The organism is Variovorax sp. Soil_C_12, assembly GCF_057657375.1.
In genome coordinates this window covers 54,279-107,815 of the sequence record NZ_JBDGIO010000020.1, presented here as the reverse complement: position 1 = coordinate 107,815, position 53,537 = coordinate 54,279, and the positions used below count along the sequence as shown (strand labels likewise).

Annotated in this window: 55 protein-coding genes and 4 pseudogenes (1 of these 59 only partly in view); 33 read left to right on the top strand and 26 right to left on the bottom strand. The window is 65.4% G+C overall.

The window, feature by feature from the left end:
* Positions 1-9: 9 nt before the first annotated feature.
* From AC3A6X_RS33010 to AC3A6X_RS33000, 3 genes and pseudogenes are all read left to right on the top strand, one after another.
* On the top strand, positions 10-750 hold the full coding sequence (locus tag AC3A6X_RS33010) for a hypothetical protein (RefSeq protein ID WP_487846132.1): 741 nt from the start codon (positions 10-12) through the stop codon (positions 748-750).
* A 194-nt stretch (positions 751-944) separates the two neighbouring features.
* Positions 945-1,478 carry a hypothetical protein gene (locus tag AC3A6X_RS33005; protein WP_487846131.1) on the top strand — a complete coding sequence of 178 codons (534 nt, stop codon included), beginning with the start codon at positions 945-947 and terminating at the stop codon, positions 1,476-1,478.
* 318 nt (positions 1,479-1,796) lie between these two features.
* Positions 1,797-1,901, top strand: a pseudogene (locus AC3A6X_RS33000) (IS5/IS1182 family transposase); the annotation flags it as partial.
* A 93-nt stretch (positions 1,902-1,994) separates the two neighbouring features.
* Here AC3A6X_RS33000 and AC3A6X_RS32995 read toward each other — a convergent pair.
* The 3 genes from AC3A6X_RS32995 to AC3A6X_RS32985 all read right to left on the bottom strand — a co-directional run bounded on the left by AC3A6X_RS32995 (position 1,995) and on the right by AC3A6X_RS32985 (position 5,185).
* The gene (locus AC3A6X_RS32995; RefSeq protein ID WP_487846130.1) at positions 1,995-3,068 is read right to left on the bottom strand and encodes an OmpA family protein; all 1,074 of its coding nucleotides are present in this window, start codon (positions 3,066-3,068) and stop codon (positions 1,995-1,997) included.
* A gap of 214 nt (positions 3,069-3,282) precedes the next feature.
* On the bottom strand, positions 3,283-3,606 hold the full coding sequence (locus tag AC3A6X_RS32990; protein WP_487846129.1) for a hypothetical protein: 324 nt from the start codon (positions 3,604-3,606) through the stop codon (positions 3,283-3,285).
* Positions 3,607-4,006: 400 nt separating this feature from the next.
* Positions 4,007-5,185, bottom strand: a complete 1,179-nt coding sequence (locus tag AC3A6X_RS32985) for a PAS domain-containing sensor histidine kinase (RefSeq protein WP_487846128.1) — start codon at positions 5,183-5,185, stop codon at positions 4,007-4,009.
* Between the two features lie 1,706 nt (positions 5,186-6,891).
* On the opposite strand from AC3A6X_RS32985, the pseudogene AC3A6X_RS32980 reads away from it, so the two are divergent.
* Positions 6,892-7,161: pseudogene (locus AC3A6X_RS32980) on the top strand (LysR substrate-binding domain-containing protein); the annotation flags it as partial.
* 174 nt (positions 7,162-7,335) lie between these two features.
* On the opposite strand, the gene AC3A6X_RS32975 reads toward AC3A6X_RS32980, so the two are convergent.
* Positions 7,336-8,448, bottom strand: a complete 1,113-nt coding sequence (locus AC3A6X_RS32975; protein WP_487846127.1) for a DUF2855 family protein — start codon at positions 8,446-8,448, stop codon at positions 7,336-7,338.
* Positions 8,449-8,604: 156 nt separating this feature from the next.
* Between AC3A6X_RS32975 and AC3A6X_RS32970 the strand changes: the two genes are divergently transcribed.
* From AC3A6X_RS32970 to AC3A6X_RS32940, 7 genes are all read left to right on the top strand, one after another.
* Positions 8,605-9,192 carry a TetR/AcrR family transcriptional regulator gene (locus AC3A6X_RS32970; RefSeq protein WP_487846126.1) on the top strand — a complete coding sequence of 196 codons (588 nt, stop codon included), beginning with the start codon at positions 8,605-8,607 and terminating at the stop codon, positions 9,190-9,192.
* 214 nt (positions 9,193-9,406) lie between these two features.
* A complete protein-coding gene (locus tag AC3A6X_RS32965) occupies positions 9,407-10,750 on the top strand; it encodes an MFS transporter (RefSeq protein ID WP_487846125.1) in 1,344 nt (447 codons plus the stop codon).
* A 176-nt stretch (positions 10,751-10,926) separates the two neighbouring features.
* Positions 10,927-11,592, top strand: coding sequence for a dienelactone hydrolase family protein (locus AC3A6X_RS32960; protein WP_487846151.1), 666 nt, complete (start codon positions 10,927-10,929; stop codon positions 11,590-11,592).
* On the top strand, positions 11,589-11,978 hold the full coding sequence (locus tag AC3A6X_RS32955; RefSeq protein WP_487846124.1) for a DUF427 domain-containing protein: 390 nt from the start codon (positions 11,589-11,591) through the stop codon (positions 11,976-11,978). Before AC3A6X_RS32960 ends, AC3A6X_RS32955 begins: the two co-directional genes overlap by 4 nt.
* Before the next feature lie 104 nt (positions 11,979-12,082).
* The gene (locus tag AC3A6X_RS32950; RefSeq protein ID WP_487846150.1) at positions 12,083-12,505 is read left to right on the top strand and encodes a hypothetical protein; all 423 of its coding nucleotides are present in this window, start codon (positions 12,083-12,085) and stop codon (positions 12,503-12,505) included.
* On the top strand, positions 12,502-12,693 hold the full coding sequence (locus tag AC3A6X_RS32945) for a hypothetical protein (protein WP_487846123.1): 192 nt from the start codon (positions 12,502-12,504) through the stop codon (positions 12,691-12,693). Before AC3A6X_RS32950 ends, AC3A6X_RS32945 begins: the two co-directional genes overlap by 4 nt.
* 54 nt (positions 12,694-12,747) lie before the next feature.
* Positions 12,748-13,077 (top strand): L-rhamnose mutarotase, encoded by a 330-nt coding sequence (locus tag AC3A6X_RS32940; RefSeq protein WP_487846122.1) that lies wholly within the window; start codon positions 12,748-12,750, stop codon positions 13,075-13,077.
* A 26-nt stretch (positions 13,078-13,103) separates the two neighbouring features.
* Here AC3A6X_RS32940 and AC3A6X_RS32935 read toward each other — a convergent pair whose 3' ends face one another.
* Entirely contained in the window at positions 13,104-13,271 is a 168-nt protein-coding gene (locus AC3A6X_RS32935) for a hypothetical protein (RefSeq protein ID WP_487846121.1), read from the bottom strand.
* 81 nt (positions 13,272-13,352) lie between these two features.
* Positions 13,353-13,496, bottom strand: a pseudogene (locus AC3A6X_RS32930) (IS110 family transposase); the annotation flags it as partial.
* A 123-nt stretch (positions 13,497-13,619) separates the two neighbouring features.
* Between AC3A6X_RS32930 and AC3A6X_RS32925 the strand changes: the two are divergent.
* Positions 13,620-14,057 carry a hypothetical protein gene (locus AC3A6X_RS32925; RefSeq protein ID WP_487846120.1) on the top strand — a complete coding sequence of 146 codons (438 nt, stop codon included), beginning with the start codon at positions 13,620-13,622 and terminating at the stop codon, positions 14,055-14,057.
* Between the two features lie 717 nt (positions 14,058-14,774).
* On the opposite strand, the pseudogene AC3A6X_RS32920 reads toward AC3A6X_RS32925, so the two are convergent.
* Positions 14,775-14,927, bottom strand: a pseudogene (locus AC3A6X_RS32920) (AraC family transcriptional regulator); the annotation flags it as partial.
* 142 nt (positions 14,928-15,069) lie between these two features.
* On the opposite strand from AC3A6X_RS32920, the gene AC3A6X_RS32915 reads away from it, so the two are divergent.
* Positions 15,070-15,261, top strand: a complete 192-nt coding sequence (locus AC3A6X_RS32915; RefSeq protein WP_487846119.1) for an aminoglycoside phosphotransferase — start codon at positions 15,070-15,072, stop codon at positions 15,259-15,261.
* A 201-nt stretch (positions 15,262-15,462) separates the two neighbouring features.
* On the opposite strand, the gene AC3A6X_RS32910 is transcribed toward AC3A6X_RS32915, so the two are convergent.
* The 3 genes from AC3A6X_RS32910 to AC3A6X_RS32900 all read right to left on the bottom strand — a co-directional run bounded on the left by AC3A6X_RS32910 (position 15,463) and on the right by AC3A6X_RS32900 (position 16,909).
* Positions 15,463-15,684 (bottom strand): DUF3606 domain-containing protein, encoded by a 222-nt coding sequence (locus AC3A6X_RS32910; protein ID WP_487846118.1) that lies wholly within the window; start codon positions 15,682-15,684, stop codon positions 15,463-15,465.
* 618 nt (positions 15,685-16,302) lie between these two features.
* Entirely contained in the window at positions 16,303-16,572 is a 270-nt protein-coding gene (locus tag AC3A6X_RS32905) for a GlsB/YeaQ/YmgE family stress response membrane protein (RefSeq protein WP_487846117.1), read from the bottom strand.
* A 22-nt stretch (positions 16,573-16,594) separates the two neighbouring features.
* The gene (locus tag AC3A6X_RS32900; protein WP_487846116.1) at positions 16,595-16,909 is read right to left on the bottom strand and encodes a hypothetical protein; all 315 of its coding nucleotides are present in this window, start codon (positions 16,907-16,909) and stop codon (positions 16,595-16,597) included.
* 429 nt (positions 16,910-17,338) lie between these two features.
* Here AC3A6X_RS32900 and AC3A6X_RS32895 point away from each other — a divergent pair, with 429 nt between their 5' ends.
* The gene (locus tag AC3A6X_RS32895) at positions 17,339-17,650 is read left to right on the top strand and encodes a hypothetical protein (RefSeq protein WP_487846115.1); all 312 of its coding nucleotides are present in this window, start codon (positions 17,339-17,341) and stop codon (positions 17,648-17,650) included.
* A 42-nt stretch (positions 17,651-17,692) separates the two neighbouring features.
* Positions 17,693-17,974, top strand: a complete 282-nt coding sequence (locus tag AC3A6X_RS32890) for a hypothetical protein (protein WP_487846114.1) — start codon at positions 17,693-17,695, stop codon at positions 17,972-17,974.
* Between the two features lie 86 nt (positions 17,975-18,060).
* Here the strand turns inward: AC3A6X_RS32890 and AC3A6X_RS32885 are convergent, their stop codons facing one another.
* Genes AC3A6X_RS32885 through AC3A6X_RS32860 form a run of 6 tightly spaced genes read right to left on the bottom strand, consistent with a single transcriptional unit; the run spans position 18,061 to position 23,120 of the window.
* A complete protein-coding gene (locus tag AC3A6X_RS32885; RefSeq protein WP_487846113.1) occupies positions 18,061-18,690 on the bottom strand; it encodes an N-carbamoylsarcosine amidohydrolase in 630 nt (209 codons plus the stop codon).
* Complete coding sequence (locus AC3A6X_RS32880; RefSeq protein ID WP_487846112.1) at positions 18,680-19,735, bottom strand: 2,5-dihydroxypyridine 5,6-dioxygenase NicX family protein; 1,056 nt, start codon at positions 19,733-19,735, stop codon at positions 18,680-18,682. Before AC3A6X_RS32880 ends, AC3A6X_RS32885 begins: the two co-directional genes overlap by 11 nt.
* Complete coding sequence (locus AC3A6X_RS32875; protein WP_487846111.1) at positions 19,722-20,558, bottom strand: alpha/beta fold hydrolase; 837 nt, start codon at positions 20,556-20,558, stop codon at positions 19,722-19,724. Before AC3A6X_RS32875 ends, AC3A6X_RS32880 begins: the two co-directional genes overlap by 14 nt.
* 11 nt (positions 20,559-20,569) lie before the next feature.
* Positions 20,570-21,325: a maleate cis-trans isomerase family protein gene (locus AC3A6X_RS32870; RefSeq protein WP_487846110.1), complete on the bottom strand. Its 756-nt coding sequence runs from the start codon at positions 21,323-21,325 to the stop codon at positions 20,570-20,572.
* 42 nt (positions 21,326-21,367) lie between these two features.
* Entirely contained in the window at positions 21,368-22,339 is a 972-nt protein-coding gene (locus tag AC3A6X_RS32865; RefSeq protein ID WP_487846109.1) for an amidohydrolase family protein, read from the bottom strand.
* Positions 22,340-22,379: 40 nt separating this feature from the next.
* On the bottom strand, positions 22,380-23,120 hold the full coding sequence (locus tag AC3A6X_RS32860) for a pirin family protein (protein WP_487846108.1): 741 nt from the start codon (positions 23,118-23,120) through the stop codon (positions 22,380-22,382).
* A 102-nt stretch (positions 23,121-23,222) separates the two neighbouring features.
* Here AC3A6X_RS32860 and AC3A6X_RS32855 point away from each other — a divergent pair, with 102 nt between their 5' ends.
* Positions 23,223-23,696, top strand: a complete 474-nt coding sequence (locus AC3A6X_RS32855) for a MarR family winged helix-turn-helix transcriptional regulator (RefSeq protein ID WP_309963637.1) — start codon at positions 23,223-23,225, stop codon at positions 23,694-23,696.
* 5 nt (positions 23,697-23,701) lie between these two features.
* Here the strand turns inward: AC3A6X_RS32855 and AC3A6X_RS32850 are convergent, their stop codons facing one another.
* Genes AC3A6X_RS32850 through AC3A6X_RS32835 form a run of 4 tightly spaced genes read right to left on the bottom strand, consistent with a single transcriptional unit; the run spans position 23,702 to position 27,131 of the window.
* Entirely contained in the window at positions 23,702-24,226 is a 525-nt protein-coding gene (locus tag AC3A6X_RS32850; protein WP_487846107.1) for an aromatic-ring-hydroxylating dioxygenase subunit beta, read from the bottom strand.
* A 4-nt stretch (positions 24,227-24,230) separates the two neighbouring features.
* Positions 24,231-25,520: a Rieske 2Fe-2S domain-containing protein gene (locus AC3A6X_RS32845; RefSeq protein WP_487846106.1), complete on the bottom strand. Its 1,290-nt coding sequence runs from the start codon at positions 25,518-25,520 to the stop codon at positions 24,231-24,233.
* An 11-nt stretch (positions 25,521-25,531) separates the two neighbouring features.
* Positions 25,532-26,815 carry an NAD(P)/FAD-dependent oxidoreductase gene (locus AC3A6X_RS32840; RefSeq protein WP_487846149.1) on the bottom strand — a complete coding sequence of 428 codons (1,284 nt, stop codon included), beginning with the start codon at positions 26,813-26,815 and terminating at the stop codon, positions 25,532-25,534.
* A 10-nt stretch (positions 26,816-26,825) separates the two neighbouring features.
* Positions 26,826-27,131, bottom strand: coding sequence for a non-heme iron oxygenase ferredoxin subunit (locus tag AC3A6X_RS32835; protein WP_487846105.1), 306 nt, complete (start codon positions 27,129-27,131; stop codon positions 26,826-26,828).
* Positions 27,132-27,418: 287 nt separating this feature from the next.
* Between AC3A6X_RS32835 and AC3A6X_RS32830 the strand changes: the two genes are divergently transcribed.
* From AC3A6X_RS32830 to AC3A6X_RS32790, 9 genes are all read left to right on the top strand, one after another.
* A complete protein-coding gene (locus AC3A6X_RS32830; protein WP_487846104.1) occupies positions 27,419-28,513 on the top strand; it encodes a TRAP transporter substrate-binding protein in 1,095 nt (364 codons plus the stop codon).
* 1 nt (position 28,514) lies between these two features.
* Entirely contained in the window at positions 28,515-29,075 is a 561-nt protein-coding gene (locus AC3A6X_RS32825; protein ID WP_487846103.1) for a TRAP transporter small permease subunit, read from the top strand.
* Positions 29,072-30,556 carry a TRAP transporter large permease gene (locus AC3A6X_RS32820; protein ID WP_487846102.1) on the top strand — a complete coding sequence of 495 codons (1,485 nt, stop codon included), beginning with the start codon at positions 29,072-29,074 and terminating at the stop codon, positions 30,554-30,556. Before AC3A6X_RS32825 ends, AC3A6X_RS32820 begins: the two co-directional genes overlap by 4 nt.
* A gap of 10 nt (positions 30,557-30,566) precedes the next feature.
* Positions 30,567-32,951: a xanthine dehydrogenase family protein molybdopterin-binding subunit gene (locus tag AC3A6X_RS32815; protein ID WP_487846101.1), complete on the top strand. Its 2,385-nt coding sequence runs from the start codon at positions 30,567-30,569 to the stop codon at positions 32,949-32,951.
* A 10-nt stretch (positions 32,952-32,961) separates the two neighbouring features.
* Positions 32,962-33,801, top strand: a complete 840-nt coding sequence (locus AC3A6X_RS32810; RefSeq protein ID WP_487846100.1) for an FAD binding domain-containing protein — start codon at positions 32,962-32,964, stop codon at positions 33,799-33,801.
* Positions 33,798-34,991: a xanthine dehydrogenase family Fe-S subunit gene (locus AC3A6X_RS32805; protein WP_487846099.1), complete on the top strand. Its 1,194-nt coding sequence runs from the start codon at positions 33,798-33,800 to the stop codon at positions 34,989-34,991. Before AC3A6X_RS32810 ends, AC3A6X_RS32805 begins: the two co-directional genes overlap by 4 nt.
* Before the next feature lie 85 nt (positions 34,992-35,076).
* Positions 35,077-36,111: an ABC transporter substrate-binding protein gene (locus tag AC3A6X_RS32800; RefSeq protein ID WP_487846148.1), complete on the top strand. Its 1,035-nt coding sequence runs from the start codon at positions 35,077-35,079 to the stop codon at positions 36,109-36,111.
* The gene (locus AC3A6X_RS32795; protein ID WP_487846098.1) at positions 36,108-36,914 is read left to right on the top strand and encodes an ABC transporter ATP-binding protein; all 807 of its coding nucleotides are present in this window, start codon (positions 36,108-36,110) and stop codon (positions 36,912-36,914) included. The genes AC3A6X_RS32800 and AC3A6X_RS32795 overlap by 4 nt, the downstream gene beginning before the upstream one ends.
* Positions 36,911-37,672, top strand: coding sequence for an ABC transporter permease (locus AC3A6X_RS32790; protein ID WP_487846097.1), 762 nt, complete (start codon positions 36,911-36,913; stop codon positions 37,670-37,672). The genes AC3A6X_RS32795 and AC3A6X_RS32790 overlap by 4 nt, the downstream gene beginning before the upstream one ends.
* Positions 37,673-37,770: 98 nt before the next feature.
* Here the strand turns inward: AC3A6X_RS32790 and AC3A6X_RS32785 are convergent, their stop codons facing one another.
* Both AC3A6X_RS32785 and AC3A6X_RS32780 read right to left on the bottom strand, forming a co-directional pair.
* Positions 37,771-38,892: a site-specific integrase gene (locus AC3A6X_RS32785; protein WP_487846096.1), complete on the bottom strand. Its 1,122-nt coding sequence runs from the start codon at positions 38,890-38,892 to the stop codon at positions 37,771-37,773.
* Between the two features lie 232 nt (positions 38,893-39,124).
* On the bottom strand, positions 39,125-40,117 hold the full coding sequence (locus AC3A6X_RS32780; RefSeq protein ID WP_487846095.1) for an IS5 family transposase: 993 nt from the start codon (positions 40,115-40,117) through the stop codon (positions 39,125-39,127).
* A 426-nt stretch (positions 40,118-40,543) separates the two neighbouring features.
* On the opposite strand from AC3A6X_RS32780, the gene AC3A6X_RS32775 reads away from it, so the two are divergent.
* Positions 40,544-41,263: a hypothetical protein gene (locus AC3A6X_RS32775; RefSeq protein ID WP_487846094.1), complete on the top strand. Its 720-nt coding sequence runs from the start codon at positions 40,544-40,546 to the stop codon at positions 41,261-41,263.
* 284 nt (positions 41,264-41,547) lie between these two features.
* Here the strand turns inward: AC3A6X_RS32775 and AC3A6X_RS32770 are convergent, their stop codons facing one another.
* The 3 genes from AC3A6X_RS32770 to AC3A6X_RS32760 all read right to left on the bottom strand — a co-directional run bounded on the left by AC3A6X_RS32770 (position 41,548) and on the right by AC3A6X_RS32760 (position 44,854).
* Entirely contained in the window at positions 41,548-42,066 is a 519-nt protein-coding gene (locus AC3A6X_RS32770; protein WP_487846093.1) for a YgjV family protein, read from the bottom strand.
* Positions 42,067-42,861: 795 nt separating this feature from the next.
* A complete protein-coding gene (locus tag AC3A6X_RS32765; RefSeq protein ID WP_487846092.1) occupies positions 42,862-44,184 on the bottom strand; it encodes a DUF2254 domain-containing protein in 1,323 nt (440 codons plus the stop codon).
* Positions 44,185-44,416: 232 nt separating this feature from the next.
* A complete protein-coding gene (locus tag AC3A6X_RS32760; RefSeq protein WP_487846091.1) occupies positions 44,417-44,854 on the bottom strand; it encodes a PPC domain-containing DNA-binding protein in 438 nt (145 codons plus the stop codon).
* Between the two features lie 1,264 nt (positions 44,855-46,118).
* Between AC3A6X_RS32760 and AC3A6X_RS32755 the strand changes: the two genes are divergently transcribed.
* On the top strand, positions 46,119-46,439 hold the full coding sequence (locus AC3A6X_RS32755) for a DUF4142 domain-containing protein (RefSeq protein WP_487846090.1): 321 nt from the start codon (positions 46,119-46,121) through the stop codon (positions 46,437-46,439).
* A 134-nt stretch (positions 46,440-46,573) separates the two neighbouring features.
* On the opposite strand, the gene AC3A6X_RS32750 is transcribed toward AC3A6X_RS32755, so the two are convergent.
* On the bottom strand, positions 46,574-47,581 hold the full coding sequence (locus tag AC3A6X_RS32750; RefSeq protein ID WP_487846089.1) for a PRC-barrel domain-containing protein: 1,008 nt from the start codon (positions 47,579-47,581) through the stop codon (positions 46,574-46,576).
* Between the two features lie 321 nt (positions 47,582-47,902).
* Here AC3A6X_RS32750 and AC3A6X_RS32745 point away from each other — a divergent pair, with 321 nt between their 5' ends.
* The 6 genes from AC3A6X_RS32745 to AC3A6X_RS32720 form a co-directional block, all read left to right on the top strand.
* A complete protein-coding gene (locus AC3A6X_RS32745; protein ID WP_487846088.1) occupies positions 47,903-48,376 on the top strand; it encodes a hypothetical protein in 474 nt (157 codons plus the stop codon).
* A 5-nt stretch (positions 48,377-48,381) separates the two neighbouring features.
* On the top strand, positions 48,382-49,149 hold the full coding sequence (locus AC3A6X_RS32740; RefSeq protein ID WP_487846087.1) for an SDR family NAD(P)-dependent oxidoreductase: 768 nt from the start codon (positions 48,382-48,384) through the stop codon (positions 49,147-49,149).
* Positions 49,146-50,828 carry an alpha,alpha-trehalase TreF gene (gene treF, locus AC3A6X_RS32735; RefSeq protein WP_487846086.1) on the top strand — a complete coding sequence of 561 codons (1,683 nt, stop codon included), beginning with the start codon at positions 49,146-49,148 and terminating at the stop codon, positions 50,826-50,828. Before AC3A6X_RS32740 ends, treF begins: the two co-directional genes overlap by 4 nt.
* 415 nt (positions 50,829-51,243) lie before the next feature.
* Complete coding sequence (locus AC3A6X_RS32730; protein ID WP_487846085.1) at positions 51,244-52,758, top strand: trypsin-like peptidase domain-containing protein; 1,515 nt, start codon at positions 51,244-51,246, stop codon at positions 52,756-52,758.
* Complete coding sequence (locus AC3A6X_RS32725) at positions 52,755-53,372, top strand: ATP-dependent DNA ligase (RefSeq protein WP_487846084.1); 618 nt, start codon at positions 52,755-52,757, stop codon at positions 53,370-53,372. Before AC3A6X_RS32730 ends, AC3A6X_RS32725 begins: the two co-directional genes overlap by 4 nt.
* A gap of 63 nt (positions 53,373-53,435) precedes the next feature.
* On the top strand, positions 53,436-53,537 hold the beginning of the coding sequence (locus AC3A6X_RS32720) for a MarR family winged helix-turn-helix transcriptional regulator (RefSeq protein WP_487846083.1). It continues 420 nt past the right edge of the window; the window shows 102 of its 522 coding nt (coding positions 1-102); its start codon is at positions 53,436-53,438; its stop codon lies off the right edge, out of view.

Below are 53,537 nucleotides of genomic sequence, written 5' to 3'. Positions count from 1 at the left end.
CGTCGGCGCATGTATCAGCCTCATCCCAGCGCGAAACTGCAGGCCTTGTTCAGGAAGAGGCCCTTTCAGGGTGGGCAGCCTGAAAACGCGGAATTCCTCTTCGTCGGGTTGGATGCGAACTATGCGGCCGACCTCGAGCGCGCCCCAGCGTTTGGAAGCATTGTGGAGTACCACGATGACGGCGTGGCCTTCTGGCAGCGCCATCGGGTGCACCATCCGTTCCTGCTTCCCAGCTATCGCGGCGATGGCCGCCGCTACCACCAGAAGTTTGCACGGGTGGGATTCAAGCCTGAGGACGCGGCGCGCGTGTCCTTCATCGAGCTTCTGCACCTGCCCACGGTGGGCCGCAGCAACTTAGAAGTCAAGGATCTCGATCCAGACCACCTGGACGCGCTGAATGCGCTCGTAATGAGTGGCCGGCGTCGGCATATCTTCCTTTCAAGGAGCGTGGTTGAACTGATGCGGCAGAGCGCCCGCTTCCGCTGGGTCGGTCGCCAGCGAACGTCTGCGCAGGCGCTTCCGGTGCTGCACCAGGTCGGAGCCACCACCGTGTACCAGCACTTGCACTTCTCGAGTTGGACAGACCCGGAGCGCATGCGCATGGAGGCCGCAGCGTTCGCAGTCCTTGCGACAGGGGACACCATCGGGCTCGCCGAGAACAGCAGCAGCCTATCTGCGCGGAGAGACAGAACTGTGGCGCTCGATGGCCAAGCCGCTCTCGAGTCGGTACGGCGCCTACACCGCCTTTGACGGGTTGGTCATGTTCGCTCCGGGACCTGACGCCTCGTGGGCGGCGAGGCAGAATCCGGCCAAGATCGGAAGTTCGTCACGATCCTCCAGTCTTGCACCCACGGTGACTCGAGCAAAGGCAGGTTGGCGCGCTGCCTGCTGGGTGCGGCGGCTCACTCTCGTGCCTGCAAGATCGATTGTTCAAGGAGCTGCAGATGACAACCAAGCTGCATAGCATTCTCGTCGAGGTCGATGAGGCCGCCAATGACATGCGCCTCTGGCGTCAGCTCATCGGCGACGTGCCGTCGCCGTTCAGGTTGCTTGAGCTGCCTCTAGATCGTCTTCCGGTCGACAAGCACAGCGTGGTTGTCGCAGTGATTGGGGAGGCGGTACTCGGTGGATTGGCAGATACGCACGCCTCTTTGGCCGTCTATCGCAGCAACCAAGCCGGAATGGATTCACCGGAATTGCAAGGTGCGATTGCAAAGATCCTGTTGCAGGCGGTGGCAGGAGATCCGGAGGCCCAGAATGCCTATGGAACGATGCTGTGCGATCGCAGCCTGAACCGCTTGGACCCAACGTACTTGGAGGAAGCAGAGGAGTGGTTTCGCAAAGCAGCTGCAAGTGGCCAAGAGGAAGCAGTTCGGTCCTTTGAATCCTGGCCCAAGCAGAAGGAGTACATCACTACCCAGATAGCCAAGCGGCGAAGTGGTGGCAATTCGAAGCCGCCAGCGCCGAAGCCTGTGTGAGGCCAATCGCTACTAGTTCAATAGCGCGCTGAAGCTGTCAGATGCGACGTTGTCTAGGCCATCTTCAAAGTCCGCTTTGAAGAAGCGCGAACTTCCGTTTAGGGCCCGAACCGGGCCTACAGCGGACGGCAACGGGGCCCGGAAGCGGCCGTTGGATGCTGCACATGTGCGCCCGCGGCGAGGGCGACGATCCCGCGTGACGGTCTGGTCTGGGCGTGCCATGCGTCGCACAGGCGCAGGCACGGGGAACGCAGGGCAGGGCAGAACGCGGCCGACAGCTCAGATCGGCCAATCAGACATTCAGATGCAAGCACCGAGATGAACCAACGCAGCTTTGCCGGCGCCGAGTACGCGATGAAGAGGAAGCGCGCGCGGCGCGAGGAGTTTCTGGCCGACATGGCGCGCGTCGTACCTTGGGTGCGCTCGTGATGCGTGGCGTTTTATAGGAGCTGACCCTGCGCCGGTGACCACTGCGCCTTCAGGCCTCAGCGCAACCACCAGCTGCAATTGCGCGCGTCAGTTCTCGACCAATTCCACGCGACGATTCCTGGCGCGGCCTTCATCGGTCTTGTTGGAGGCGACAGGGCTGGCAAACGACACGCCGTGTGGCGCAAGTCGCTCCCTGGCGACACCGCGCTGGACCAGTGTGGCGACGACGGCCGCGGCGCGCCGTTGCGACAAATCCATGTTGGATGCGAAGCCGCCCACGTTGTCGGTATGCCCGACGACGAGCAGCCTAAGCGCTGCGTTGTCCTTCAGTAGCTTGGCGATTTGCTCCAGCGTCGCATCCGATTCCGGCTTCACGTCGGCCTTGTTGAAGTCGAAGAAGATGCCGTAAAGGGCCACGCGCCCCGTGCCAGCAATCGCCGTCGCCATCTCCGAGGCTTGGACTGTCACCATTCTTTGCTCGCGGGCCTTGGCCTCGACGATGTCGACCACGGCCACCGTGCGCTCGTTGACGCCGTTGCACACATCATTGCGGTCCGGCGCGACCAACGTATAGGTGAGCACAGAGATGTGCGCGCCAGCGTTCTGCACCTCCGCCGAGAGGTAGCGCTGGTCGGCGATGTGCTCGGTCATGGCGCAATGCCCGTTGGAACCGTACTCGTTGGTCACCCGCGACGCGGGGTACAGGTACATGGCGAGGCTCATCCGGCCACCGCCGCCGGCGATGCTTCGCTTCGGATCGCCGCCGCAGTCGGCGTCCTTGCACTCGAACAGAATCTGACCGCCCCTGGACTGGATCTCCTCGCGGTAGTTCCGCGATACCTCCAGCGGCGATCGGCCCACAGGAACGATGTACACAAGGCGCGTGTACGCGCCCTCCAGTGCCTTTCGGTTTTTCGGCTCGTGAAGGCGATTGTTCTTCTGATCGCGTTTGTCCGGAACCTCTTCCAGCGCAGACAGCGGCAACGTGAATTCGGCAAAGCGCTTCTGCTCGAAGCTGACGATGTACGCGCCCTCATAGCGCTTCAGCAGAGGGCTGTCCTGTGAGCCTTTCTGGTCGGCCGTGGGCGGCGCTGCCTTGGCCAAGGCGAGAGCGTCGGCACCGCCGAGCAGCATAAGCAGCACAAGTACCAGCTTGAGCATCGATCACCTCCGCCATTGAACCGCGTCTTCGTGTAGAGGTTAGACCCGTGCCTGCCAGTGCGCTTCCACTCAATGGCCTATTGCTAACGCGAGACCACCCCTGCCGTCGTGCGACAACATTCGGGGAGCAAAGCCCGCGAACACCCCGCAACGATTCACGACTGAATCGCCTTGTCCGCACGCTGCGGCAGCATATTGCCCTGACTTCGTTCGCCTAGGCGCGCGGACGATCGCCGGGGTACCTGCCCTGGGCGCTCAACAGCGCTGCGATCCTGGCGCTCAGCCAGGGTTTTGATTCGTCCTTCGGGGCGCTCGGGTAGCGAAAGGCGGCGAGTTCTTCAAGGCCCTTCTGCGTCATGGCCAGAACCTGGGCGACCGTCGACTTCCCGGACAGGGTGAGCGGATCGCAAAGTGCCGGAACCGTGGCGATCACGAGGCCGGCCGTGCGCAGCAAGCGCACCTGGTCAACGTCCTCGGGGCGATGGAAGGTGAGGGGCAGACGCGATGCTGCAATCTGCCTGAGCAGATCCAGGGACATGTCATGACTCCTTGTGATGGACGACGCCGTATTGCAGGGGACCGCCCGTCGGCGAAGCGAAGGTGGAATCCTCCACTTCAAGACGGACATCGACCCTTCACCCAGGCGTGAGGTGGCTGCAGGGGTCGCGATGCCGCCGCCCGCTACGTGTGAAGGACTTCTCCCACTTGAACTAGGGCGCATGGCCAATGGAGCGACTGGGCTTTCGATCAGAAAATCACCACACAGTTTCGGCAACACCCTCAGCGGCAATCCGAAACTGCGGGGGGCCCTCCGGACGAACGAAAGTTGGCGGAGGGCCTTTCGTCATTCCCGAAGCTTGCCGAGCGAGACATCGGGCCAGCGCATGGCGCCGCTGTCACGCCGGCGCGTGCAGCGCAACAAGCTCCAGTCACGGACTTCATTCTTCGGCGCGATCGAGAACCGGGCGAAGCGGCAGCCTGACCGTGAACTCGCTGCCTCGATGCTTGCCGTCGCATCTGACTTCGACAAAGCCCCGATGTGCGTCGACCAGATCCTTGACGAGCGACAGGCCGACGCCGAAGCCTCCCCCTGATTGGTGGGGATCCTCTTGGGTGAACAACTCGAAGATCCTTGGCAGCAACGAGGGCGCGATTCCAACCCCTGTGTCTTCGACCTTGATCACGGCATGGTCAGCTTCGGCCGTGCATTGCAGCCAGATGCGTCCCCCGGGCGGGGTGTACTTGATGGCGTTGTGTAGCAGATTGAAGACGATCTGATGGACACGCGCCTTGTCGGCGACGATCGGCAATGGCGCCGGCGGCACCAGGACAGCGATCGTCTGGTTCCTGCTTTCAGCGTCCTGCGCCACCGTCGCTGCGATCTCGACCAGTTCAGCGCCGAGATCAAAGCTCTGCATCACAAGCTGGAGCTTGCCCGCGCCGAAGCGAACTACTTCCGCCAGGTCCTCCAGCATTCTTGCCATCTGGACGACTTGGCGCCTCACGATGCCGAATGGCACTTCCAGCTCGCCGGTGAGCAGTCCCTTGCGTTCGACGAGGTCGGTGGCGTTGCGGATGGGGCCGAGCGCGTTTCTGATCTCGTGCGTCACTCGCCCGAAGAATGCATCCCTTCCTCGTAGTGCGTCGTGCGCGCTATCAAGCCTGTTTCCCAGGGTTTCCAGTTGCGCCCGCAGGTTGGTTCGATCGCTCATCACCTTCGCAAAGCCGACGTGCCGGTCTGCCTCTCGCAGGGCGATCAGACTGCCGAACACCCAGATACGCGTACCGTCCTTGCGTACGTGCCAGCGATCGTCCTCGGACCGCTGCGCCGACAAGGCGACCTCCCGCTCCAGCTGCGGGAGACCAAGCGCACGGTCTTCCTCCGTAAAAAGGATATCGACGGCGCCCCCCAGCATCTCAGTTTCCGAGTACCCAAAAATCTTTTCGGAAGCGGCTCGCCAGCCTATCACCGAGCCCGTTCGATCCATGAGAACGAAGGCGAAGTCGGGTGCCTGCTGCCAAAGCAACTCGAGCGCACGCTCTGCCGTGAGGGCGGCGGCTGCCACCTGTGCAGGCGGCGTTCGCTGCTCGGGCGGTTCATCCTTTCTCTTTTTCATCATTGCATCCTCTGGCATCAATCACGCGGCAGCCCAGAGCCGCACCGCCGGCGGGCCATCCCGGCGAGCACGCGAAGCGGATGTGCGCGCCATAGGACGACAAGGGCGGGCGTGCGCTCAACCCAACGCAGGCATCGCTGCGTCACCACCATCGCCTTCAATATACGTCGGACGTCGCATGCCGCGCCAGATCGGCCACCGTCACGCGCTGGATGGCGTCGCAACTCGGATCCGAATAGCAAACAATCTCCATCGGGTCCTACGGGCTGACCCGGCACGGGGCTACACCATCACCGAGCGAGCGGCCTAGATTGGTCTTGGAGCGATGTCGCTCTGCACATTGAAGGAGACAACCATGGCAAATCAGCCAGGCCAGAACAACCCAAATCAACCGGGGAACCAACCAACTCAGCCGGGTCAGCAAGAGCAGAACAATCCCGGACGGCAGCAGCCCGGCCAGGGTAGCCCGACAACACCTCAGCAGCCAGGGCAAGGTCAGAAGGGCTAGGCCTTTCGGAGCTCGCTCCATCCAGGGGCGCCAAAGCCGCCGATCGGCGGCTTTTTCTCGCCCTGTGCGCTGTGCCTGGCCTCGTAACACGGCGGGCATTGGCCGGACCTTCCTCGCTCGCTTCGCTGCGTAGGGCGTGGGTACGGGCGCGGGCGTCGTTCTCGTGCTACTGGATTCGTGGCGTCCTCCCGGCAACTATTGCCGGACTGCCCTTCAAGACTTCGGCATCTCTTGGAAACGGGAACGCGGGCACAAACTGTGAAATCAAGCTGCTCAGGCGGGGCGCAGACGCCGGCGCGCCAAATCGGCACTCGTGACCTTCTTCCGCCGCCGCAGCCACAGACCTCCGAACGCGGTGGCTAGCAGCATGAGAACCACGCCTACCCATCCCAGGTGCCTCATAGCGAACGGCAACCGGGCGCCCGAGGGCTCCGCTGGAAGCGGTGCAGACCCAGTCCCGCCACCGCTCGCGCCTTCTGCGGCAAATGGCCCGCTGGGCGCCCCGCTCTCCGCCGCAACGGGCGCCGGCGCGGGCGTCACAGCATCCAATGGCCCGCTTGCCTCCGATCCAAGATTGGGCGCGACGCTGAGGCTCGGCAGCTGCTGGGAGGCTTGCCGCCGTGGCCTGCTTGGCGTGGACGACTGCCTCTGCTCTTCCGTGCTTGTGGGGAGCCGCGGCAGCTCGGCTATGGCGGGCAAGGCGACCGTCTCCAGGGCTGCAGCACCCTCGCTTTCCGAAGTAGCCTTCGGGCGGCCCGACGCGGTGAAGTGTTGCCATAGTGCCGAGATCACGTGCGCGCGGCACTCCGGGCCGGGCGGCAGACTCTGCAGGCGCGGATCGGTCCCGTTGATCGTTGCCTGCCCATAGCCGAGGCTTTTGAACACCAGCTCTGCGTCGTTCAAGCGGTGCCGAGAGGTGGGCGACATCTGACTCAGGTCAGCATCCGCAGGACGGGCGCTCCTGACGCACAGCTCGGCAGCGACGTCACGCAGCAGGATCGACGCGGATGCTTCAAGCTGGGCTCGATTCACCGCTTGCGACCACGAGGGAGCAGATAAGGAAGCGAGGAGGAACAAACAACAAACGGGGAGAGGCGCAGACATCCAGCCTATCTTCGCCGCAGGTACCTCCTTACACCACGAGAGTTACTCGCCGACACGCCGAGCACGTTGAGCTGGCCCATGGCTCCACCCGCGTACCGTGCACCAGGCGCGCATCTGGATGACCGTGGTGGCAATGGTCGCCGACGGATGTGGAATTGCGCTGGTCCCGCAATCGCTATCGCGCACGAACATCGGTGGTGTCCGATTCATTCCCCTGGCTGGGACCCCCGCGACCGCGCCGGCGCTTCTGGCATGGAATCCGAGCATGATGCCGCTGGCCCTGGAGAAATTTCTCGCCAGTGCTACGGCCACGATCCGGCAGCAGGCGAAGTCGCCGGCGAGGAAGGGCCACCGCTCACACTGAATCAACGGACAGCTCGCCCTCTGGCGAGGATGCCTGCCTTGGCGAGCCCCACGGTCAGGGCTGACTGGCTAGCGCCGGCCGGTCGGGGCAGATTGGACCGACGCCCTTGTGAGTCTGGGGGCTCGCAGCGGCAACGACTACCCATGTTGCGTCGCTCCCGGTCCATCCGCGAGTCTAGTCCCCCAGCACCACCACGTGTCCCTCCCGCGGATCGGCGCCGCCCGCATGCAGCTTTGCGATCAGTCCTTGCGCCGCTGCGTAGCCCCTGTTCTCGACCACCTTCATCCACGGCCGTGCGCGGTCGGCGATGCGCTCGACGAAGCCGAGTTGCGCAGCGTTGAAGTTCTGGTTGAAAAGCGCGTGTCCCCAGTCGGCGTTCCGCTTCTTGATCTGCACCGGCGCGAAAAAGAACTTCGGCGCCGGACCGGGCAGGTCGGTGTCGCGCAGGAAGTTGGTGTTCTGTGCCGACCCGGCAAAGCAGTCGTAGACCAGCGCGTCGCCGAAGTGGTGGTGCACGCGCTCGCGCAGCGGCTCGTCACCTGAAAAGTCCACATACAGCGTGGGCACGTCGCGCCGAATCGAACCCAATGCGTCGTAGGTCGTCGTCTGCCGATAGCAACCGAGGCCTTCGACGAAAGCGGCGTTGCGCTCGGAGGTGAGCGCGCACAGCTCGATGTCGCGCTCGCCTTGGAGGCAGAATGCAGTGCCATAAGCCGTCTTGCTCGACGCGCTGGAAACGATCAGTTGCCTGGCGCCGAAGTACGCGTTGTCCTGCAGAAAGTCGGCCAACATGAACGAGGTGATGAACAGCGGCCGCACAACCATCTGATGGTCTTCGCGTTGTGGCAGGTACGCCGCGTCCTGACTGCAGCGCGTGTATTGGTTGTAGGCCGAGGTGAGCAGCTTGCGGTGTTCGGCGCCGTCGTAGAAGCCGCGCGCCGTCACTCGCTGCGGCACCACGTTCAGGTGGCTTGCGATCGGAAAGTAGCCGTAGAAGCGCTCGCCGACCTCCACGCCGGACACGGTGGAGGCGACGACATCGGCAAAACCCCACACAGGCATGTGGCCCCACGCATCGTCGTTCGTCGGAAAGAAGTCCCAGTACTGCATCGCGTCGCCGAAAGCGGCGTAGGTGATGTTGTTGGTGGTGATCGCCACGCGCGAGATCTTGAGCAAGGCCTCGCCCTGCGCCAGCGGTAGGGGCATGGCCCGCGCGTCGATGCGGCTGTGGTTCAATGCCACCTTGTCGGTGAGCAGCCTCGTGATGGAGATCGTTGTGTCATTCATGGTTGTGTTTCGCTTCGTCGTCAAGGGTCAGTGGCTTCACTGTAGTGGGGGCCGGCTTATCGTGGGTTCGGAATGCGCCAGGTCGCTCACGCACCGGTAAGCGCGCCCCGTGCCAAGCCACTGAAGCGCCCTTCACAGGAGCGCGCACGCTTCACGGTGCAGGCCATCTACGACGCCTTTGTTCGGATTTGGCAGGCGCAAGGCTGGGAGCGGCTTACCACCCGCGCCGTAGCGCTGGAGACCGGCATCTCGGTCGGCACGCTGTACGAATACTTTCCCAACAAGCAGGCGCTGTTGTCCGGCTATGTGCGCCATAGCATGGACGTGCTGCTCGCAGCCATCGAAAAGCAGGTCGTGCAGGCCGTCGATGCGCCCTGGCAGGAACGCTTGCACCATCTGTTGCGGCTGACGCTCGGCATCGACGCGCCGGAGGTGTCTTACTACGACGCCAAGATGCTCGGCCTCGAGCACCAGATCGCCGAGCCCAAGCACCACCGACGTGTGCATGACGAGATCTTCGCGGTCTGGTCGAAGGCGCTGAACGCCTGCGCCGATTTGCCGCAGCCGCTGTCCGCGCGCACGGTGCACACGCTGTTCCTTTCGGCCTTTGGCGGCAGGCGCTATCTGCTGCTGGTGAATGCCGATGAGGCGACAGCCAGGGCGTGGGCTGTGGAGCTCGAGCGCCAGTGTCAGTTGGCGCTGTCGGCGCCGTCGCTGCCCCAGCGCCTCGGGGCTTGCCTCTAGGTCGCCCGCCAAATCCGAACAAGCGCCTCGCCAATAACCTTGAGTTTCGACCGGCGCAACGCCTTGAGATGAAGCCTTTACAGGGCGGAAGTAGGCGCGCAAGCCCCGGCGGGCGACAGCCCGGCATTCCGAACCCGCGCATACGGCGTCGCCGATAAAGTCTCAGGCACTCGATGGCAGTTTCACGCCATCGACAACACCACCGGAGACATCGATGAACACCCACCTGGCGCATGCACCAGAAACGCAGGCTTTGCTCCCGAAGGACAACGTCGTCGACGCGCTGTACTCGAAGGTCAGCTGGCGGATCGTTCCGCTGCTGATCGTCTGCTACATGGTCGCCTACCTCGACCGCATCAACATCGGCTACGCGCAACTGCAGATGAAGCAGGTGCTGACGTTCAGCGATGCGGTGTACGGCCTGGGCGCCGGCATCTTCTTCATCGGCTACTTCCTGTTCGAAGTGCCAAGCAACTTGCTGCTCGAAAGGATCGGCGCGCGCAAAACGCTGCTGCGCATCATGTTCTGCTGGGGCATCGTCGCCGCGGCGATGATGTTCGTGCAGACGCCGACGCAGTTCTACGTGCTGCGCTTCCTGCTCGGCGTGTTCGAGGCCGGCTTCTTCCCCGGCATCATCCTGTACCTCACGTACTGGTATCCGTCGAAGCGGCGCGGCCAGGTGATCGCCATCTTCATGGCTGCCACCACCGTTGCGGGCGTCATTGCCGGCCCTTTGTGCGGCGGCATCATGAAGTACCTGGACGGCGCGAACGGCTGGGCTGGCTGGCAGTGGCTCTTCCTCGTTCAAGGCTTGCCCGCATCGCTGCTGGGCATCGTGGCGTACTTCTACCTGCAGGACAAACCCGAAGACGCGCGCTGGCTGACCGCCTCTGAAAAGACCGCGCTGCGCACCAACCTCGAGAACGACCACGGCCTGGTCGCCGGCGCCTCGCACGCGAGCCTCGGCCAGATGTTTCGCGATCGCAAGGTCTACGTGCTGGCGCTGGTTTACTTCTTGCTGCTCGGCGCGACCTACACGATGATCTTTTGGGTGCCGACCCTCATCAAGAGCTGGGGTGTCGCCGACCTGATGCAGATCGGCCTGTACTCGGCGTTGCCGAGCCTGATCGGCGTGTTCGGCATGGTCCTGATCGGCCGCAACTCCGACAAGCACGGCGAGCGCCGCTGGCACTTTGCCGGCAGCGTGGCCATCGCAGCGATCGGCCTCGGCATCACGACATTGACGCATGGCAACCTCGGTGCGTCGCTTGCCGCCCTGTCGCTTGCGGTGATCGGCATCGCCTCTGCAACGCCGCTGTTCTTCACGATCACGACCGAGTATTTGTCGAAGGTCGGTGCGGCCGCCGGCATTGCCCTCATCAGCAGCCTCGGCAACCTGGGTGCGGCAGCGAGTCCCGCCGTCACCGGCGCAATCACTGCGCGCACCGGCAGCCCGGTCTACAGCATGTATCTGGTGATTGCGCTGTACCTGCTCTCGGGAATCATCTTGCTGTTCGCGGTGCGCTCGGCGAAGACGCCCAAGAACGTCCAGGGCTAGAGCCAAACGACCCAGGAACTGTGACCATGGACCACCAACTGAGCGGCATGCTGGCCTCGGGTGGCGGCGGCGCAGCGCTGGCCGCGCCTCGCGGAATAAGGTGATTGATGCAAGGGGATTCGACAGCGTGCCAGCATTGGTTGTCGCTTGGTCTCTCGGGGACGGCCATGAATTCGATCGAACATCATGCGCTTCGAATCGCAACGCACGAGGCCACGCTCGAAGCTGATCTGCGCCTGACTGGTGCGGGACGGGGGATCGTGCTGTTTGCGCATGGCAGCGGGAGCAGTCGCTTCAGCCCACGTAACCGCGAGGTGGCCCAGCAACTCAACGCGGCCCGCTTGGCAACCCTGCTCGTGGACCTGTTGACCGCCGACGAAGCAGCGATCGATGAACGCACGCGCCAGCTGCGCTTCGACATCGGCCTGCTCGCCGATCGGCTCGTCGACCTGACCGACTGGCTGGGCGCCGACGAACGAACGGCGGGCTTGAACGTCGGCTACTTCGGCGCAAGCACCGGCGCTGGGGCCGCCCTCGCGGCTGCAGCGCGTCGCCCCGACACGGTTCGCGCCGTGGTCTCCCGCGGCGGCCGGCCCGACTTGGCCGGGCCGGCCCTGGCGCAGGTTCGGGCACCGACGCTGCTGATCGTCGGCGGCAACGACGGGGCGGTCATCGATCTGAATCGGCAAGCGCTCGCCATGCTTCGCAGCGAGAAGCAGCTGGCGATCGTGCCGGGCGCGACGCACCTGTTCGCGGAGGTAGGCGCCCTCGACACCGTTTCATCGCTCGCGCGCGAGTGGCTTCTTCGCCATCTCGGCGAGGCATTGGGGAGAACGATATGAGCAAGTCACCAGGACACCAGAAATGGCCTGAGCACCAGGTCCGGGAAGAACAGCTTCAGCAACCGGTCGGAGTGGAAGTCGAGGGCGTCGTCATTGCCCATTCGACCGACGTCATCAAGGTCGACGAAGACAAGTACCCGGCCCGTTACTACTTCCCGCGTTCGGATGTCAGGATGGACAAGCTGGAGCGCTCGGAAAGCACCACGGAGTGTCCGTTCAAGGGCACGGCGAACTACTTCGATTTGAACCTTGGCGAAAGGAGTTTGAAAGACGCCGTCTGGACCTACGAGGACCCGTACGACGAACACCGGCGTTTGAAGAACAGGCTGGCCTTCCAAGACGACAAGTTCGCGGAGATCCGTGTTCAACCTGCGGTAGAGAAATAGGGCCGACATTTCACATTGACGATGACGCCGCAACTCAGGAAGGAGCATACGGCCCCCTACACCCTGTCGGCGTCGAGGAGACCATCATGAAAAGGCCGTTGTTGATGTTCGCCATCGCGTCTTCATTCCTGATTGCCGTCCCGAGCGGCGCGCAGCTCAGCACGCCACCCCCGCAGCCGGCGACACTGAGCCCGGCCGACGCCGAATACAAGGCTGCCCGTGACAGGATTGCAGCCGACTACAAGGCGGACAAAGCTCGGTGCGACACGATGAAGGGCAACGCCAAGGACGTCTGCGTCGAGGAAGTGAAGGGTAAGGAGAAGATTGCAAAGGCCGAGCTCGACCAGCAGCGCAAGCCGAGCGACAGCAGCGCGCGCAAGGTGGCCGAGGCCAGGGTGGAGGCTGCCTACAACGTCGCCAAGAAGAAGTGCAGCGCGCACAAGGGCGATGCCAAAACAGCTTGTGTGAAGCAAGCCAAGGCCGAACAGGCCAAGGAGAAGGCCGAGATCAACGCCCCGAAGAAATGAGCGGCCGGATTGGCGTCGATGGGCGCCTCGTCCAGCAACTCCACCCAGTGCAGCACCGGCAGCGCACTGCCGCCACGCCGCAGGAGATTCCCAGCGCGGTGGTGTTCCTGCTCTCCGAACTGGCCTCCTACAAGACGGGCCAGGGGTGTTTGTGGATGGCGGGTACACGCACCTGGATCGGGCGTTGACCTGATCACTTCCCACTCTTCCTCTTTTCCATCCACGACCGGATCGACCGACCCATGCGCCACTGCCTTGCCCTTGATCTGAAAGATGACCCGGCGCTGATCGCTGAGTACGAGGCGTACCACCGCAACGTCTGGCCCGAGGTGCGCACGCATCTGCGTGCGCATGGTGTGACCGGAATGGAAATCTATAGGCTCGGGACGCGGATGGTGATGCTGATGGAGACGGACGACGCGCGGTATGACGCCGAGGCGATGGCAGCTGCGACACGGGAAGATCCGAAGATTCGGGCATGGGAAGAGCTGATGTGGAAGTTTCAGTCACCTACACCTTGGACGCCTGCGGGGGAGAAGTGGGTGGGGATGCAGCGGATATTTGAGCTGTAGGTCTTTGCGGGGCTGGATTCCCATGATCAGCCGCGGTACGTGCGGCTGGTGAGGGAACAGATCGAGCCGATGCGGATTCGATCGGCCGAGTAGACGGCGACTTTTCGCGTCGTGTGGATGCCCTTGGACATTGTGCGACGCTTCACATCGGCGAAGTAGAGGGTGCCATCCGCCGTTTGCGGCAGGTAACGCATCGCATGCTCGTGATCATCGTCAGCGGGCCTTCCCCAACGCCTTCACGCGCGCCAGGCGTCGGCGCCGCCGTCCTGCACGGCTAGGTGCGCGAGCATCAACGCATCGCGGCGGTCGGCCTTCACCCGGTCGCCCGGGCGCTTGGGGATGGACCAGGGCGCCATCACTTCGCAGTGGCAGCCCAGCGCGGCAAGGTGGCGGTGCAGCACGAAGCCACAAGGCCCCGCCCGCAGACCACATACGCCTGGTGGTCGCGATCGGCGCTCGCCGCCGCCCATGTGAACTGCGTCACACGCCACGCGTGCACTGCTTACTCGTGCAAATGGGGGCGAGTCCATAAATTAGCGGCCATGGTGAACCCGATTGCGACACGGGTCCCCAATCAACGAAAGGCCAGCATCGTGCCCAGCACCTCTTTCACCCGCCTCGTCTTCGCCGCACTCGCGACCTTCGCCATCCTGCTGCCGAGCGCGGCCTCCGCAGAAGAGCGCACCTACCTGGGCAAGGCGGAGATCGAGGCCGGCCTGCTCGGCAAGACGGTGGTGTCGAAGAATATCGCGAGCGGAAAGCTTTCCCAGTGGGAATTCCGTGCAGACGGAACGGTGGAAGCTGCGGGCGGGCTCGGCCGGGCAACAGGCACCTGGAGTGTCCGTGACGACGGGCAGACCTGCGTGAAGATGCTTGGCCGCACCGGATGCCGCTACTGGTTCCGGCAGGGCGGCGCCTACGCCAACGCGGACACCAACCAGGCCGATGCGCCGGTCGTGGCCGAGGTGCGCTACCTTTGATGCTTCGCCGGGGCATGCCTTCCCGATGCCTGCCTCAGAGGCCCCGGGCCCGGGCCGGCCGGGATGTGGCGAGGGGGCGCGAAGGCTCGCCGCGCGCGGACGAGGCTCGTGTGTGCGTATTCCGAGGCGCCCCGAACGGGCGATAGGGTTTACCCTATAATCGCATCTGTCTCCGCGGATCCCGCAAAGATCCGCTTCAAGCCCCGCGCAGCGATGCACGGGGTTTTTTTTGGCGCGTCGCGTACGGGCGAACCGCAGAAATTGTTGAGGACGACGGTCGGCAAGCCGGAGCCCGTGGCCGCCTGAGCCCGGGCCACCGTTCCGGGCCCGCCTCGCCGGCTGCTCGGCCCAAGTGCGCGAGCGATCTCTGGCCCGGATCTTCGAACCCTTGCAGGCGGCTGAGCCTAAGCGCAAGACGAGCAGGATCGAATCGGGGCGTCGCATCGTTCCGGCAGAGCCTCCCAGCGACCTGCTTGGCCGGTGCAGCGATCACCTGTTCCCGGGCGACCACCAGGGGACTGCGATGTCCCTCCGTACATCGGTGCGACTTGTGCGATCTTCATGGCCTCCGGCTCCCTGAATGAACTGGAACGCGGGGGGCAAGCCGCAAGGAGAGCATCGGGTGCGGACGCGCCGGGCCGGACGAAGGCGATTTTTCGATAGGACGAATCGCACAAGACGCAAGCGCGGCAGCCGCCGCCGCTCAGGCGCGGGAGCCGAGGCGGTGGCGCGAGGCGATCCGTCGACACCGAACTGGCGCCAGGCGCGGCGCAGCTGGGTGTCGGAAGCGAAGCCCGCGAGCTCGGCCGCGCGGGTCACGTTGGCCCCCGAGTCGAGCGCCAGCCGCGCGATGGCCAGGCGCTGGCGCCGGCCGGCACCGACAGAGCGGCGTGCTTGCGGCGACACCGAGCCTCCATTGGCCGGCGTCCTGCATCCAGATCCACACTGCTCCGGCATTGGAGTGTTGAAGCCACGCCAGAGTAGTCCACGCAGCAACTCGGAAGGACCGTCAATGCCACACGACCCGAACATTCCCCTGCCGGCGATGCCAGAGTCGCCCAAGGCCGCCTATCAGGCGCTGGCTGAACGCCTAGGCGTCCTAGCGCCCGGCGCGCCGCTGACGGATGAACTGCTGGCGTTTGCCGAAGCGGTGGCGAAGATGGCCATCGAAGAGCGCGCAAACCGCGAAGGGTCGGCGCCATGAAACTGCCGCACCTTGAGTTGACGGTGATCGAGAGCCCGGATGAGGTTGGACGCTACCACTGGCTGCTCCTGCGTGCCATCGAAGGCGCAGACCGTGTCGAAGAGCATTCCACCCGACCAGGGTTGCACGGCACACACGGGAGACGGACGGCTTCATGGTGGCCCTCTGTTGCAGCCCGGCCCAAATGCCGATCTCGACGGATCAGGCATCGGCATCATCGACACGTTCCGTGTTCGTCGTGCTGCGACTGCCCTTGAGATGCAACTCCACGTCGCTGGCCAGGTCGCCGACGGCTGCCACGGCCTCTTTGAGCTGCTCGTTCGTGACGCCGAATTTCCCGCTCCACTCCTTGAGTGAGCTCTCGTTCTGGACGTCAATCCTGTCCGGGGAATCGGTGGGTCCGGACTGCGTGTCGTTTGTCATTTCATGGTCCTTGCATGCTGGCGGAAAGTTGGTCCTTCAGGCAGTGCATCACATTGGCTCCGCGTGAGTAGGCCGGGCGATTCGGAGATTGCGGCGCGCGCACTTCTGCTCTCGTAGGATGACATCGCATGGTGCTGGCGTGAATCTGCCAGCGGGTGTGCGGCAGGGCGTCGAGGCACGGCGTCCTGGTTGCTCGGTATCGGTACTTCGCCTCGCGTGAAACGGCCCGCGCCCTCGCTTGGCCGGAATGACGAGCGCAGCTGCAGCGGCGCCGTCGCCGGCGGAAAGAGCGCTATAGAACTGCGCAACCGCTTTCACGGACGCGTCGCTACGCGTAGGGGGCGTGGTTCAGTCGGAGAAGCAGGCGACGAGGGTACGGCAGATGCGGCCATCTCCACATCATGGCCTTCAGCCGCCGCCCAGGCCGGCCGTCACCTTGCCGGTGTCGCCTGCGGAGGGATGCTGAGCGTGCTGCGAATCCGGCAATTGCTCCCTCTCCGACCCTCGCAGATCCGACGTCGTCCGCTCACCGAAGTCTCAGGGCCCGAGATAGGGCCTGCATGTGAAGCCGAACTGACCGCAGGCACTTAGGTACGAGGAGGTGATTCCGCCGGCGACCTATCGCACGCTCCCTCGCCGTACAAGGTTGACCACTGCGAGGAGGATGACAGCGCCGATCAGGGAGGCCAGCAGCCCTCCGATGCTGAAATCATTCTGGTTGACGGTGCCCGCGCCGAGCAGAGGCGCGATGAGCCAGCCGCCGATCATCGAGCCGACGATGCCGACCACGATATTGAGGATCAGCCCTTGCTGCGCGTTGGTCTTCATGATCATGCTGGCGACCCAGCCGATGAGTCCGCCAACGACCAGCCAAACAATGATGTTCATCTTGTTCTCCGAAGGGTTGGAATCAGCGACGGCTGCGCATGGCAGTCATCAAGAGCGCCCCGAGGATCGCCCCGCCCGCAGCTGCGATCGCCACGGCACGGGCCGGTTGCTCGGAGACGTACCGATTACCCTGTTCGGCAGCTCTGCCCATCTGTTCCTTGGCTGCCGTCAGCTTCTTTCCCGCCGCATTGATCGCGTTCTGGGCGTACTCTTTTCCAGAGTCGACTGCTTGGCTCGCCGCGCGCTTCGCGAGATCCGCGGCGTTGGACCGCTCCTCGGCGGTGTCGGCCGATGGCACCGTACCTGTGGTTGACGATTGAGGATAAGAATTCTCCATGGCAGCTCCCTTCGGTGAAAGACAGTCGAACTGACTGCGGAACCAGTGATACAGCGGAACGGCACGTTGCCATAGTCGGCATTTGCCCGGGGCGGCTGTAGGCTGGGCTCTCAGTGCCTTGGTACGCGCCCCCGTCCGACCTCCTCCACGCGGGGACTGGGTTCGGCGAGCGCAAGTGGGATCGACGTTGCTAGACGATCGCGGCACCTGTCGTGCTAGAAGCCTGCTCAAGACCCGTTGTACCGAACTTCGATTGGGGTCGACAGGCCCTGGAAGTGGTCAGGCTGCGCGCCAGCAGTCATACGAATGCATGTGTGGGGCGGCCGGTGGTGCATGTTCGAAAGGCTGACGCTGTCGTGAGCAACCATCCGTCAGTCAAAAGCGCTACTTTTGACCCTTCCAGCGCCGGATCTTCGTCGACAGTCAATCATGCTCGACCTCAGCAGTAGACAGGGTCTCGTTCAGCCGTTCCAAGCGCTTGCGGAGCGGTCACGCGCGGTCTGCCACCCCAACTCCGTAGAAGAACTGGAGACGTTCATGGGTGAGGACCCCAAGAAGACCGGCCTGGACCGCAAGCGGATCGCACTGAATGAAGAGCACGAGGTGCCAGGTGGACCGGGAGCTGAAGAGCACGGAAGAAGAGTTGCGCGCGGCGGTGAAGGCCGTTGGCAACTCGGCGGAGAAGGTGCGCGAGTACCCTCGGAAGAATTGATCCGCGCGGCCGCTTCAAGAAGCCACTAGAGCCAGCTTCAACCCGACCGATCTCATCCCAAGGACTACAACATGCTCGGAAGCTACAAAAAGACGATTGAGAAGTACTGCGAGCAAACCGGAATTGAGGTCCCCATCGGGTTTGATCGTCACTCGGCCGGCCGCTATGCAGCAATTGATCTGGAATCGCGTCCGCCGAAGCTTGTCGCGACGACTTGGTCCAATGTGCAAGACGCGATGCACTACTTGGTCAACTTGGCAGCAGGTCGTAAGACAAGGATGCTGGACTTTCTGAAACGCCGCGAACTCACCTTTAACGGCAAGAACAGACTTGTGCCAGGCGAACCCTTCTAGTCCACTGAATCAGGAGATCGGCGGCAATCCGGCGCCGGTGTGCGGTGCTGCCTGCATTCTCGAATGATGCGAAGACCGTCGGCGAATTAGGTGGCGGTCCCGTCGATTGCGCGCAGCGCTTCGTCCCGCGGCATGACCGCCGCGTATTTCTGCTGCATGTCGAACAGGTTGGCCTCGTGCGGCTCCAGCGCGCGGTCGCCGACGCAATCCAAAACGACGAGCGGCCGGAACCCCCACGACATCGCATCGACCACGCTGGCCCTGACGCAGCCGCTGGTCACCGCCCCGGCGACCAGCAAGGTCTGCACGCCGCGCTGCGCGAGCCAGGCCGCCAGCGAGGTGCCGAAGAAGGCCGAGGGCACGGTCTTGCGCACGACCAGCTCGCCGGCACGCGGCGCCAGCTGAGGCACGATTGCGCTGGCCGGCGATTGCTCCTTGAGTCCCAGCATCCCCGGCACCTTGATCGAGAAGATGTTGTGGTCGGCATCGTCGTCGGCATAGACGATGCGGCTGTGCGCGACGGCCCAGCCGCGCGCGCGTGCCGCGGCGAGCAGCGGCACCGTGTTCGCGATCGCCTCGGGAATGTTGCCGCCGCCGAAGACCGCCGGATCGGCGAAGCCATTGACAAAGTCGACGATGAGCAGGCCGACCGGTGCCTTCAGCGGCAGCGAGGCGCCGAAGCCCTGGCGTTCGTAGGTCCGGATCTCAGCGTGCATCGTCGGCCCCCTTGCCCTCCAGCACCTTGCCCTCGCGCACCATGTCCTCGCCGTCCAGCCGCACCGTACAGCGGCGCAGCGGGATGTCGATGTGGCAGGCCGTGGTGCGGCTGCCGCCGGCCTCGTTGTTCGGGCCGAGCGAGAACAGGAAGTTGCCTTCGTAGGCGCGGGCATCCATCCCAATCGAGGCCTCGCGGTCGTAGAGGCCGAGGGTCGACCAGCGCGCGCGCGGCTGCAGTCCCCAGCCGATATGGGAGATCGCGTAGGCCTCCGGGTCGCGAAACGATGCCATGTAGTCATTCAGGAGCTCGGCGTCGAGGCCGCCTTCGATCTTCGTCGCATAGCCCTTCTCGACCGTGAGCTCGATGCGATCCGCCGCATAGGATTTCTGCGGCAGAAGGATGTCGCCGCGGTCGATCACGATGCGCCCGTTCGCGCCGCCTTCGTCGGGGAAGGTCAGCACGAAGCCGCTGGGCCAGTGATCCCAGCGCCCGGGTTCGTCCACGAAGCCGTACTCGCTGATGGCGGGAAACTGGCCGAGCGGACAACGCAAGTCCGTGCCCGCGCCGGAGACGACATGCATCTCCTTCGCGCGCTCGACGCGCTCCGCCGCAGCCTTGACGCGGCTGCGGTCGGCCTCGGTCGGCACCATGCGCACCAGCACCTCGGGCGGCTCGACCGCCAGGAGAATCCTGGTGCCGGAACCCAGGATGTCGTGCTGCTCCGGAGAGAACAGCAGAGTCATCAGGTCGAGCACCAGGTCGCTGGCCTTCAGCGCGGCGATCGCGGCGCGGTTGCCGCTGAGCGGCGTGGTGCCGAGATAGGCGAGGCTGTCGCGGCTCAGCGACTTCTCCGCGTTGACGGGCGGCAGGTCGAGCCGGTTGACGATCGCCCCCTTGGCCTGCGCGGCCGCGAGCGCGCACGACAGCGTCTGCGGATGCGTGGCGGCGCTGGTCAGCACGGTCACGGTCTGGCCGGTCTGCAGTTTCGAAAGCGTCAGCACCTGGCTCCAGGCGCCGATCAACTGATGATCACTGACGGGCATGGTCTTCTCCCTGAATCGGAACACCGAGGAAATCGCCGAAGGCGCGGTAGAAGCCTGGCTCGTCGTCCCACGGAATCATGTGACCTGCGTTCGGCACGCGCGCCACCTGCATGGCCGGCATCAGTTGCTGCACTTCTTCGAGGTCGTCGGCGCGAATCACGTCGCCGCGCCCGGCCACCACCAGCAGCGTCGGCAGGTCGAGGTGCTTCAGGTCGGCGTGGATGTCGTCCCGGTGGAAGCCGTCGTAGGTGGCGACAATCGCGCGCTCGTCGCAGGTATGGAGCCACTCGGAGCGCAGGCGCAGCTGCGCATCGGTCCAGGTCGGCGAGAAGGGACGAAGCGCTTCGAAGCCGGCGCCTTCGCGCATCAGGCGGATCGAATCGATGTACCAGTTCAGCTGCGCCGGGTACGCGCGCCGCCCGGGGCCAGACACCGGTGGATCGATCAGCACGAGGCGTTCGAGCCCGCGCGGGTGGCGCCGCGCGGTTCGGATGCCGATGCGCGCGCCCATCGAATGGCCGACGAGTGCGTAGCCGTCGAGATCCAGCGCCTCGGCGAACGCGCCGACGTCGGCCGCGCAGGCGTCGAGCCCGTAGTCGAGCGCGTCCGAGCTCTCGGACAGTCCGCGGCCGCGCACGTCGAGCACATAGATGTCGAAATGGCCTCCGAACTTCTCGGCGACGAAGCCCCAGGTGACCGCGGGACTCGTGATGCCCGGCACCAGGACAACTGGCCGGCCCTTGCCGCCGTAGCGCAGGTAGTGCTGGCGAATGCCGTTGGCGCGCACGTGGCCGCCATGGAGAAAAGTGCTGTTACTGGTCATGACGCGCCTCTTCAATAGGCGCCCGACAGCAGGGCCCCCGCGCCGGGGACCACGGGCTCGAGGTCGAGGGCCTTCAGCATCGCGTAGGTCGTCGCGATGGCCGCGGTCACGACCGGCTTGCCGGTCATCGCCTCGACCTTGGCGACCGAGGGCAGCGAAGGCATCTGGACGCAGGCCGAAAGCACGATCGCATCGACGTCGCGCGTGTCCATGCCGGCGACGATGCCCGGCAGGCGTGCCGGGTCATGGCGCCCGACCTCGAGGTTGTCGGGAATCTCCAGCGCACGCCAGTCCGTCACCTCGAACCCCTCGTTGCGGATGTAGTCGACGACGAGTTCGGTCAAGGGTTTCATGTAGGGAGCGACCAGCGCAATGCGCTTCGCGCCGATCACCTTCAGCGCGTCGACCAGGGCGCCGGCGCTGGTGACGACGGGCGCGTTCCCTCCGTTGTCCGCGGTGCGCGCCTGGAGGCGCTGCTCGGACGCGCGGTGGTAGCCGTGGCCCATCGACATGATCGCGACCAGGCAGGCATAGCCCAGCACGTCGACGCGCGCGTCGCTGAGCTCGAGCGCGCAGCGGTCGGACTCGGCGTCCATCGCGGCCAGCTCTTCTTTCTTCACCGTCTTCATGCGCATGCGGCTGGAATGGAAAGTGAAGCGTTCGGGGCGCACGAGCTGCCGGGCCGTCAGCATGGCCGGAATCTCGGTTTCCATGGTGGTGTTCGAGCTCGGCACGATCTGGCCGATGCGGTAGTTCGTCTTGGGCATGGGTTGCTCCGTCGTCGTTGAGGAAAGTAGGAAAGACAAGGCTCAGGCCGCGTTCAGCTTGAGGAGCCGCTCGGCGTTGCCGTGGCAGATGAGGTTTCGCGTGCGTTCGTCGAGCGGCGCGGTCTCGACGAACTCGGCCGCGATCGCCGTCGACTCGTAGGGATAGTCCACGGAGAACATCACGGCCTCCGCGCCCATCTCGGCCACCGCCCCGGCGAGCGTCGCGTGCGAACAGACGCCGGACGTCGTGATGACGATGTTGCTGCCGATGTATTCCGAGGGCGCGCGCTGCAGCTTGATGCCATGCGGATAGGCGGCGAAGCGGCTGTCGAAGCGCCAGCGCTGGAAGGGCAGTCCTTCGCCCATGTGGCCGAGGATCAGCGTAAGGCGCGGGAAGCGGTCGAACACGCCGCCGAACAGCAGCCGCAGCGCATGCGTGCCGGTCTCGACGTTCCAGCCCCAGGCCGCGCCGTGCAGTTCCGGGTGGCCGGCGAAGGACGCCGGAATCGACGGCAGGTCGATCGGATGCAGGTAGAGCGGCACGTCGAGCGCCTGCATCCGCTCCCAGAAGAGGTCGTAGGCCGGGTCGTCGTAGTAGACGCCGTGCGTGTGCCCGTTCACCAGCGCGCCCTTGAAGCCGAGCTGTAGCACCGCGCGTTCCAGCTCGTCGGCCGCGCCCTTCGGGTCCTGCATCGCCAGCGCGGCGAAGCCGGCATAACGTGTCGGGCGGCGCGTCACTTTCTCGGCAAGGAAGTCGTTGTTCTCCCTGGCGCGAGCGATCGCCGCGGCGGCGTCGAGCTCGCCCTGCACGCCGGGGCCGGTCTGCGACAGGATCGTCATGTCGATGCCGGCGCGGTCCATCTCGGCGAGCCGGAGCTCGTCGAAATCGTTCAGCCGGCCGGACAGCTCCGCGTAGACGGCCGGGTCGATGTGTTGAAGAAAGGCCTTCGAATAGCGCTCGAAGCCGGGCGCCATGAAGTGCTCTTCCAGCGCGATCTTGCGAATCCTCGTCATCAATAGCTCCAGAGTGAAATGGGAAAGGGCGCCGCGCGATCTACAGATCGAAGAGCAGCACCTCGGTGTCGGGCGAGGTCGCCGCGATGGAGAGCGCCTCGTGGTGCGTGAAGCGCAGCCCGTCGCCGGCGTGCAGCTGCACCTCGCGGCCGACGCGCAGACCGCCCGCCACCACATGCAGGTAACCCAGCCGGTGCTCGCCGAGCGCGTAGCGCAAGGCACTGGCGTCGGTCAGGAGGCTGGCGAAGATCCGTGCGTCCTGCCGCACCGTGACCGACCCCTCGCGGCCGTCGGGCGAGGCAATGAGACGCCAGCGGTCCCGCTTGCTGTCCGCGTCGATGCGGACCAGCTCGCAGCCGGGGCTTTCTCCGCGGCTTCGCGGGTAGAGCCAGATCTGCAGATGGCGCTCGGGCTCGCTGTCCGACGCATTCATCTCGGCATGGGCCACACCGGAGCCGGCACTCATCCGGTGCAGCTCTCCTGGACCGAACACGTAGTCGTTGCCCAGGCTGTCGCTGTGGTGGATGTGTCCGTGGATGGGATAGGTCAGGGTCTCGATGTCGCGATGGCCGTGCCACGCGAAACCGCGTCCCGGCGCCACCCAGTCGTCGTTGAGTGCGCGCAGCGAGCCCCAGTGCGTGTGGTTCGGATCGTGGTAGTCGCCGAAGGAAAAGCTGAAGCGCGCATGCAGCCAGTCGGTCTCCAGCGTGCCGCGCTGATGCGCGCGCCGGATACGGCTTTCGGGGATCGTGCTCGGTGTGGAAAGGGCCTGCGGGTGCATCGCGTCGCTACAATGATCAGTGTGCTTACAAAAGGGGTTCAGGTGGCATCCAGGCAGCGTCGATCAGCGGACAAGAGCGTGATTCAGGAGCCGGAGGTGGAGATGACCACCGTCGATCCGGCGAAGGAATTGCTGTTCGCACGGCCCGGCTTCCTGGTCCGGCGCCTGCACCAGATCCACTACGCGCTGTTCTTTGAGGAGTGCAAGTCGCAGAACGTGACGCCGGTGCAATACGGCATCCTCACCGCGGTGTCGGTGCTGCCCGACCTCGACCAGACCTCGATCGCGCAGGAGGTCGGCCTCGACCGCACGACCACGGCCGATGTGCTCAAGCGGCTCGAAGACCGCGGCCTGATCGAACGCCGCGCGAACCCGGCCGACAAGCGCACGCGCCACGTGCGGCTCACCGAAGAAGGGCGCAAGGTCGTGGAGTCGCTGCGCGGCGGCATGGCGCGTGCGCAGGAGCGTCTTCTGGAGCCGCTGCGCCCGGCCGAGCGGACGATGCTCATGGACCTGATGCGCATCCTGGTCGAGGCCAACAACCAGTACAGTCGCACCGTGCTGCGCACGATCTAGCCGGGTCACAGCGGATACACCAGGTCGTTGGCGATGATCGTGGTGTCGTAGATCGCCTGGCGTTCCTTCAGCAGCAAGGCGCCGTCGATCCGCACGAAGCGGTCGTGGTACGTGCCCGCCATGTGGATCGTGCTCGGACCTTCGACCAGCGTCTGCAGCAACAGGAAATTGGCCTGCGCGGCGACCTCCCCCGACGCCGACTCCGAGGTGACGCGCGTGTTGGTGACCAGGTGCAGGTTGTAGCGCGGCGCGAACATCTGCGTGCGCGCGATCGCGACGGCGCGGTCATGCATCATGTCCCGGCCCTGCGCATACACCAGCCCGACCGGCAGGCCCAGCTCGGCGTTCTCGCGTGCGGTCACGCGGTAGATGCCGTCCTCGGCAAAGAAATGAGGCCACGCCTCGACGCGGCCGGCGTCGAGCACGGCGCAGTAGTCGCTGTTGAAGGTTTCGATCTCGTGCCGCAGCGCGAGCGCGCGGGCTGCGTCGATGCTGCGTTCGCGGTACAGGGCTTGGGCGAGGCTCTTCATGGCGTCAGAACCCCATCACGCCGCGGTAGTAGCGGTACATCGCGCGGATCGATGCCTCCGAGATCAGCGAGTCGGTCGTGCCCACGTGATTCGCATCGAGCTTCAGGACGTTGCGATCGGTGCTGGAACGCCGCACGCCTTCCTGCACGAACTTCATCGCCTCGTTGTCCTCCAGGCCGAGGAAGCCGGCCGGCCCCATCAGGTTGCCTTGCCGCAGGCGATGCTGTTCCATCTCCTCGGTGTCATCCTCGTAGCCGAACATGGTCCACTGCATGATCATGCTGTTGGGGCCGTTGGGCACGATCTGGCGCACGCCCAGCGTGTTCATCTCGCGCTGCACCACCAGGTTCGGCCAGATGGTCTGCATGGTGACCGACCAGGGCGAATCGAACTCCTTCACGAAGTCGAGGAAGCGATCGTCGCGCAGGCGCATGCCCTCGTGGAAGGAACGCATCTCTTTCTTGTTCTCGTCGCTGACCGCAGCGTACTTGTCTTCCTTTTTGGCCGAGGCCATCGTGCCGTGGCGGCCGTGCACCGGGTCGGTGATCATGGCCGCGTTGTTGCCGGCGACCAGGAGGCCGAACACCACCAGGAAGGAGTGCAGCAGCGTCGCGTGGTAGGGGTCCTTCAGGTTCTCGTGGTACATCTTCCAGTTGCAGGGCAGCTCGTTCTTGTAGTAACCGAGCAACTTCAGGCGCTTGCCGTTGAAGACCACGTCGAAGTCCTTGAGGATCTCGGGTGTGAGGTACTCCTCCAACGGCTCCATGTCGCTCGCGTAGGACGCGAAGATCACGCCGCGGCGCGTGGTCACGTGCAGCTTCAGCAGGCCGTGATCCTCGTTGCGGAAATCCTTCGGCATGCCGCCCTGCCTGTTCACGCCGCGCTTGAAGGGCACGCCCTGCAGGTTGCCCTTCAGGTCGTAGGACCACTGGTGATACGGGCACACGAACTCGGTGGCGTTACCCTGGCCATGGCGGCAGAACTCCGCGCCGCGGTGCGCGCAGCGGTTTTCGAAGACGTTGATCGAGCCGTCCTCGGCGCGCGCGACCACCACCGGCGTGGCGCCGACGTAGGAGCGCTTGAAGTCGCCCGTGTTGGGAACCTCCGCTTCGAGCGCGACGTAGTTCCACGAACGGCCGCGGAAGATCTTCTCCATCTCCTGGTCGTAGACGGCCTGGCTGGTGTAGACCCAGTCGGGGATGAAGTGCAGGGCGTCCTCGGGCCACTTGCACGCGGCCAGGGCCGCGTCCTTGGCGCTCGGTGTCCAGTTGATGACGGCGTGTGTGCTGTACATGAAGGCTCCGGTCAAGTCAGGGATGGGGTGGACGCGGCGGCGAGGGTGTCTCGCACCCCTTGCCGCAGCGGGGTCGATGCGTCACACAGGCGGGCCGCATCGCAGGGCACGCCCTGGTCGATCAGTGCGCGAAGCTGGCGCAGGTCGCCGCCGGCGTTGACGGCGATGGCATGGCGCAGTCGACCTTCGGCGTCGAGTCCGATCTGCAGGAATTTCGGGGCGGGATCGCCGCTGGTCTGCTGTCCCCGCAGGTGATAGACGATCCCGGCCGCCGGCATGCCCAGCATCTGTACGTTGCAGCCGAACTGGTCCGTCCAGAACCAGGGCGTGGCCGCGCCTTCGGCCGCAACGCCCAGCATCGCCGCGGCGGCGATGCGCGCCTGCTCGTTGGCGCTCTGCCAGGACTCGAGCCGGATCTCCTCGCCGAGCAGCGGCTGGAACTGGCTGGTGCAATCGCCCGCCGCCAAGATGTGCGGCGCGCTGGTGCGGCCCTGCGCGTCGATGCGGATGCCGCCGTTGGCCGGATGGAGTTCGAGTCCGATCGCCTTGGCCAGCGCCACCTCGGGCACGAGCCCGATCGCGACCACGAGCAAGGGGGCGTCGAGCCGGCCGCCGTCGGCCAGCGCGATCGCGATGCCGTCCGCGTGCGCATCGACCGAGTCGCAGCGCACGCCCAGCCGCAGGTCGATGCCGCTGTCGCGCACGCGCTGTCCCAGCCAGGCCGAGAAGGAGGGCGGCACCGCGCGCGGCAGCACCCGGTCGGCGCTCTCCAGCACCGTGACGGCCAGGCCCAGGGCGCGTGCCGTGGAGGCGATCTCCAGGCCCAGGAAGCCGGCACCAAGCACCGTGACGGCGGCGTGTTGCGCCATCGCCTCGCGAAGCGCCTGCGCATCGGCCAGCGTGCGGACGACGTGAATGCGCGGTGTGCCTTCGGGCAGCCCGGGCAGGCGGCGCGCCTTGCCGCCGGTGGCGAGCAGGCAGCGGCCGAAGGCCAGCGAGCGGCCGTCGCCGCACTGCGCGACCGAACGCGAAGCATCGATCGCCGTGACCTCGGTGTCGAGCCACAGCTCGATCGAACGCTCCGCGTGGAAGCCGGCGGGATGGATGCCGAGGCGTGCGTCCATCGCGGCGTCGGATAGCACCGCCTTCGACAGCGGCGGGCGCTCGTAGGGCAGCGGCCGCTCGTTGCCGACCATGACGATGCGGCCCGCATGGCCGTAGCTGCGCAAGGCCGCGGCCGCGGTGGCGCCGGCCTGTCCGGCACCGACGATGAGGATGGGCGCGTCGTGCGTCATGGCGCTGCCCTCAGACATCGACCAGCACGTCGTCGCCCTCGACGCGCACCGGGTAGACCCGGATCGGTTGCGTCGCCGGCGCGCACAGGGCTGCGCCCGTGCGCAGGTCGAAGCGCGCCTGGTGCAGCGGACATTCGATACAGCCGTCTTCCACATAGCCGTCGGACAGGAGGGCGTGTTGATGCGTGCAGACGTTGTCGGTGACGTGGAACTCGCCGGCGCTTCGATAGAGCGCGAGCTGTGCGTCGCCGAGCGCAACGGGGATCACTTCGTCGTCCTGCAGTTGGGTTGCCGCGGCAATTCGGGTCCAGGGCATGGGCACTTCCTTTGAAACGTATGCTGAGCTGTTATCGTCAGTGTACTGAACATAAATAGTGCTTGTCTACGGAAATACCCTTCGTTGACTCTGACGCCTTTCATTGCGCCTCGAAGGCACCAACTTAGTGATATTCGTTGGGAAAAGTGCAGATCTTGCCCTTGAACAGGGCGTTGGCATTCTTCCTGCACCATCCGGGATAGTCCTAGCAAAACTGCGTTGACACTGATGAATCTGATCAGCATACTGACTATATTCATCTCACGAACCCGCACAGGAGCGACTTCATGCAGCGACGCCGATTTCTAGAGAAGACCGGGACCCTCGCGGGTCTGGCGACCCTTGCCGCCCCCGCCTTCGCGCAAGGTGCCCCCAGCGTGAAGTGGCGCATGTCGACCAGCTGGCCGAAGAGCCTCGACACGATGTACGGCTCGGCCGAACAGATGTGCAAGCGCATCGCCGAGCTGACCGACGGCAAGTTCGAGATCCACCCCTTCGCGGGCGGCGAGCTGGTGCCGCCCGCGCAGAACATGGACGCGGTCAGCAACGGCACCGTCGAGTGCAACCACGTGCTCGCCTCCGCCTTCATCGGCAAGAACACGGCCTTCGCCTTTGACACCGGCCTGCCTTTCGGGCTCAACGCCCGCCAGCACAACGCGTGGATGCACAACGGCGGCGGCCTGCAGGCGATGCGCGAGCTCTACAAGAAGTACAACGTCGTCAACTTCGTCTGCGGCAACGTCGGCGTTCAGATGGGCGGCTGGTACCGCAAGCAGATCAAGACGGTGGCCGACCTCGACGGCCTGAAGATCCGCATCGGCGGCATCGGCGGCATGGTGATGTCCAAGCTCGGCGCGGTGCCGCAGCAGATCGCCGCGGCCGACATCTATCCCGCGCTCGAGAAGGGCACCATCGACGCCGCCGAATGGATTGGCCCCTACGACGACGCGAAGCTCGGCCTGCACAAGGTCGCCCAGTACTACTACGCGCCGGGGTGGTGGGAAGGCAGCGCCTCGATCACCGCGATGGTCAACGACAAGGCCTGGGCCGCCCTGCCGCCCATGTACAAGGCGGCCTTCGAGTGCGCGGCCAACGAGCAGACGACCAGGATGCTGGCCGACTACGACGCGCGCAATCCCGAAGCGCTGAAAAAGCTGATCGGGCAGGGCGCGAAGCTGGCCTACTTCCCGAAGCCCGTGATGGAGGCCGCCTTCAAGGCCTCGTCCGAACTGCTGACCGAACTCGCCGCCAAGAACCCCGACTTCAAGGCCGTGCTGCCGCAATGGCTGAAGTCGCGCCGCGACCAGGCCAGCTGGTTCCGCGTGGCCGAGTCCGAGCTCGACAACTACACCTTCGCCGCCGTCGTCAAATCGCCCCAGTGACATGAAAGACGCGCTGCCGAACGCCGGCACACCGTATGCGTGGGTGCGGATCGTGGATCGCATCACCGACCTGTTCGGCACGCTCGCCAAGTGGGCGCTGCTGGCCGCCTGCGTGATCAGCGGCGGCAACGCCATCATCCGCTACGCATTCGGCTACAGCTCCAACGCGTGGCTGGAGATCCAGTGGTATCTGTTTGCGGTCGGGGTGATGTTCGGCGCGGCACAAGTGCTGCGCCTCAACGAGCACGTGCGCGTCGACCTGTTCTACGGCCGCTGGCCGGCGCGCCGGCAGGTCTGGCTCGATCTCTTCGGCCTGGTGTTCTTCCTGCTGCCGATCATGGGCCTGCTGGTCTATCTTTCGTGGCCGCTGCTGGTCGAGATGGTCAGCACGGGCGAGGCCTCGTCCAATGCCGGCGGGCTCGTGCGCTGGCCGGCGATGCTGACCTTGCCGCTGGGTTTCCTGTTGCTCGTGCTGCAGGGCCTGGCCGAGATCTGCAAGCGCGTGCTGTGGCTCCAGGGCCGCCATGACATGGACACGCACTACGAGAGGCCCGTGCAATGAGCCTCGACACCTTCCCGCCGCTGATGTTCGCGGGCCTGGCGCTGATCCTGCTGCTCGGGTTCCCGGTCGCCTTTTCCCTCGCCGCGCTCGGCGTGGCCTGCGGCAGCATCGCGATCGCGATGGGCTGGTTCCCGGCCGGTTTCATGTCGGCCCTGCCGCTCAACGTCTTCGGCATCCTGTCCAACGACCTGTTGCTCGCCATCCCCTTCTTCACGCTGATGGGCTGCATCCTGGAGCGCTGCGGCCTCGCGGAAGACATGCTCGACTCGATGGGTCAGCTCTTCGGCCCGGTGCGCGGCGGCCTGGGCTACTCGGTGATCATCGTGGGCTTCATCCTCGGCGCCATCACCGGCACGGTCGCCGGCCAGGTGATCGCGATGGCCATGATCTCGCTGCCGGTGATGATGCGCTACGGCTACAGCATGCGCTACTCGACCGGCGTGCTCGCTGCGTCAGGCACCATCACGCAGCTGGTGCCGCCCTCGCTGGTCCTGGTGGTGCTGGCCGACCAGCTCGGCCGCTCGGTGGGCGACATGTACAAGGGCGCCTGGGGTCCCGCGATCCTGCAGGTGCTGCTGTTCGCGCTCTACACCTTCATCCTCTCGCGCCTCCGCCCGCAGGACGTTCCCGGCATTCCGAAGGAAGCGCGCACGCTGGTCGGCTGGAAGCTGTGGGCCAAGTGCCTGCGCGGCATCCTGCCGTCGGCGGTCCTCATCTTCGCGGTGCTGGGCAGCATGGGCGGCCTGCCGGGCATCGACCACGCCATCGCGACGCCGACCGAGGCCGGCGCCATGGGCGCGCTCGGGGCCTTCGTGCTGGCGGCGCTGCACCGTCGGCTCACCTGGCCGCTGCTGAACAACGCGATGGGCTCGACCATGCGCATGACGGCGATGGTGGTGTTCATCCTGATCGGCTCGCGCGCCTTCTCGCTTGTCTTCCAGGGCGTGAACGGCGGGCTGTGGATCGAGCACATGCTGTCAGCGCTGCCCGGCGGCCAGCTGGGCTTCCTGATCGTCGTCAACATCTTCATCTTCTTCCTGGCCTTCTTCCTCGACTTCTTCGAGATCGCCTTCATCATCCTGCCGCTGCTCGCGCCGGTGGCCCACAAGCTGGGCATCGACCTGGTGTGGTTCGGTGTGCTGATCTGCGTCAACATGCAGACCAGCTTCATGCATCCGCCCTTCGGCTTCTCGCTGTTCTACTTGCGGGGCATCTCCGATACCCTTGCAAAGAACGGCACGCTGCCGCGCAAGGTCGAGTCGCGCGACATCTACCTCGGGGCCATTCCATGGGTCGCGATGCAGCTGCTGCTGGTCGCCATCGTGATCTTCGTGCCCGAGACGGTGACCGCGCTGCTCGAAAAGGAGAAGGTCGTGGACGTCGACAAGATCCAGATCAGCGCGCCGCAACGCACGGCCGACGACGACGCGGCGCCGGAGCGCGATGATCCGTCGAAGATGTTCGCAGACGAACCGAAATGAGCAACACCCGATGACAGCTGCAACCCACGAACACGCCGCGCGCCCGGGCCAGGGCGTCGGCGCCCGCGTCGAGCGCAAGGAAGACGCGCGCCACCTGCATGGCCGCGGCCGCTTCGTCGCCGACATGGCGATGCCCGAACTGAGCGAGGTCGCCTTCGTGCGCAGCCCGCTCGCGCACGCGCGCATCGTCTCGACCCGGCTGCCGGCGGCCGGTGCCGAACGCGTCGTTCTGCGCGAGACGATGATCGACGCGCTGGACATCGTGGCCGATTCGACGCTGCCCACCTACCAGTCCTCGGCTCAGCCGCCGTTGGCCTCGGGCAAGGTGCGTTTCGTCGGCGAGCCGGTCGCGATGGTGTATGCGCCAACGCGCGCCGAGGCCGAGGACCTGGCCGAGCAGGTCGAGCTCGAGTTCGACGACCTGCCGGTGTACGCCGATGCGGCAAGCTCGCGCGCGGCCACCGGCGAGCTGATGCACGAAGGCTGGCGCGACAACACCTTCGTCACCCTCAACGTCGACAAGGATTTCGACCTGCATGCGAAGCAGGCCTCGCTCGTGGTCCGCCGCTCGATCGATCTTGCACGCCACTGCATGGTGCCCATGGAAGGCAAGGCGGTGCTCGCGTACTGGGACCACCAGGCCGACCAGCTGGTGGTCGTCAGCGCGACGCAGGTGCCGCACATGATCCGCACCATCCTCGCGCAGTGCCTGGGGCTGGACCAAGGCCGTGTGCGCGTCATCTCGCCGGACGTCGGGGGCGCCTTCGGCTACAAGTGCGTGCTGCAGCAGGAGGAGCTGTGCGTCGCCTGGCTGGCCAAGACGCATCGCAAGCCCTTCCGCTACATCGAGGACCGGCGCGAGCACCTGATCGCCGGCGCCAACACGCGCGAGCACCACTACGAGATGACGGCGTATGCCGATGCGCGTGGCCGCCTGCTGGCGCTCGACGCCCGCATCACCATCGATGGCGGCGCCTACTCGGTGTGGCCTTTCACGATCGGCCTCGAGCCGGGGCAGGCGATCGGCAACCTGCCAGGACCCTACGCCTTCCGCGGCTATCGCTGCGTCACCGAGTGCATCGCCACCAACAAGCCGGGCTTCGTGCCGTACCGCGGCGTGGCGCGCACCGGCGTGTGCTTCGCGATGGAGCTCACGATGGACGCCATCGCCCGCGCCGTCGGGCGCGAGCCGTGGGAGGTGCGGCTCGAGAACCTCGTGCCCGCATCGGCGATGCCGCACGTCAACGTGGCCAACAAGCATTTCGACAGCGGCGACTACCCGGCCAGCCTCGTGAAGGCGCGCGAGATGATCGGCCTCGACGCCGTGCGCGAGCGCCAGCGCAGGGCCGAGGCCGACGGCCGGCTCATCGGCGTCGGCTTCGCCACCTACACCGAACAGTCCGCCCATGGCACCTCGGTCTTCGCGACCTGGGGCACGCCGGTGATTCCGGGTTTCGATTCGGCCACCGTTCGAATGACGCCGGACGGCGGCCTCGAGATGCGCGTCGGCGTTCATTCCCACGGTCAGGGCATGGAAACCACCTTCGCGCAGATCGCGCACGAGATCCTCGGCGTCGACATCGCCAACATCAAGCTGGTCCACGGCGACACCGGCCAGACGCCGTTCTCGACCGGCACCTACGCGTCGCGCTCGCTGGTGATGTCGGGCGGGGCGGTGTCGAAGGCCTGCAAGGCACTGGCGCCGCGCGTGATGCACATCGGGGCGCACCTGCTCGGCGTGGCAACGGATACGGTGTCGATCGCGCAAGGCCTTGTCGTCGGCCCGAACGGCAGCGTGCCGATCGCCGAGGTCGCGCAGGCCTGGTACCTGCGCCCGGACCGCCTGCCGGCCGACGTCGACCCCGCGGGCCTGGAGGTGACGACCGGCTTCAAGCCCAAGGTCGACACCGGCGCCTTCACCTATGCGAGCCATGCGGTCACGGTCGCGGCCGACCCGGACACCGGGCACGTCGAGATCCTTGACTACGTCATCGTCGAGGACTGCGGCACCATGATCAACCCGATGGTGGTCGAGGGGCAGACCTACGGCGGCGTGGCGCAGGGCATCGGCACCGCGCTCTACGAGGAGACGCCGTACGACCGCAACGGCCAGCCGCTCGCGTCCACGCTGGCCGACTACATGCTGCCCGGCGCGACCGAAGTGCCGAACCTGCGCATCCACCATTTCGAGACGCCGTCGCCGCATACCGAGTTCGGCGCCAAGGGCATGGGCGAGGGCGGGGCGATCGCACCGCCGGCGGCGATCTTCAACGCCGTCAACGATGCGCTGCAGCCGCTGGGCGCCGAGGTCGCGCACACCCCGCTCACGCCGCGCCGCCTGCTCGAAGCCATCGCCGCGGCGCAGCTCGCCGACAAGAAGAGGAAGGCTGCGTGAGGACCGAACGATGAAAGCCGCGAACTTCGACTACCAGCGACCGCCCACGCTGCAGGTGGCCCTGCACCTGCTGGCCGATGCCGGCGGCAACGCGAAGGTGATGGGCGGCGGCCAGTCGCTCGGCCCGATGCTGAACCTGCGGCTCACGCGGCCGAAGCAGGTGATCGACGTGTCGGCCCTGGAAGAGCTCCGCCAGGTCGCGCAGGAGGGCGAGTCGATCCGCATCGGCGCGGCCGTCACCCACGCCGAGATCGAGGACGGCGCGCATGCGCTGCTGCGCGGCGGGCTGCTGCAATCCGTCGCGTGCGGCATCGCCTACCGGGCGATCCGCAACCGCGGCACCGTCGGCGGCAGCCTGGCGCACGCCGATCCGGCGGCCGACTGGGTGCTCGCCGCGGCGGCGCTCGGTGCCGAAGTCGAGATCGCGTCGCAGGCAGGCACCCGCCGCGTGCCGATGGACGGCTTCATGCAAGGCGCCTACACCACCGTCCTGGGCGAGGGCGAGTTGCTCGCGGCGCTGTGGGTGCCGAAGCTCGGACCCGCCGCACGCTGGGGCTACTTCAAGTTCTGCCGCAAGACCGGGGAGTTCGCCGAGGCCAGTTGTGGCGCGGTGTTCGATCCCGCGCGCAAGTTGGCGCGCGTCGTGCTCGGCGCGCTGGACGGCGCACCGCAAGCGCTGCCTGCGGTGGCCGCCCAGGTCGCGCGCAGCGGCGCCGTGCCGTCCCGCCCATTCATCGAGACGGCCGTCGCGGCCGCCGCAGCGTCCAAGGACGCGGTCGATCGCAAGCTGCTGGTCGCGGCGGTCGAGCGCTGCCTCGGCCAGGTCCTGACCCCGGAGCCCGTGCAATGATCCCGATCGCCCTCGAACTCAATGGCCGCAAGGTCGAACGCGCGGTCGCCCCGCGCATGCACCTGGGCGACTTCGTCCGCGACGAAGGCCGGCTCACCGGCACGCACCTCGGCTGCGAGCACGGCGTTTGCGGCGCCTGCACCGTGCTGGTCGACGACAAGCCCGTGCGCTCGTGCATCGCCTTCGCCGTCGCCTGCGACGGCCGCAAAGTCACCACGGTCGAAGGCTACGACGCCGATCCGGTGATGGCGCTGTTGCGCCCCGCGTTCTCGCGCCACCACGCCTTGCAGTGCGGCTTCTGCACGCCCGGCATGCTGGCCACCGCACGCGACATCGTGCTGCGCTTCCCGGATGCCGACGAGGCGAAGATCCGGCTCGAGCTCTCGGGCAATCTCTGCCGTTGCACCGGCTACATGGGCATCGTCGCGGCGGTGGGCGACGTGCTCGGGCAGTGCCGCGATGCGCATCCCGAGATCGCGGCCATGCGCAAGGTGATGCGAATCGCGAGCGGCGCGGCACCGGCACCGACGGCCCGACCGCCTTTCGCTACCTTCGAGGCCGTGGATACGGGCACGGCGGCCACGACCGCCGAGCGCACGCCGGAGGCGCCGGTGCAGAACGCGTCGTCGGCCAACGGGACGCGCATCCAGGGCCACTTCACCGTGCCCTTCGCGGCAGGCGAGGTCTGGCGCTTCATGGCCGACCTGCCGGCGGTCGCGGCCTGCCTGCCCGGCGCCGAGCTGACCGAACACGCGGGCGACCGCGTGAAGGGCCGCGTCGCGATCAAGTTCGGGCCGATGTCGGCGAGTTTCAACGGCGCGGCGCGGCTCGACCGCGACGATGCGGCGCGCTCCGCGGTGCTCAAGGGCGCGGGGCAGGATACGCTGAGCCAGTCGCGCGCCAATGGCGACGTGGCCTACAAGCTGGTCGAGCTTTCGCACTCGTCGACGCGCGTCGACGTCGACCTTCTCTACGCCTTGCAGGGCCCGCTGGCGCAGTTCTCGCGCTCGGGCCTGGTCAAGGACTTCGTCGGACGCCTGATCCAGGAGTTCGGCAAGAACGTGGCGCTGCGCATGGACCCATCGCGCTCGCCCGACGCGCCGTTGCCGCCGGCACGGCTCAACGCCTTCAGCCTCGGCTGGAGCGTCTTGTGGTCGCGCATCCGGCGCCTGTTCGGCGCCGGCGACTGAGGAAGAAGCCGCCACCCCCACCACCCGACCACGGCGCGTGCACACCGCACGCGCCGCAGGCCGCGCTTTGCCTTTCTAAACGGAGATCCACATGAACGCATTGATTCCGAGAATTCTTCGCCGCGTGCTCGCCGGCTGCGCCGGCCTGGCCTTGGCGGCCAGCGCCGCAGCGCAGGGCGCCGAGAAGCTGAAGGTCCGCCTCGACTGGACGCCCTGGGGCGTGCACGCCGCGATGCATCTCGCGCAGCAGAAGGGCTGGTTCACCGCCGCCGGGCTCGACGTCCAGATGGAGGACGGCAACGGCTCGGTGACCACCGTGCAGATCGTCGGCGCCGGCGACCAGTTCGACGTCGGCCACGCCGCGCTGGCGTCGATGATGATCGCGCGCGACAAGGGCCTGCCGGTGAAGGCGGTCGCGGTGTTCGCGCGGCTGAGCGACGTCGGCCTGCTGGTGCCCCAGGGCGCAGGCATCAAGGGGCCGAAGGACCTCAAGGGCAAGAAGGTGGCCTACACCGCAGGCTCGCTGGAGGCGCCGTTCATCGACGCCTTCCTCGCGGCCGGTGGCCTGAAGAAGGGAGACCTCGACCTGATCAATGTCGATGCCGCCGGCAAGGCCGCGACCTATGCGGCGGGCCGCGCCGATGCCGCCTTCTCGACCATCCCGTTCTTCCTGCCGGTGGTGTCGCAGACGCGGCCGTCCGAAGCCATTCGCTTTGCCGACTACAACCTCAACATGCCGAGCTTCGGCCTGTTCACCTCGGAAGCCAAGCTCGCGTCGCGGCGCGAGGCGATCGCCAGGTTTGCCAGCGTCGTTGCCGGCGCCTGGCAGTACGTCTACAGCGGCCACGAGGACGAGGCGGTCGACGCGATCGTTGCGCAGCGCCCGCAGGCCAAGCTCGACAAGAAGGTGCTGCGCGGGCAGGTCGATGCCCTGCGCGGCTTCTTCCAGCTGCCGGCCGCGGCCGGCCAGCCGCTCGGCGCGCCGGTGGCGGGCGACTGGGCGGTCGCGATGAAGACCCTCGGCGATGTCGGGCTGCTCAAGTCGATCAAGGACGGCAACGACTTCTACGTTCCCGGCCTGGTGCGGCCGGCAGCGCTCACCGCGGCGGTGGCGAAATGAGCGCCGCTGCGATCCACGCCGCGGGCGTGCGCAAGGTCTACCCGGGCGCACGCGCGCTCACGGCGCTCGACGGCATTTCGCTGGACATCCGGCCCGGCGAGTTCGTCAGCATCCTCGGGCCGAGCGGCTGCGGCAAGAGCACCTTCCTGCGCTGTGTGGCCGGTCTCGAGACCGTCACCGAGGGCGATCTGCGCGTGGACGACCGGCCCGTGACCGGTCCGCCCGACCACGTGGGCATGGTGTTCCAGCGCGATGCGCTGCTCGAGTGGCGAACCATCGAACGCAACATCCTGCTGCCCATCGAGTTTGCGGGAAAGCCGGTGCAGGGCCACCGTTCGGCGATGGCGCAGCTGCTCGGGCTGACCGGTCTTTCCGAGTTCGGCGACCGTTACCCGCGCGAGCTCTCCGGCGGCATGCGCCAGCGCGCCGCGATCTGCCGCGCGCTGATCGACCAGCCCAGCCTGCTGCTGATGGACGAACCCTTCGGCGCGCTCGATGCGCTCACGCGCGACCAGATGAACGTCGAGCTGCAGCGCATCTGGTTGGAGACGCGCAACACGGTGATGTTCGTCACGCACGGCATCGCCGAGGCGGTGTTCCTCGCCGACCGCGTGGTGGTGTTCTCGCCACGCCCCGGGCGCATCGCCGACATCATCGAGGTCGACCTGCCACGTCCGCGCCGGCTCGCCGTGCGCGAGACCGCGCAGTTCGGCGCCTACACGGGCCGCATCCGCGACCTGTTTCATGAGATGGGGCTCATCAACGAGGAGCCCGGTGCAGTCGACGAGGAGATGGCGGCATGAACCCCTGGATTGCGAAAGGCCGCCAGTGGCTGGTCGGCGCGGTGACGATGCTGGTTTTTCTGGTCGTATGGGAAGCGGTGGTCCGGCTGCTCCACGTGCGGCCGATCACCTTGCCGCCGCCGAGTGCGGTCGTGGACGAGCTGTCGAGCGAGTGGGGCTGGTACCTCGGCCACACCGCCTACACGCTGCTGACCACGCTGGGCGGCTTCGTGCTGTCGGTCGTGGTCGGCGTGGTGCTGGCGATGATGCTGGTCGGCTCGCGCTGGTTCGAGCACGCGGTCTACCCGCTGATCGTGGCCTTGAACAGCGTGCCCAAGGTCGCCGTCGCGCCGCTCTTCGTGATCTGGCTCGGCACCGGATCGGAGCCGAAGATCGCGATCGCCTTCCTGATCGCGGTGTTCGCTGTCATCGTGGATGCGGTGCATGGGCTGCGTTCGGTGCCACAGGACGTGCTCGACCTCGGCCGCGTGCTCAAGGGCTCGACGCTCGACTTCTTCCTGAAGGTGCGGCTGCCATGCGCCATGCCCTCGATCCTCACCGGCATGAAGGTCGCGATCTCGCTAGCGCTGGTCGGCGCCATCGTCGGCGAGTTCGTGGCCTCGCAGCGCGGGCTGGGCTACGTGATCCTGAGCGCCCAGGGCACCTTCGACACCACGCGCGTGTTCGCGGCGGTCTTCATGCTGGCGCTGCTGGGAATTCTTCTGTACGGGAGCCTGGCCTGGGCGGAGCGGCGGCTGACGCCTTGGCGCCGGGCTTGATCAGGTCGGTGCTTCGCGCTGCGTGGCTCGTTGAGGGCTCAACCTGTCCTCGGCTGATGCCAAGCCGCTGCGCGGCCTGGCCGACGCGCTGGGCTTTTTCAGTCGTTATCGAGCATCCGGCTGACCTTGCTGCCGAGCGCGCTTTCGGCGCGGAAGTAGCCCATCACAGTCGCGACGCTGTGATGACCGGTCATGGCCATCGTCTCGGGCAGCGACATGTTCTGCCGGCCGGCTTCCGTCACGAACCCGGCCCTGAGCGAGTGCGCAGAGAACTTCCCCTCGACCCCCGCCATCGCGCATCGCTCCTTCACGATGTCGCGCACGGCCGCTGGCGCGAGTGGCTCGCCGAGATGCCCCCCCTTGCGAATGCGGCGGAAGAGGGCGCCTTCCTCGATGCCGCTGGCGACGAGCCACTCCTGCATGGCCGCAGCCGCGCTGCCCACCAGGGGTTTCACGTCCTCGGGACGCTCGGCGCCGGCCTGGTTGGTCTTGGAGTGCGTGAGCGTGTAGAGATAGGAGCGGGCGCCATCTCCGCCCACGCGCTGAAGGTTCTCGAACGTCGCCGAGGCGACCTCGGAGCGCCGTCGCCCACCGGTGGCCCATGCGAACAGGAGGAGGGCGCGATCGCGTTTTCCGCGCAGGGTGTCGTCGCAGGTCGCCAGTACCGCTTGCAGCGGATCCTTGGTGAGCGCGCGCTGCTTGCGCGGACGCGCCCCTCGCTTGGCGTAGGCGCGGCGCGTCTGGGCCAGCAGCTCGCGCACCAGCGGGTCGGCGCAGGGATTCGACTCCTTGGCCAGCTGGTGCGCCTTGGACAGCACCGCGATGCGGTGCACGAGCGTGTTGAGCGCGGGCGCGCCGAGCCGCGTCTTGTAGCCGTTGGCCACCAGCGCTTGGTCGATGTCCGGCGGCAACTCGCTCACCAATCCCGTCGACAGGCCGGCCTTGGAAGCCGCATCCGCCTTGCGCGCGGCGTGGTCGACGATGAACTGGATGGCCACCGGCACCGGGACCGGCAGGCGCAATGCATCACCGTAGCGCGCGGCGTACCAGGCGCACCAATAGCGCATCGCCGAGCCGTAGGAGACGCGCGTGTTGGCCGATTCGCCCTCGCGCAGGAGCGCGCGCGCCGCGTCCTCGGTCGTCTGAGCGAGGCGCGCCGGATCCAGCGCCAGACTGCGTTCGGGCAAGTTGGCCAGCGGGTGCGTTTCGGCTGCTTTCATGGCGTTGGGTTGTTCAAGCAATTTCTGCATTGTCTCAATGTCATGCGGCCGCTGCCTCCTCTCGGAGGGCCAATGGGAGCGTCCCCGACAAGCAAATCGTTCTAAGGACGGCCTGAACAATTGCCATCCAGTAGGGCACTTTCGCTGAGCAACATTGAATCTGAGGTTTTTCGAAGCAATGCGTCCGCAAACGTCAGCATTGAGCTTGCCAAAGCGTCGATTTGCCCTCGTTTCAGGTGGCAATCGCCGCCTGCCGGCGGACTTTTCCATCCAGTACTTTCAGCGTCTTTCGCACCATCCACAGATTGGCCAGCGCGAACAGCGTGTTGAGCTGCGCGGTGTTCTTCATGAGCCCGCGATAGCGCACTTTTACGTGTCCGAACTGGCGCTTGATCACGCGGAAGGGGTGCTCGACCTTGGCCCGCACGCTGGCCTTCAGCCGTTCAATCTCATTGATGATGCGATCGACCTTGCGGGTCTTGTCCAGAGCAGCGCGTTTGCCTGGGCGCATGGCCACATGCCAGACCACGCCCTCACGCGCATCCGCGCGCTTGTGCGCGCCTTGGTAGCCAGCATCGGCGAACACGGCGGTCTCATCGCCGTGCAACAACGCGTTGGCCTCCGCCACGTCACTGACGTTGCCCGCGGTTCCTCGCACCGTGTGCACCAACCCCGACTGGGCGTCCACGCCGATGTGAGCCTTCATCCCGAAGTACCACTGCTTGCCCTTCTTCGACTGGTGCATCTCAGGGTCCCGCTCGCCGCTGGCGTTCTTGGTCGAGCTCGGCGCCGCGATCAGCGTGGCATCGACTACCGTGCCGGCTCGCAGCATCAGGCCTTTCCCGCGCAGCAGGTCGTTGACCACGGCCAGGATCTGCACGGTCAGCTCGTGCTTCTCCAGCAGGTGGCGAAACCGCAGAATCGTGCTCTCGTCGGGCAGCCTTGTCTCCCAGTTGTCCAGGCCCGCGAACTCCCGATACAGCGGCGTGTCATGCAGCGCGTCTTCCATCGCCAGGTCGCTCAACGTGAACCACTGCTGCATGAAGTGAATGCGCAGCATGGCCTCCAGCGGGAACGGCGGGCGACCCTTCCTGCCTTCGGGCGCGTACGGGGAAACCAAATCCACAAAGGTCCCCCACGGCACCACGCGGTTCATCTCATCGAGAAATTCGCGCTTGCGCGTTCGCTTCGTCGTCAGGCTCAGACCCAAGTCGGCTTGCTTCATGAATCAGATCGTCGCAGGGACACAAGTTTCGGGCAAGCACGCCTCCCGGCATTTATGCAGGACATCCCTAAGGCCGAGGCCGAAGTAAACAAGTCCAGCTACTGTCCCGAAAGCTGCTAGCAAGAGGGGCATGAAGCTCATCGAGTACAAGCGTGTTTGACGGACCGAGAGTTACGGCTCATAGGTGACTGTAGCAACGCGGTCTGGAGTTCACGTTCTGTCGGAGGAAAACTGAAAGGTCGCGGCGAACTTCCGCTTGTGGCCCGGTTGACGCCGAGCATAGCCGCTGGCTAGCGGTTGCACATTCCCCCATATTGGCATCAACGCCGGCGGGTGACAAAAATCGGCTTCGTCGTGCAATGGGGCACAGACACAACCGGCACATTCGCTTAGGCTGCGTCGCGAACAACTACATCACTGCACCAAATGCGCGCAAAAACGAGTTTTCTGCTCCCCGTTGTCCTGGCTGCATCTCTTGCAGCCTGCACGCAGCCGAGGGACACCATCATCCCGGCCGATTCTGCAAGCTGGGAGAAAGAACTTTTGCCCAAGATTCAGAAGCTTTCGGACGACGACCGCTCTGCGCTGGCGGCCTATCTTGTGCGGGCAAAGCTGGGCGAGGCGTTTGGCGGCAAGGCAATGCCTCTCGGAACTACGGTGGCCCAAGCCATTGAGCAGCAGAAGGCATTCGCCACTCAGCAAGCGGCAAAAGCCGCCGAGGAGCAGGCGCTTAAGGAGAAGCTTCGCAAGGAGCAGGAAGAGGCTGCTGCGGCGCTCAACAAAGTCGTCACCGTCACCCTCATCGAGAAGCGAGAACTCCCGCCGGACTACCAAAGCCGCCGCTACAGCGAGGAGCAGCTTCTCAAAATTGGCATCAGGAACGGTGGCGACAAGGCCATCAAGGGCGTGAAGGGTACGCTCGAGTTTGTCGACATCTTCGGCAAGCGCGTCGGGTCGGTGGGCTTCGCTGTCGCGGAGAACATCGCGCCGAACCAGGCGCTGGTCTGGTCGGGCAGCCGCGACTACAACCAGTTCCTGGATGAACACAAGGCCGTCTGGAACCTGGAAGAAGGAAAGTTCACGACGCGGTTCGTTCCCGAGCAGGTGGTGTTCGCCGACGGCACGAAGCTCGGGGCACGCGAATAGGGTGTTATCGACTCAGTTGGCTCACTACAGCGATGACGCTGTCGGTAGTTCGTGGGCACTGGCCCGCATCCTGCCACAGCAACAGCCCGCGCCCCTATAGGGCAGGCCGGGCTATGCATCGCCGCGAATGAAATCTCATCAAACTCTGGACAGGCGCTTCAAGGTCGGCTGTCGGGCGAAAATGAGCACGAACCGCGAGTGACTGGTTTTGGGCCGACAGAAGTCTATCGCGCAGGCAAAAATCGCTGCTTTCGAGGCCTTGATAATCGTAGGCTTGCCGACAGTTAGTTGCCGGCAATCGTCAGACGGGCTCGCCACGCGCCAAATAGCGCAGCCGAACCCGAAGCGAAGATCCCGACCATCTGCCACCAGGAGTTGTAGGCCCAGGCGTTGTACATCCACAGCACGGCCACGAGGACCATCGCCAAGCGTAGGGCGGTGCCGCGCAGATAGAACATGGCCCAGGTACCCACCAACGATCCGGCAGCCGTGTACACGGAGGTCCAGCCCTCCCACGTCAGAGCACTGGCAATGAGGCTGATGGCCACGATGAAGAGGAAAGCCAGCCGCCGTGTCCTGGAGCTGCGCGACTGGACAACTTCTGCCGAGGCCTGCCGACCGATCGAGATCGCATTTAGCGCGGCCGCCGTATGGGCGCCCATCAAGAGGTTGTTGATCGCCCAGATCGCCGAGGCGACCCCGGTTGTCTTGCGAAGTGTCCTGTCATTCGAGCCGACCAGGCCGAAGGCAGTCAGGGCAAGTGCGATCAAGCCGGTGATGTGGATGAGGTGGGAGGCGTTCATTGAGGGGCCCGGAGACGCTCGGGCCCTCGGTTCGAGCAGCTTAATTGACCTGCCTAGGGTTTACCCGGGCAAGAGGTCAAAGCAAAAGGCATGAACGCAACTAGTTGGCGTTACCCAATCCAATCTTGACCGGCCGGTCTGATGCGGCCGGGGCGATCGACGACCGGACGCCGCTAGTTTGCGCATTTTATTAGCAATTACGTGCCGTCCGAACTACACCGGCGGGCGTCGTTCGGGCATTTGCGTTGGCGCTTGAGGACGCTGGCGAGCCGCATGCCACCTGTATCGCCGTTTGCGCATTTATAAGCTCAGAACAGCAGCTGTGTTCTAGGTCAATAGATGCCCGAACAGGTCAATAAATGCGCAAACAAGCTAATAAATGCGCAAACAATTGAGGCTCGGACTAGCCGGCGTGAGAACGAGAGCAGGGAGCATGACGAAAAGCCGTCGGAAGTCGGAGGTCGGACGCGACAGCGGCGCTGATCGGCCGAGTGGGCCGCGCTGATGCATGACCTAAGCCGGGTTCAGACCCAGACCGGCTGTACGTCTTTCTCCGAAGCGATCGTTCGTAGCCTTCGGGCGGCCCTACCTGAGCAGGCGCGCCGTGAAGTGAGTGCAGTCGTGCTGGAGACCGAGGACCTGCAGCGTTGTGCAGCGCAGATCCGGCTCGGACGGTGGGTGCTGCAAGGGATGAACGTCCCACTGAAAAGAAACCAGGACTGAAGCGGGAACGCAGCCACGCGGTTGAGCAGGCGGGGGGGCAAGGCGCGGCGGGCCGCGATTAGCGCAGGTGCATCAAGCGTCGCTGCGCGCTCCGATGGCGCCCACCGCGCCATGCGCCATCGTGCTCCGGAACCTGGCATGACGGCGGCCGACGTCGTTCACGTCCGACTCGTTGCCGATGCACCGGCGAGCGTCCGTCCAGACAAGATCAGCGTGGCGCAACAGGACCTCTCGTCGCTCTGCGTCGGTCTCGCAAGCAACAAGGGCGGTGAGCACGTCGAGCAAGCGGATCAATACTGCAGCGCTGTTGGCCGCATTCTGGCGAATCATGTGGAGCATGACATCTGTGAGGGCGCCGTAAGTCAGTGTGGGCGCGACGAGTGCGACTGCGTCGTCACGCATGATCACGCCGCTCGGCAACTGCTTCCCCACAAGTTCGCATAGCGCTGCACCCAATCGATCGAGCACGCTCATCGCGGTGTGCGGGTCGTTGATGCCGGGTGACAGCGCCCGCACTGCCACTTCAACCAGCTGGCGCACTGCATATTCGAGATCACCCGCAGTGCCGCGCGATGTACCCAGGGCGGTAGCGTCGCGCACCGCCTCTTCGGCCTCGGGAACCGGCACCGAGATCAATGCGATCGGTGCTCCTGGAAAGACATAGTCACCTCTCCGGGCGAGCAGCCGGATCGCGGTTCCGTGGTGCGACGCCCAGTTCGCAAGACCTGCTGCGTCGAGCTGCTGAAGATAGCCGCGCCGTCCATCGACGATGGGCGTCGCATTCGCCCAAAAGCGCGCGGGAGGTGCCGAGGGCTGAGCCTTGTCGCTGATGGTGGCCTTCAAGGCCGCCTGGACGTCGTCGCTCACCAGTTCGATCACCGTGTCAACATTGATCCGCTTGGCCATGTGGCCGACGAAATAGACCAGCGTCGCGACGCAGACGAATGCCAGCACGATTCCCGCCGTCAAGGCCAAATGGGGCGTGAAGAGTCCCTCCTCCTGCGTCCTGACGCTTCGAAGGACCATCAAGGCATAGGAGAAGGTTCCGAGGTACGCGCCCAATGTGAACTGCACGCCGCGGTCTCGTGTGAAGTTCCGCAAGAGACGCGGCCCCATCTGTCCGGCCGCGAGAGACAGCGCGGCGATCGTAATGGAGAACACCGTCCCTGCGACGCCGATCGTCGACGCGGCGATGGTGCCCAGCAGCGTGCGCGCCCCCATTCCACCGCCGTCGTACAGCCAGTTGCTCTCGGTCAACCGGGCCCAGACGTGGCCGCCGCGATCGAGTTCAAGCAAGCCGAGTGCGAGCAGAATGCCGGCGAGCACCATCGCACCGGGAAGCAGCCAGAAGGACTCGCCGGCCAAATCGATGAGCTTGCGGATTCTTGCGGTCATGGGCGAATGGTCGAGGGCGATGGCCGAACGAATAGAAGGGGCGGCTTCACCCGCGCCGCTTCTCGCGCAGTGGGAACTGCCCCAGGGCCAGATCTCTTCGAAGGAGCAAGCAAGGAAACCTGGTCACCATCGCCGCCGCGGACGGCCACGCCTGCGAGCCGTCGTACCGCATCTCGCGCACGTGCTGCTGCATCTCCACGCCTGCCTCCCGGGAGTCCGATGCGATGGCTGCTCAGGAGCCGATGTCGATCAGCGCCAGCCCCGTCTCCCGGTCGCATTTCTTGCGCAGGTAGCCGGGCGACTCGACCAGCACCACCTCGAGCGTGGGCCGCACGGTCGCCTCCAGCAGGTGGCCGCCTACGGTACTGCCGTCGCGGCGCCCCAGCACCGTGTGCGCATGTACCTTGGGCTGATCACCATCGAGTGCGATGTCGCCGTTGAGCGAAAGCACCTCGACCTGCTCCGGCACCGGAATACGCTCGTAGTCCTTGCGCTCCCAGTCGAAGTAGCCCAGCACGGCGCCCTCCAGCGCGCCGATGGCGCTGAAGCGGCTGGCCGTGAGGCCATGCTCCTTTGCGAAGCGCTCCAGCGTTGAAACCACCTCGTCGCCCTTGTCGAAGATAAGGGCAATGGTCCGTTCGGGTCCGTCGTTGATCACCTTGGTTCTCATGGAAAGTCTCCTTGCGTGGCCCTTGATGTCCCAGAGTGCCGCGTCGACCGCCCGGACTTGCCCTGCAGCCCGTCGAGTGCACCCATCAACCATTCGATGCCGTCGCCTGGATAGCCCGGATCGCGGCTCACGCCCCCGCATGCAGGCGCTGCGGGAATCGGTCACAGGTGGGTCTCGCTCATGATGACCCCTTGGATATCCGCGCTGGTGCCGGCCTGACGAGGACGCACGAATTCACTCTGAGGGGCGCCGAGCGGAAAGTGTGTAGGCGAACTTCCAACATGTGCATGTGTCCCCATTCAGTTGCCGGAGCCTTCTGCGGGCCTCGGCTGCTGCGCGGCATGTCAATGCCGGGATGATGGAGCGGCGGGTCGCCATGCCGATGTACGCAGGTGCCGCGAGGCACGCAGGTGGCTGTCGGGCGGCACGATGGCCGGCGTCGCATGTCTTGCGGCGCGCGCGCCGCAATCTCGATATCTGCCCCGGGATGAAGGGAATCGATGCAAAAGGATTTGCGAACAGCAGATGTCTTAGCGCGCCGAATCCCGTTTGCACAGTTCGGCCGAGCCCCTGCAATCGTTTTCCTTCGAGGACCCCGCTTTCGGAAGTGCGCCACGATCCGCAGGACTCTCGGCCGCTGGCGGCTTCTCGAATATGCCTGGGTCCACGCCCGGCGGCGGTCGATTGATGGACTTGGGATCGACATTGGCGGGCGGTGTTATCACAATGCCGGGATCCACTGTAGGAGTGGGAGCGGATGCCGCGGGCGCCTGTGGCGCATCGTCATGTGGCTGCAGCAGGGGATGGGCAGCCAAGATCGGACAGAGTGTCACAAGGGCGGCAGCCGTGACGAATGGCACTGTCTTCATAGGGTTCTATCCACCTTGCGGCGACAGTCTTCATGGTGGTTCCATCTACTCTACGGTGAGGCCCCGCCCAGTCGTGTAGGCCCCTGCCGCCTGGACTGCCAGGAGGCGACGCCGCTGGCTCTGCGGCGAGGGCGTCGATCTCCTTTCGGTGTCCCCGGAGCTCCCGCGTTTCTGCGCTGTGCTCGGATAAAGCTGGTTCTCCACTATTGATGAGAAGGCGTACGAGCGGCTGCGATCTTCTCGTTCTCCGCCAGTCTCGTGAGCGCCGGGTTGGTCGTTTGCGAAGCAATGGTCTGTTGGACGCGGCACATGCGGAACTCATGCTCTGCACTCGGTCAAACGTACTCGTGACGTTCGATCACCTTTCGATCACCTTCCGGTGAAAGGAGATGCTGATGACCAGATTCGCACTACGGGCTATTCTTCTCGCGGCCGTCGTCAGCAGCCTTGCCCCGCTGCACGCGTCTGCTCAACTCAGGCAGGCGCCTCCGCCCGACGTGGAGATTCCCTCAGAGCCCGATCTCGCGCACAAGGCGATGTCCATCGCGCTCATGGCGACCACTGGTGACTTCTTCGACAAGCAGTACATCGAGCATGCGGGCGTCGGCGACCATCGGCGCACGATCGACCTGCTGAAGAAGGTTCAGCGCGAGTCCAAGCTCCCAGTGGTCGAGCGGCACCTGGCGATGGCGCGCGACATGAACCGGAAGCAATAGCGCGAGCAGAGGCCTGCATCGGCGCGAGGCTCTGCATAGAGCTTGCGAGTGCACCCGCCTTGACGAGGTCTGCCTCTTGGCCGACCGCGTTCGATGAGCGCGATCGGCGTCGGAGGCAGGACTCCTCGCCCGTGTCAGCGCTCCATCTTGTAGTTGGCGGTGAATTCGCTGCGGCTCACCTTGCCGTCGTTGTTCTTGTCCAATTGCTTCCACGCGCTGTGCACGCCGGTGTTGTCCTTGGCTTCGGTCTCGCTCAGGAACCCGTTCTTGTCGTCGTCCAGGCGGGCAAACACCGCCGCGGGCGAATCGGTCGCCGTGCCGGTGACCGTGATCAGGTAGCGATCTACGTCAGCCACCCACACGCGATCGTTCAGGTTGGCCCAGCGCTGGGCGTCGAACTTTTTCATGGCCTGGATCTTCGACTTGTCCACATCGAGCACCAGTTCGTCCTTGTCGGCGGTCAGGTTGAATGCCTTGAGCGGGAACGCATAGAGCTCTTCGGGGGCGGCCAAGGACGGGTCGAAGGCGAGCGCGGCGTAGTGCACCTTGCCGGCCGCCATGTTGATGACCAGGTCCTTGATGTCGCCGATGTCCTTGCCGTCGCGGCTCACGACGTCCTTGCCGATCAGCTCGCTGGCGCGAAAGGCCCGGGCGTCGCGCGAGGGCTGCGCGACACCGTAAGCCTTGTCGATCTGGTCGATGTAGCGGCGATCCTTGAGCGCGGTTTTCCAGTCGGCCTTGTTGACGCTGGCGCGCTCCAGGCGCTCCTTGGACATGTTGTAGCTCAGGTCGTCGCCGTCGGCTGCCAGTCGCAGCTCCTTGGTCGGCACCGCGAACAACTGCTCGGCCTTGAAGATGCCGGGATCGAATTCCAGCATGGCGTAGCGCACGTCGCCGGTGTTCATGTTGACGACCAGGTCGCGGATCTGCCCGATGTTCTTGCCATCGGCACCGCGAACGCTCTTGTCGATCAGTTTGCTGGCGCGCAATGCGCGGTACTTCTGCGTCGCCTGGGTCGAACTCTTGGCGCTGGCCGAGGGCGCTTCGCTCTTGGCACTTTGGGCAAACGCTGGCGCCGCCAGCCCGATCGCGAGTGCAGGCACGAGCGCGGCGTGAAGGAGAGTGTAGGAAAAGCGGTTCATCTGAGTCTCCTGAAGGAGTAAGAGGCCTTGTTGGAGGGGCCGCGCGGAAGCTCGGTTCGTCCGGTTTTCGAGCCTGGGCTTGTAGGACAAATCTTGGGCGGACTTTGCTCGAACGCGAGCGCCGGAGGTGCCGGCATGCGCGACGAACACTCGGCCCGTGAGCCCGTGCAGAGTTGAACCGATAACAAAGTGCGGTTGACAGGACGGAACTTTCTAGCTTCCCGGCCGCCCAACTCCAGATGGCGCCTGCGTACGTCGCCTCGTTCCTTGCAGGCACTTGCTGCGCGCACGCTCTTCTCTTCCTGACACCAGGAGATCTTGATGAACCCAATCTTTCCACAAGCGCTCTGGTGGGTTGCCTCGGCCATGTTGGCCTCGAATGCCGCCTGGGCTGCGCCCGAACGCGCTTCGGCAACCGACTCCTCGCGATCGGCTTCGGACACGAGCAGCGCTACTTTCGACGTCATCTTTGCGCAGCCCGAGGTGTCAGACCGAATTCGCGCACGTGCCGCCGATGGGTGCTGGGTCATGTTCCATGACGGTGTCGACTATGTCGGGCGCAGACTGACATTGCTGGGCCCGATGGCCGTGAGCGATTTCTCGTCGTCCATGCCCGACTGGCGGCACTGGGACAGCGCCATCGTGGGTCCGCGGGCGCGCGTCACGGCCTTTCAGGACACGGGGTTCAAAAAGCAGCTTGCAGTACTGCAGCCGGGCCAGCGCGTCGGCAATCTGGACCAGAAGGAGTTTGGTTGGCGCAAGGACATGGCTTCCGTGCGCATTACCTGCGCTTGACCCCGATGAATCTTCAGCACAAACACGCCCTGGTCACCGGCGCGTCGCAGGGCATCGGCAATACGATCGCGTTGCGGCTTGCGCAATCGGGCGCCGACATCGCGCTCAACGTGCTGCAGGCCGACGAGCGCTCTGAACAAGTGCGACAGCAGATCGAAGCCATGGGCCGGCGCTGCGTCGTGCTGCCTTTCGATGTGTCGAAGCTCGGGCCGATGCGCGCGGCGCTCGAGCATGCCGCCCGCGAGCTCGGCACCCTCGATATCCTGGTCAACAACGCAGGAATCCAGATGCGCGCCGACTTCCTCGATGTCAGCGAAGCCGATTACGACAGAGTGATGGAAGTGAACCTCAAGGCAGCGTTCTTCCTCACGCAGGCCTTTGCTGCGCAGTGCAAGGCGGCTGGGCGCGGCGGCAAGGTGATCAACATCAGTTCGGTTCACGAAGACTTGCCGTTTCCGCATTTCGCTTCCTATTGCGTCAGCAAGGGCGGCATGAAGATGATGATGCGCAACCTGGCGATCGAGCTCGCGCCGTGGCGCATCACAGTCAACAACATTGCACCGGGAGCGATCGAGACGCCCATCAATGCCCAGCTGCTGAACGACCCGAAGCTGCACCAGGCGCTGCTCGCCAACATCCCGCTCGGGCGCCTGGGCCAGCGCGAGGACGTCGCAGGCGTGGCGGCGTTTCTGGCGTCGTCGGAGGCCAACTACATCACCGGCACCACCACCGTGGTCGACGGCGGGCTGCTCTGGAACTACGCCGAGCAATGAAAGCCGACGAGGGCAAGGCGGCGCCTGCCGGTGCGCAACGTTCGAAGCAGGCCTCAGAAGCACCGGCGCCCGACGTCCTGACGCCGGCGGATCGCTACCAGGAGCTGTTCGCTGCAGTTCAACGCGAGGGCGTGTTCTCCGACAGCAAGACCTTCGTGGACTGTGCGCCACTGGCCGAGCCGGCCGCCATCATGGCCGCCTATCGCTCTCTCTGCCATGAGCCAGGCTTCGACCTCCCGCAGTTCGTGCATGCTCATTTCAGGGCCATCCAGCCGGCCCCCAGCGAGTACGAGTCGATCCCGGGGCAACCCATCGGCGCGCATATCGAAACGCTGTGGCAGGTTCTCACCCGGCATCCGAAGGCCCATCCGCCGCATGCGTCGCTGCTGCAGCTGCCGCATCCCTACGTGGTGCCAGGAGGCCGGTTCGGTGAGCTCTACTACTGGGACTCGTACTTCACGATGCTAGGCCTGGCGTGTGGCGGCCACACCCGGCTGCTGCAGGACATGGTGGAAAACTTCGCCTACTTGCTCGATACCTACGGGCATGTGCCGAATGGCACGCGCACGTATTACCTGAGCCGTTCGCAACCACCGGTGTTCTCGCTCATGGTCGACCTTGCCGAACGGCATGGCGCCATCGATGCGCTGGACTTCCTGCCGCAGCTTCGACAGGAGCACGCCTACTGGCTGAACGGCAGCGAGGGCCTGGCCGTCGGTGCCGCCTGCCGGCGTGTGGTGCGCTTGGGCCCCGGCGTGCTGCTTAACCGCTATTGGGACGATCGCGACGCACCGCGCGAGGAGTCGTGGCTGGAAGACGTGACGACCGTCGCGGGCTGTAGCCGCGAGCGGGCCGAGGTGTACCGCGATCTGCGCGCGGCGTGCGAATCCGGCTGGGATTTCAGCACCCGCTGGCTGCGCGAGGCGCCGCCGCGCAAAGCCCCGCATGGGGCGGTTCATGTTCGCGCCGCCACCGCCCCTTCGCTGGCGAGCATCTGCACAACCGACATCGTGCCGGTGGACCTCAATGCCTTCCTCTACGCGCTGGAAAGCCGGATCGCCGCATTGGCGAAGCGGGGCGGCGATGCCCGCGCCGCGCGCGAGTTCGGGCAGCGGGCCGACGCGCGCAAGGCGGCGATCATCGAACTGTGCTGGGATGCCGGACAAGGCGCGTTCTTCGACTACGAATGGCGGGTCGGGGCGCGGCGAAACTGCCTGACCGCCGCCTGCGTGGTGCCGCTGTTCGTCGGCATGGCCGGAACGCCGCATGCGCAGGCGCTGGCCGCCACCGTGGCGGCGCGGCTGCTGGCGCCCGGCGGCATGTCGACGACCGAATGCGCGAGCGATCAGCAATGGGACCGGCCCAACGGCTGGGCTCCGCTCCAGTGGATGGGCAGCCGGGGGTTTGCCGACTACGGCTGCCACTGGATTTCAAACACCATCGCCAGACGCTGGCTTGCGACCGTGGCGGCGGTCTACGAACGCGAAGGAAAGCTGGTCGAAAAGTATGCGCTGCGGCACGTCGAGCACGAGGACTCCGCGGGCGGCGGTGGCGGCGAGTACCCGCTGCAGGACGGCTTCGGCTGGACCAACGGCGTCACCTGCGCCTTGCTGGCGGCGCAGCCGCAGCACACCGCCAACGCGTCCGTTGCGCACGATTCCGTCCACCGGCACCGCTGAGATGTCTCCGGCTTGAAGATGCCGGCCGTCCCCGCGCCGCTCCTCGGTGCGCCCAATTCGAGAACGAGTCGATGAACTTCGCAGCACGGAAACGAATCAATCTTCGAGCAACGTTCTCATTCCTGTCGTCGCCGAGCTCTGGGGAGTAGGCATCGTCAGCCGTATAGAGCCGCCCGGCGCCGGGCGCGCGCGGCTTACGCCCATACCTTGACTTCGCGCGAGGGCATAGGGCGTCCGGCGAATGGGTTCTCTCGCCAGCATGGCCGATGGCGAGTGTTTTCCCCAATACGGCCGACAAGGAAGCACCGTGCATCAACACAACCAAGTGTCGCCGGACTGCAGAAGGCGGCGAAGTCAGAGACAAACCGATGCTGCTGGCGCGCAACTTCGTTCCCGGTGCTTGAGGACCTGACCCATGCTTCGCTCCACAGTCCATCTTTTCGTCTTGGGACTGATGCTCCTTCTCGGCGCGTGTGCAGCCAGCCCTGGGCAAACGCCTGCTGCAGGAGTCGGCACCGAGGCCCGCGCACTGCACGCGCCTGCCTTCTCGTCGCTCGTGGCCAGCCGCCGGGCATCGGTAGTCGACATCACAACCCTGCGTGTCGGTCGCGACGAACACCATGAGGACATCGAACTGGAGTTCGCGCCCGAGAACGACTTCGCCGATCGCTTGGCCTGGCCGCTTCCCGCGAGTGTGCGACTGAGCCAGATCCGAGATCTCGCCTCGGGCGTGATTCTCGCGAGCGACGGGCTGATCCTCACCAGCGCGCACGTGGTCGCGAGCATCGATGAAGCCCAGGTCCGGCTGGACGACGGCCGCCGATTCAAGGCACGCGTGGTCGGCGTCGACAGGCGCACCGACGTGGCCTTGTTGAAGATCGAGGCGAAGGATCTGCCGGTCGCGGTCATCGGCGATTCTTCTCGGCTCGCTCCGGGCGACTGGGTTGCCGCGATCAGCGCGCCCTTCGGCTTTCACGGAAGCGTCACCACGGGCGTGGTCAGTGCAACGGATCGATTCATCGGCGGTGCCGGGGAGATTCCCTTCATCCAGACCGACGTCGCCATCAACCCCGGCAGCTCGGGCAGTCCCCTGTTCAATAGCCGCGGCGAAGTCGTTGCGATCAATTCCATGATCTACAGCGGAAGCGGCGGCTACATGGGTCTGTCCTTCTCCATCCCGATCAATCTTGCGATGAAGATCGCCGCTCAGCTGCGCACGCACGGCACCGTTCCACGCGCTCATCTTGGAGCCGAGGTCCAGGAAATGACGCCGGCCCTGGCAAGATCGTTCGGAATACCTCGGCCGACCGGTGCTCTCGTGGTGCGGGTGGATCCTGACAGTCCCGCCCAGGCGGCGGGCTTGGCTCGAGGCGACGTCATCGCCAAGTTCGACGGCGTTCCCATTTCGCACTTCACCGAGCTGCTGCAGCACATCGCCGAATGCAGGCCTGGGACCCGCAGTCGTATGGATGTGTGGCGGCGCGGCAAGATGCTCGCGGTTTGGGCGACGCTCTCGGAACAACCGGCTTCCAAGGTCGCTTCGATGAACGACCACGCGGCCGAATGGAACGACGGGCTCGGCCTGAGCCTGGCCGAGCTGTCGCACGCAAGGCGCCAGCGCTTGCGCATCGATGGCGGTCTGCTCGTTCGCGAAGCCGCCGGGTTGGCGCGCAGCGAGGGCATTCGCGCCGGCGATCTCATCATCGCCGTGAACGACATGCGGCTCGAGAACGTGGACGACTATCGGCGCAGCCTGTCGCGCATACCGGCAGGCCGAACGGTCGCATTGCTGGTGATGCGGGAAAGCCGGTTGGCCTACGTGCCGGTTCGGATCCCCACGCAGCGCGCCGGTTCCCGGAGTCCACTGCATTCCGCCGCCCCGGACGCGCTGCTTCAGCGCATCCAGGCTGCGGGCAAGGAGCAACAGTGATCAGTCTCGCAGATTTCAAGCCCATGCTGCTGTCGGAGCGGCAGCTCGACCTCGAGGAACCCGGCTGGATCTATGAGCTGGAATACGATGGCGTACGCGTCACGGCAGAGTTCGGAGCGCGTGCCGTGCAGTTGCGAACGCGCAATGGCGCCGACGCGACCAAGTGGTTTCCGGAAATCACCGACAGTCTGGCCGAAGTGTCAGGCGGGCCGTTTGTCGTCGATGGAGAGGTCTGCGTGCTGGACGATCTCGGCCGCAGCGACGTCGAGGCACTTCAGAAGCGCACTCATCATCGGCGCTGGTACGAAAGGGCGAAGCCGGTTGTCTACTGTGTCTTCGACCTCCTCATCGATCGAGGCGCAGATATCACGACCCAGCCACTGTTGCTTCGCAAGGCCGCTCTGAGTCGTTTGTTTACCGAGCCGTCTCGGGGCATCGTCGTGGTGGAGTACTTTGAGGAGGGCGCGAAGCGGTTGCTGAAGGGGACCGTCAAGCTGCTGGGGATGAAGGGCCTCATCGCGAAACGCCGCTCCAGCATTTATCTTCCGGGTGTACGTTCGAGCGAGTGGATCAAGGTGAAGTTGCCGCCAGGGAGTTCGAAGCAGCAGGGCTGACCGGTTCCTTGTCGAGCCTCCTCGGAGCCAATCATCCGGCTGCTCACCGGAATATCATCCGGCATGCCAAAGAAAGCGCCGCTGGCGCAACCGCTGCGCAGAGCCGATCCGGACGGCGTGAACCTGCCTGCTGTTGTGGTGCTGCGGCGTTTGCGCCGGGTGTTC

Excerpts from the sequence above, each read along its gene's own strand:
- AC3A6X_RS33010 (WP_487846132.1), top strand. The coding sequence starts at position 10 with ATGTATCAGCCTCATCCCAGCGCGAAACTGCAGGCCTTGTTCAGGAAG.
- AC3A6X_RS32845 (WP_487846106.1), bottom strand. The coding sequence starts at position 25,520 with ATGTACAGCACACACGCCGTCATCAACTGGACACCGAGCGCCAAGGAC.
- AC3A6X_RS32810 (WP_487846100.1), top strand. The coding sequence starts at position 32,962 with ATGAAAGCCGCGAACTTCGACTACCAGCGACCGCCCACGCTGCAGGTG.
- AC3A6X_RS32750 (WP_487846089.1), bottom strand. The coding sequence starts at position 47,581 with ATGAACCGCTTTTCCTACACTCTCCTTCACGCCGCGCTCGTGCCTGCA.
- AC3A6X_RS32900 (WP_487846116.1), bottom strand. The coding sequence starts at position 16,909 with ATGGAGAATTCTTATCCTCAATCGTCAACCACAGGTACGGTGCCATCG.
- AC3A6X_RS32775 (WP_487846094.1), top strand. The coding sequence starts at position 40,544 with ATGCGCGCAAAAACGAGTTTTCTGCTCCCCGTTGTCCTGGCTGCATCT.
- AC3A6X_RS32815 (WP_487846101.1), top strand. The coding sequence starts at position 30,567 with ATGACAGCTGCAACCCACGAACACGCCGCGCGCCCGGGCCAGGGCGTC.
- AC3A6X_RS32975 (WP_487846127.1), bottom strand. The coding sequence starts at position 8,448 with ATGAATGACACAACGATCTCCATCACGAGGCTGCTCACCGACAAGGTG.
- AC3A6X_RS32965 (WP_487846125.1), top strand. The coding sequence starts at position 9,407 with ATGAACACCCACCTGGCGCATGCACCAGAAACGCAGGCTTTGCTCCCG.
- AC3A6X_RS32985 (WP_487846128.1), bottom strand. The coding sequence starts at position 5,185 with ATGAAAAAGAGAAAGGATGAACCGCCCGAGCAGCGAACGCCGCCTGCA.
- AC3A6X_RS32890 (WP_487846114.1), top strand. The coding sequence starts at position 17,693 with ATGCTCGGAAGCTACAAAAAGACGATTGAGAAGTACTGCGAGCAAACC.
- AC3A6X_RS32905 (WP_487846117.1), bottom strand. The coding sequence starts at position 16,572 with ATGAACATCATTGTTTGGCTGGTCGTTGGCGGACTCATCGGCTGGGTC.
- AC3A6X_RS32870 (WP_487846110.1), bottom strand. The coding sequence starts at position 21,325 with ATGCCCAAGACGAACTACCGCATCGGCCAGATCGTGCCGAGCTCGAAC.
- AC3A6X_RS32935 (WP_487846121.1), bottom strand. The coding sequence starts at position 13,271 with ATGCGTTACCTGCCGCAAACGGCGGATGGCACCCTCTACTTCGCCGAT.
- AC3A6X_RS32825 (WP_487846103.1), top strand. The coding sequence starts at position 28,515 with ATGAAAGACGCGCTGCCGAACGCCGGCACACCGTATGCGTGGGTGCGG.
- AC3A6X_RS32910 (WP_487846118.1), bottom strand. The coding sequence starts at position 15,684 with ATGACAAACGACACGCAGTCCGGACCCACCGATTCCCCGGACAGGATT.
- AC3A6X_RS32945 (WP_487846123.1), top strand. The coding sequence starts at position 12,502 with ATGAGCGGCCGGATTGGCGTCGATGGGCGCCTCGTCCAGCAACTCCAC.
- AC3A6X_RS32885 (WP_487846113.1), bottom strand. The coding sequence starts at position 18,690 with ATGCACGCTGAGATCCGGACCTACGAACGCCAGGGCTTCGGCGCCTCG.
- AC3A6X_RS33005 (WP_487846131.1), top strand. The coding sequence starts at position 945 with ATGACAACCAAGCTGCATAGCATTCTCGTCGAGGTCGATGAGGCCGCC.
- AC3A6X_RS32880 (WP_487846112.1), bottom strand. The coding sequence starts at position 19,735 with ATGCCCGTCAGTGATCATCAGTTGATCGGCGCCTGGAGCCAGGTGCTG.
- AC3A6X_RS32915 (WP_487846119.1), top strand. The coding sequence starts at position 15,070 with ATGCCACACGACCCGAACATTCCCCTGCCGGCGATGCCAGAGTCGCCC.
- AC3A6X_RS32770 (WP_487846093.1), bottom strand. The coding sequence starts at position 42,066 with ATGAACGCCTCCCACCTCATCCACATCACCGGCTTGATCGCACTTGCC.
- AC3A6X_RS32865 (WP_487846109.1), bottom strand. The coding sequence starts at position 22,339 with ATGACGAGGATTCGCAAGATCGCGCTGGAAGAGCACTTCATGGCGCCC.
- AC3A6X_RS32940 (WP_487846122.1), top strand. The coding sequence starts at position 12,748 with ATGCGCCACTGCCTTGCCCTTGATCTGAAAGATGACCCGGCGCTGATC.
- AC3A6X_RS32805 (WP_487846099.1), top strand. The coding sequence starts at position 33,798 with ATGATCCCGATCGCCCTCGAACTCAATGGCCGCAAGGTCGAACGCGCG.
- AC3A6X_RS32850 (WP_487846107.1), bottom strand. The coding sequence starts at position 24,226 with ATGAAGAGCCTCGCCCAAGCCCTGTACCGCGAACGCAGCATCGACGCA.
- AC3A6X_RS32995 (WP_487846130.1), bottom strand. The coding sequence starts at position 3,068 with ATGCTCAAGCTGGTACTTGTGCTGCTTATGCTGCTCGGCGGTGCCGAC.
- AC3A6X_RS32760 (WP_487846091.1), bottom strand. The coding sequence starts at position 44,854 with ATGAGAACCAAGGTGATCAACGACGGACCCGAACGGACCATTGCCCTT.
- AC3A6X_RS32835 (WP_487846105.1), bottom strand. The coding sequence starts at position 27,131 with ATGCCCTGGACCCGAATTGCCGCGGCAACCCAACTGCAGGACGACGAA.
- treF (WP_487846086.1), top strand. The coding sequence starts at position 49,146 with ATGAAAGCCGACGAGGGCAAGGCGGCGCCTGCCGGTGCGCAACGTTCG.
- AC3A6X_RS32955 (WP_487846124.1), top strand. The coding sequence starts at position 11,589 with ATGAGCAAGTCACCAGGACACCAGAAATGGCCTGAGCACCAGGTCCGG.
- AC3A6X_RS32780 (WP_487846095.1), bottom strand. The coding sequence starts at position 40,117 with ATGAAGCAAGCCGACTTGGGTCTGAGCCTGACGACGAAGCGAACGCGC.
- AC3A6X_RS32830 (WP_487846104.1), top strand. The coding sequence starts at position 27,419 with ATGCAGCGACGCCGATTTCTAGAGAAGACCGGGACCCTCGCGGGTCTG.
- AC3A6X_RS32855 (WP_309963637.1), top strand. The coding sequence starts at position 23,223 with ATGACCACCGTCGATCCGGCGAAGGAATTGCTGTTCGCACGGCCCGGC.
- AC3A6X_RS32790 (WP_487846097.1), top strand. The coding sequence starts at position 36,911 with ATGAACCCCTGGATTGCGAAAGGCCGCCAGTGGCTGGTCGGCGCGGTG.
- AC3A6X_RS32820 (WP_487846102.1), top strand. The coding sequence starts at position 29,072 with ATGAGCCTCGACACCTTCCCGCCGCTGATGTTCGCGGGCCTGGCGCTG.
- AC3A6X_RS32895 (WP_487846115.1), top strand. The coding sequence starts at position 17,339 with ATGCTCGACCTCAGCAGTAGACAGGGTCTCGTTCAGCCGTTCCAAGCG.
- AC3A6X_RS32745 (WP_487846088.1), top strand. The coding sequence starts at position 47,903 with ATGAACCCAATCTTTCCACAAGCGCTCTGGTGGGTTGCCTCGGCCATG.
- AC3A6X_RS32840 (WP_487846149.1), bottom strand. The coding sequence starts at position 26,815 with ATGACGCACGACGCGCCCATCCTCATCGTCGGTGCCGGACAGGCCGGC.
- AC3A6X_RS32785 (WP_487846096.1), bottom strand. The coding sequence starts at position 38,892 with ATGAAAGCAGCCGAAACGCACCCGCTGGCCAACTTGCCCGAACGCAGT.
- AC3A6X_RS32860 (WP_487846108.1), bottom strand. The coding sequence starts at position 23,120 with ATGCACCCGCAGGCCCTTTCCACACCGAGCACGATCCCCGAAAGCCGT.
- AC3A6X_RS32950 (WP_487846150.1), top strand. The coding sequence starts at position 12,083 with ATGTTCGCCATCGCGTCTTCATTCCTGATTGCCGTCCCGAGCGGCGCG.
- AC3A6X_RS32795 (WP_487846098.1), top strand. The coding sequence starts at position 36,108 with ATGAGCGCCGCTGCGATCCACGCCGCGGGCGTGCGCAAGGTCTACCCG.
- AC3A6X_RS32875 (WP_487846111.1), bottom strand. The coding sequence starts at position 20,558 with ATGACCAGTAACAGCACTTTTCTCCATGGCGGCCACGTGCGCGCCAAC.
- AC3A6X_RS32755 (WP_487846090.1), top strand. The coding sequence starts at position 46,119 with ATGACCAGATTCGCACTACGGGCTATTCTTCTCGCGGCCGTCGTCAGC.
- AC3A6X_RS32990 (WP_487846129.1), bottom strand. The coding sequence starts at position 3,606 with ATGTCCCTGGATCTGCTCAGGCAGATTGCAGCATCGCGTCTGCCCCTC.
- AC3A6X_RS32925 (WP_487846120.1), top strand. The coding sequence starts at position 13,620 with ATGGTGAACCCGATTGCGACACGGGTCCCCAATCAACGAAAGGCCAGC.
- AC3A6X_RS32730 (WP_487846085.1), top strand. The coding sequence starts at position 51,244 with ATGCTTCGCTCCACAGTCCATCTTTTCGTCTTGGGACTGATGCTCCTT.
- AC3A6X_RS32765 (WP_487846092.1), bottom strand. The coding sequence starts at position 44,184 with ATGACCGCAAGAATCCGCAAGCTCATCGATTTGGCCGGCGAGTCCTTC.
- AC3A6X_RS32740 (WP_487846087.1), top strand. The coding sequence starts at position 48,382 with ATGAATCTTCAGCACAAACACGCCCTGGTCACCGGCGCGTCGCAGGGC.